Below are 44780 nucleotides of genomic sequence, written 5' to 3' on the forward strand. Positions count from 1 at the left end.
GGCCGCAAAGCCAGCTGCGAAGAAGGCCGCAGCAAAGCTGGCCGCAAAGCCAGCTGCGAAGAAGATCGCAGCAAAGGTGGCCGCCAAGCCAGCTGCAAAGAGGGCTGCGCCGAACTTTACGGCTTAAGAACTTGCGTTAACCGGCGATTCCGACTTCTTGCAAACTCTTATGCTTTGGTGCTGACATCTCCAATGACTTGATCACACATTTAGCGAAGTTAATACGTAGGTATGCCAGCTAAATCGACAGGCCACTGAATGCTGTCCCAGTCTAGTATTAGCGTTTGCCAGAACCCTGAAAATGACGCATGAGCTACTTGAAGTCGGGGGCCTCGCTGGGTTTGGTGGCACGGATCCGGTGTGCGTACGCATTTACTGAGAGGCATGTTTGTGGATGCCTCCCGGAGATGTGAGAGGCCTTCAGATACGACTAGGAGAACGATCCAGCGCTAAGTTTAGCCCAACACTGCGAACGAACCCTGTTCTGGCCAACGGATGTAGTTTTTCCATTTCCAAATGGGGATAGGCAGGAAAATCTGGTCTGGGATACCGATCTGACCTAAGCCAATAGACCAGGTAGATCCCATGCCGAGTTTCGAGTCTGTCCATGTACGCGGGAAGTTGGTGAATGAAGCCATGTTCCAGGTCTGCGCTGTGTGCTTTCTTTGCTTCAATAGCGATTTTCGCTTGGCCCACATTTTGTACGTGGCCATATACGCAGAAGTCCACACTTCCTCCGCCTGCTCTAGGTTCACAGGATACTTCGAAATTGTTCACACCGCCATACACCGCGAGGAAACTAGCGATAAGTCGGCTCATTTCCGGTTCACTCAGTGGTTCGATGTTGGGGTCATCGCCCGTCCACAAAAATTTCTCCGCACCATACCTTCGGATATCTTTTTCGCAGAAGGAGATGCAATCCAGGATGCGTGAGAAGAGTGCATCAACTGATGGGTAGGAATCACCTGCGCTTTGATCCCCGCATTTCAGGTCGCGGATCATACCTAGTGGCGGCGTTGTATAAGGTGTGTGTACCGAACGTAAGGCAGTTATACTTTCCCCCTTGGGCACAATCCCGCAGCCGATTGAGGTGGCCGACCACTGGATTGCGACGCGGCATGGATCGCTACCTTCATATTTTTCGCTGTGCTGATGCAGTTCGTTCCTTCGAACGAATACCTGTCCATCTGAGATAACTGATTCAATGCTGTAGCCTGGATACTCGAGCTTAAAAAGAGATTTTTTATCTCCTTGAAGGTAGCCTGTGGGGGCGATAAATTCAATGGTTGCAGCTTCCTCTGCAAAGTCAGAAATCGATATTGGCATCGGTCCGTCTTCTGAAATTGAGAGTGTTAGCCGGCCAGCTGAAATTGTGCGCATAGATACCTTTACATGTCTTGAGTTGATGAAGTTTAGCTTCGGCGAATCACGCGTTATCCCGGATTCTAGCGTGACCTAGCTTGCGAAGATATTGAGTTCCTATCGTTGCAGGCCAAACAAAGACACCGCGCACTTTGTTGGATGCTTGCTCGTCACCGTGGCGGAAGTCGCAAACGAATTTATGAATGGTGCATTTTCAATTCCGCCACCTTGAAAAGGTGAAAGAAGCGATGGGCATCAGTGCGCTACAAGAGACGGAAGGGGGAGCATAGCCTTCCATCAGGTGTTTGTCCCGCCATTTCCATAATATCTAGGCCAACGGCCCGTACTTGCGATTCGCAAATTCGCCCACCCACGTCGCGAACCTCTCAACGTCTTCTTTCAATTGATCGTAGTCCGGGGTTTCGGCCGGAAGTTCGTTCGATTGCGAATGCTCGAACACCGAATAGCGTGTCATCAGGTCCTCAATCAGGACGCAGTCGTCAGGGGTAATCTTCGCGAGCGCCCCGATTTTATTTTTTGTCTCGACGGATCGCCTGAAGCGAGCGATTACGCCGTTCATAAGAACCTTTTCGACAGAATTCTCGACCAGCGTTCGGAAAGTGCTGCAAATGTACTTTGCCTGCACCTCATAGCCTGAAACGTCTTTGGCTTCGAGTAATTTCCGAAGCTTTGCCATTTCTTGGTCGCGCAATGCGTTGGCAGACTTCTGGACGTTTGAATTCTTGACGATCGACTTTTCCACGATGCCCGAACTCGAACCTAATTTGTGAAGAGTGTGAACCATTAACTTGACAGGCGAAGTTTCCTTCGCCGCTTCGGCCTGTTTTTCGACTTTCCCTACGGCTTCCTCAAGCAATGCGATCATCGAAAGGCGATGCGTGAACACGATGACTTGGCGAGTTTTGGAAAGCTCGACTAGCCGATTGACGACCGCCTCTTCATAGGTTTGGTCAAGAGACGAAATAGGGTCGTCGAAAATGAACGGCGTTGGCTCGCCAGATCCCGCGATGTCTGCGAGAAACGCTGCAAGCGCGACCACCCGGCTTTCGCCTTCACTCAGGACGTGCTTTGCTTCGGTAGTCGCCTTGCTGCTCTTGATTGATAGGCCGATGCTTACCTTACCCTTCCCTTGCTTCTTGCTTGAGGTTGAGATCGGTATCTTCTTGCCGCCCAGGAGTGAAAGTTCGGACAGGAAACGCTCCTGGTAGTCCTTCGTCACTTCGTGCTCACTTAACTCGTTGGCCTTCGTAGTCAACGTGTTTGTTTTCGTAAGCGCCAGCGCAGAATCAATCTCCTTCAGCTTCTTGCGGCGCTGCACTTCGTCGACGACGGATTGTCGGTTCTCCGATAGCCATTTCATGCATTGAAGTTCGGCGAGCCTTGCTTCAAGCTCCTTGCGTTTATCGTCGTTCTTGAGCTCATTAAGGGTCTTTTGTTCGACCTCCAACGTGCCTTTAAGCGCGATGATTTTTTGCTCGAATGGTGTCCAGTCAAACGGCGGGATCGCTTCGAAGTCCGCTGATGTTTGAATCGCATCCCATCGAGACTTCAACAACGCGTGACTAGAAGCCGTGAAGGCAGCCTCCATCTGGAGCACCCCGCACTGGAGCTTCCAGGGACCTTCTTCCGGCATGGCCGGGCCCTTTGCAAGCAGATTCTTGAGGTCTTCTTCCGCCTTCGCCGCGGCAGATTCAAGGCCGCCTTTCACGAACTTCTCGAAGGAAATCAACCGCGCCCTGGCATCGCCATCGAGCTGTTGCTGACAAAGAACGCATTTGCTTCCTTCATCTGTGACGGGAAATGCTCTTCCGTGGTAGCCGGAATGTTCCGAGTACTTTCGTGCCTCCTCCCAAAGGGCTCGCCACGTTTCTTGTCCAATACCTTCGAGGGACGCCTTTGCAAATACTATGTCTGCTTCCTCACTTGCGGCCTTTCGTTTGGAGACGGCGTCCGAGCGAGCCTTCACGATAGCGCTTGCCGCGTTATCATGAAATGCCGTCTGTATGTTCGCGATGTATTGCTCCGCAGTGGCAATGGTGCCGAGGTTCGTGGCGATGGTCGCCAGCCTCTCAGGAACGTTCTTTTGGTGGATGGCCTGCTCTGCACTGAGCCTTTCGGATTCGAGCTCCTGGTTGAACTTGCAGCGTGCATCGATATCGGCGTCTTTCGTCGCAGCGGAGAGGGTCGTAATCCATTTGGCTCCGGCGGTTAGGAGCAGGCTTGCCGGAATTGCGGGTACCTTTGATGGCAGTGAGATCTTCCGGCGGTCCAGATTGGCAGCCACCTCCTCGCATATTTTGATAAGCGAGGTGATGAACCGAATCTTTCGCGGTTCGTACGATGCTTCATTTTTTGCACCGAAGTAGAGTGCAGCGGCGTGGGAGTCGAAAATATGCACTTTCTTCAGCGTCCCATTCGTCGCGCCAGTCAGCGTCCAGTCAATGCTCTTTTCTGCACCTCCGTAGGTGAGATTGATGGAAGCTGTGGGGGGCGCGGGCTTGTCCAAGAATACGTTGGGCAGGATGTCTTCTTTTGCGCGAGAGCCACATGCATGCTTCAGGAGTCTGGAATAGCCTGACTTGCCCGTTCCGTTGGGACCATAGATCGCAACCAGGGACGCGTCCCCGAATTCTAGCTCGGCATCGCTGGAAATCGCGTTGACTCCATTTACCTTGTTTAGACCGAGAAGATGCAGATGGGGCCCCTTTTGAGCCGCCCCCAGTGCTCCCGCGCCGAGTGCTTTGAACTTGCCGTTGCCAGCTCCAAGAGCCTCCTCCGCGCAAAGGCTGGATAGGACCTCAATTTCCCCCGCATCTGGAAGGGTTCGCTTTTCGAGCATGTCTGCAGCTGCAGTCTGCAACCACTTAGGCCGCGCGGCCAACCACGAATCGAAGGCATCGGCAACGGCCATCGCTGGAGTCGAATCAGGCATTCTCTATTCTCCATGAGCTAAATAAATAACTAGTTGCGAATCCCGTGTCGACGACGCGAACTAACGGCGCATATCGCCGCACTATCCGCTCCCTGAGACGTCGCAGTTCGTTTCAGACAGTTTGGAGAAGATGATGTCACTGGGCAAGTAATAGCGGCATTGTGACAATTGGTGGTATTATTTTAGCAACAAAAAGTGTGATTTCTAGTCAGTTAAGTAACTCCGGTGGGATACGGTGTTCCCAATCGAATCCGATTTGAGCAGCGCTGATCTTTTCGAGGAATGATCAATTGCCCACATCAAGTTGCTCGCCACGCGGGTTGCGCAAGTAGGGAAACGCTCCGCATCGCAATGCCGAATTGTCCAGTGCATTCCGGGGCTGGAAAAAGCCTCGAGTCTATTCGAAGGCTCTTTGGGGCGACCTCGGTTGATCAATCACTCGACACTATCGCGACATATCCAGTGCTGGCATGAATAGATTCTCACGGCGCCACTTCATAGAATAAGCGCCTGAATTTGAATAGATTCGTGAATAGATACTTTTTGCCGCACTGGCAAGTTCGGAGAGACGGTGGGTCAGCTAGCGCCCTTCAGCTCAGCTTCCACCAGGAGCAGCATCTCCGATGGACGGATTCCGAGCGCTTCAGCCAGCTTAAAAATCACTTTCAGCGCCGGCTGATTGATCCCCCTCTCGATGAGACTGACATAGTTCCGCTCAATCCCAGCCGCAAGAGCAAGTTGCTCCTGTGTCAACCCAGCTTTCTTGCGAAGCTGGCGAAGAACTCGTCCGAATGAGACTAATGGATCCAAATCTTCTCCCAATATATTGGGAGAAATGGTCGTCGCACAGTATCATTAAGTCTTCACAATATATTGTGAATTTTTAAGGAAAAGGCAATGTCGACTGGCGATTGGTTTGGAAATTTTGCGTTGTACGGCGTCGGAGGAGCGCTAGTTCTATGGATTCTGTGGGCCTGGCTGCAGCATGATCTGGCGCAACGACGCGCTCTTTCAGAGCTTATTGCAGGTGGCTTTAAGGTTGACCACCAGGTCAACAGTACGAAAACGGTGGTCTTCGATGACACCCTCCGTGAGATGGTAATCATCGCAGGACCCACGCTGTATCGCTACTCGTATTCCCAGGTCGACACCTGGTCCCATGAGTGCTTAGTGCGAAATGGTGCGCAGACCGGACACAAACTTGTATTTACCGTGCTCGACCCCAAGCATCCTCGGCATGAAATTCGAGTCTCAGGACGTGAGGCCAAATTGTGGATTGCTAAGATGCGCGCTATTCTGGCTCAGTAATCCACTGCTTGGGCGCGATGTCACATGCCTGTCGAATACAAACCAATTATCGATCGCTGCACCACCCTTGCGCTGACGCTTGCCAGGGCGCAGCAGTTGGCCAAAGAAGATGATTCGGGTGATCCTGGCTCACTGGCACGCGTGCTAGGGCTGGATGCCAAAACGCTTCAGCCAGTTGCGGGCCGTCGCTGGATTTGGATGGCGGCCCAGGGCGCAAGTGTCAGCTATCGAGAGATAATGGATGAACGGGGCCTGATTGAGGCCATTTCGTCGGGGCAGGTCTCCAGCAAGTTCTTCGCACACATTTGCACGTTCCTCGACGAGGTCCCGCTTCAAGTGGTGGTCATGGCATGCACTCAAGTCGCCCAACGAGGCCAAATTCCAATGGATGCGATCTGGAAAAATATCGCGACACTGGCGCGTCTAGTCGGGAGTCGCCGTGCGCTGTTCTGGAGCGTAGAGCATTAGTTGCGGAGGCATTTTGTGAGCAATCGCAGGAATAAGCGGCAACATAATCTTCGGCATCGGGCGCTACGAGTCATGCCGCTTGGTGCCTTTAGTTTCACTGCAGAGGATATGGCGTGGCTCGAAATGAAACCTGTCGGCCACGAGTTTGGCAGCTCCGCGAATCGAATGTAACACTCGATAAACCCGTATGGCCCTTATTTACGTATGCGGCGATCCGCACGGGAAGTTTGATCACATTATCGAGGCGATTGAAAGCGAGCGTCCACTTGCTACGATCCTGTTGGGTGACCTTGACTTAAAAGTGCCACTGCAAGACGCGCTTGGGAATTTGCCTAATCCGGGGGAGGTTTGGTGGGTTCCTGGAAATCATGATACTGAGACCGACTTGGGGTATGACTGTTTGTTCGGTTCCGCATATGGCGAAAACAATTTGCATGGCCGTGTAGTGAACATTGGCGGACTGGCTGTGGCTGGCCTTGGCGGCGTATTTCGTTCAAAGATCTGGTCCGGTGGTACGGCTAGGTTTCAGTCTCCAGCCGAATACACAGCGACATGCGGGAAGGGCAACCTATGGCGCGGCGGACTGCCATTGCGGCATCGATCTAGCATCTTTCCTAGCGACCTAGTGTCGTTCGCTGGCCTTTCTGCGGACCTGCTTATTACTCATGAAGCGCCAGGTGCACACCGATTTGGGAGCAGCGTACTTACCGAGCTGGCGGCGAACCTTAAGGTGAGTAGTGCTTTTCATGGACATCACCACGAATCCATCGACTATCCTGACGGAGTGTGGCACGGAGTGGGGCTTCGGGAAATCTTCAAGCTTCGAATTGACTGATCGATGATCGAATTAGATTCGGATGCGTGAAGGATCTTCTCACTGAACGCGCTCGCTGAAAGCGTAGCAGTTGGCCTTTGCATCATTCAGAGCGTGATGCTCAGGCAAGCCGGTCTTCGTGTGGAAGTCGTGACGCAAGAGCTCACTAATGGGATCGTCAACGAGGCGCGGTGAACACCAGGCTGGAAGCTGCCAGTTAAGTTCCTGGGCGGCTATCGCCGCTAATCGAAGCTTCATGATCCCAAAGCGCTCGTTCAATGCGGAAGTGACCGCTCCGCGCGATTTTTGCGTAGTACCGCTCGAGTTTAGAGTATGGCCTCATTGTTAGCTAGCTTTGCTATAGGTTATTACCAGTGCCTCATGCGGCGCTCCGCCATCTCCAAATGCTTTGAGGTAGTTTCCGTTTGGAAGTGGAGTACCCTTCTTGCAGATACAAATTGCCTCGATGACGTCCGCAATCGTCAGCGATTGCCCCTCCAGAAGGTTCTTGAGTTCTTGGTCAGACCACGGTGAGGTTTTGTCTGGGCGTCCTATCGTGGCGGCGTAAGCCGCATCGTGCCATGCACACGCAGAACCTTCAGGGGGGAAGTAAGCAGGCTGTTTGTGGAATGGGTACTCGCAGTAGAACATTTCCCATATTGCTGCATAGTGGTTTTGAGTAGCTTGGCGCGTAAGTTGCGAGTGGAAGTGAGAGTCTCCCGTTGACTTTTGCTTCGAGTCCCAAGTGTCTACATGAGTACTTAGCCGCGGCCATTTTGCTTCGAATACCGCTGCTTTAAACTCCATATCGTTCTGCAAAATGATACATGCGTCGGCTCCGATTTCTCGCTCAGCGCTCGGGTTTAATACTTGCACTTTCGCTCGGAGTCCCGCAATATTCCTTGCGTTAATCTCTCGCCGGAGCGCTCCCGTAAAATTTGATGTGTAATCGTTTTCACTGACGATAATACCTTCGATCAAATCGGCGCGAACTAGCCTGTCCGCCCAATGAGCGCAGCTCATCAACTCCCGGGTAATGTCCCATGGAAATAGCATGTAGAAACCTCATCAAGCCAAACGTTCAGCTTTAGCGCCGTTAGTCATGTCTAAAAACATGCATCAGGCACAGCTCCAGGCCCACACGAAGCTTTAATTCTTGAAATTTGATACCTAGTTCAACGCCTGTTGTGCCCAGCTCTCGCCAGGAGGAACTTTAACTCATCTGACAGTCCGTGTCAGGTCACATCTGAGCCAGTATAAATTATGACCGTAGCTGCGATATTCCGGATAGCCTGGGATCGTGTGCCATGCTGTCCTGAAAGCGGTGCATCCTGGCGCTAGCTCGCCTTGAATCTTCAAACTTTGTGGCGGCTAGCGCAGACTTTTACAGTAACTATACTTCAGCCATTATTTCGCTACGTGCGGCAGCAAAATCCGACGCAGTGCGACATAACCGCCGACGAGGTCACTTGATGGAACGAGACCAGGGTGCTGCACATACAGATCCCAGATAGTGTCCTCGGTACGATCATTAGGTTCGTACATGTTCAACAGGACGCGTGCTTTGTACTGCCACGGATCAATCAAAAACATAGTTTGTTCCTTTTCTATAAATGTCAGGTCAATGTATATCCCCAATTGGCCTTTGATAAAAGAGAAAAAGAACACTGCAAGCATGCCTTTGTTAATTCGCAATTTTCTGTGGTGCGCACGAGACGATTCATTGTGTGGAGTCCGGCGTAGTGCAGCAAGTGTGACGTCCATTCCCTGCCAGCCCTATGCGCCATGGTGCCGATGCCCTTTTGCGTTTGGCTAGATTTTCGACTGCTGCAAGCAGTATCCAGCTGGGGGCTAAATGAAGGGTGCTAGCAAAGCTTTTCAAATTCAAATTGCAGTCCATTGCCACCTGTATGAATCTGGTTGGCCATTCTTCGATGAGCCACTCTGCGGAATCAAGAAGCGATTCGCGATGCCCAATGGTCAAATGCTCGAATCTGCGGGTGTTGCTCGGAAGTGCATCGCATGGTTGCCCCCGCACCGCCTGAACTCGTCGGAGCATGTCGTGGGTGCTATTCCTCAGGAAGAGCTGCGAAACGTACCAGAGTGCTTGTCCATACTCATGGGGCAGGCCATCTTGAATTCGCTGAGCGCGAGATGACTGTTCTGTAAAAGGCATCACTTCCAGGTCGCCTAGGTCATATCCGCATGCCCTGCAATATCGATGCGAAATCCATCGCCTTGGCTCTGCGCAGTAATGTGTCGCCGGCCATGGGCGATGACCGCAATTGGGACATGAATCCCGAAGCAGGCAACCATGAACCGGGCATCGAGTGTTGAAAGCAATCCTCCAACTAACGCGAAAGAATGGGTAGGGATCACTGGCCAGGCAGGCTGGGCAATACATTGGGCTTCCGCCAACGTGCGAGCCGAACGCACTGAAGGAAAGTGTGCCGCGTAGCTGATTGAGAAATCGTTGTTTTGCCAAATGCCTGGCCACCTCGACGTCCAAAGTAAGTGGCTTCAGGACGCCTTGGTCGTACCTAAACTGGTCGACCAACCAATCTAGATCCCTACTGGTAAAGATCCGGTCGGGATCGATTTTTCGTGACCTGTAGTCGAGCAGTGGGTAACGCCAGTATCCGTTCAACTGCCCGGCTCGCTGGCGCCACGACGAGAGTGATTCGCCATCAAACGGTGGCGGTCGTATCAGGAACATACAGAATCCCCCTGCAGCGCTAGTCGCTGCCTATGGAAAAAGGCAATCTCGAATAATTGCGTTGGCCTTGGTGTCGGCCGCCGTCCAATCCCGAAGGTCCGGAACAAGCGGTGCGCGGCGCACCATGTAGTTCTTCACCATTGTGGGAAGAAGCTTCTTGTAATTGCGTGTGATTTCTTCAAGCTGAAGGAGGTGTCTCTTGCTGATCCTGGGATGTGGATCTATCCATTGCCTGTCACGTTCATAGTGCGAATAAAAGAGTCGAGCGAACGCGTAGTCGCTACGGCTTCTTGTCAGACAAAAATGATCCTCCTCCCAGGGGGCGAAGGTATCTCGAAACTTCTTCAGCCATGACGGTGCACGTTGATAAGCCAGGTACGTCAAGCTCTTGCGACAGAAGTCGCAGCGTTCCCGGTGTGGCCTTGTGTATCGAATATCGTTGCTGCAATGTGGACATTGATCGACTAAGAGCAATCCATGCGCACGACAAGTTAAGGTCAGGGCATAGTTGCAGTAATGTGTAACCGGGAGGCCCTCTTGAAGGCATGCAGGGCAGATTCTTGAGGGATTCCCTAGCCCATAAAGGCGTAGTTTAGACGAGGTCGAATTGCATCTCCTTAAGCCTTTGGAGGGCTGTCTTTCTCCAAGTGCAATTTCCTTAAGTTCTTCATCCGTTGCGATTGCCAGGGTCATGAAGCTGCCACGTAGCTTGCTGCTTAGTTCGCGTATGCCCGCCATTGTGTTCTTTTCGGCCAATTCCATTAGATGATCTTGTCTGCATTGGAAAGCTGCAGGCTCCGGGCGTACTAGTAGTGTCGGCATACCCATTTTCTGGATCGGTTGCGACGCGTACACCCTTCTTAGGTTTTCGAGGTAGATCATGATTTACGAGGTTTCAATGGCATGGTCCAGGAATCGACCCATTCTTCGTAGGGTTCGCCCTCTTGCGTCAAATTGCGCATAACGCCACCGGGAAGAAGGGGGTTCAATTCATCCTTTAGGGCTGCGCCAAAATGGACTTGCAGTGCATTTGCTAGATCAGATTGGGTGATGTATTCACGTCCATCATTGACGGCAATATCGACTGCCCAGCTAAAAACGCGGTAGACGTAATCCATGATTCCGTTGGTGGCGTAATAGAGTCGCTTTGCAAGGTCAACAGAGATGTCAGACGTTTCCGCGAGAGGCAACGCGTTAGCGTATCGCTGGAGGAACTCATGGAAGGTCTTGAATTGTCGCGGCGAATCAATCCGAAAGTAGTCAAGGTGAATTTGCTTCGCTGTCCGGCGCCGAAGTTGCGGACTAAGTCGTACAAGTGAAACCGCCGAAGGCGCGCCCAGTAGAACAACGAGTCTCTTGCAGTCGTCGATCAAATCGCGCAGCAAATCGCCAATTTCCTTGATGCCACCGTCTTTCCGACGTGCGGGGATATCATGGACGTTGTCAATTATGATCACTCGCGTCCTTAGCTGCGGAAGCAGAACCTTTATCCGTTTGTTGAGCTCCGATTCCGTATGACAGGTCGACAGCGATGGGCTGATCGTTTGAAGCAAGGTAGCAGCGATTGCCCATTTGCTGATGGTTGATGGAAGTCGGAATGCAACTACTGGAATTCTGGATTGCTCGCCGCTGTGGTCCGCAGGCCATAGTTTTTCAATGTAGTCCCTGATGTAAGTCTTGCCCGCGCCTGTTGGTACGAGTAGAAGCAGGCCGTCCCCGCGGTTCCGCTGTTCGCAGGCTATGGCATGCCGCCGAATCTCCTGGAGAGCATTGACGAACGATGGGTAGTTCACGTGCATCTCTTCCGACATGTAAAGTAAGCGGTCTGCAACAGAGGCTCCCCTCCATCGAAGCGCCTTTTCTTCTGTGGTGTTCATCAAAAGTCCTCCGGAAGGTCCCAGTGTTCATCGGTCGCATCGATTTCGACAGACTGGATGCGATCAATTTGATGTTCGATGTCCGTTATTGACTCTTCGACTGTTTTAGGCGTTTTTTTCATTGATGGGACGTCTCCGATGTTCTGAGCCCATTTCCGCTGGTGGCGCTTGTTCGATTTCATGGCCTGCTCTACGAGCTCTTGGAGCTTGATCTTCGCAGCCAGCATGTCGTCCATTGCAGGATTATTTTTCCTTTGTTCGCGAGCGATCTTTCGGATCAACTTGTGTTGATATAGCGTCAGTCCTTTCGTGAACTCGGGGTTCAAGCTCGGTACTGCAAAGTACTTCTTGCAATGTGGGTCGAGCACATAGATTCGATCTAGATCTGAAGGGTTGTAGCGAAAGATCACCCGTTCGTTGTGCCCGATTCGACGTCGTAGAAGGATGAGACGGTCGCACTGATAACGGAGGCCAAGGAACATGACGCCGTCAGGTCGAAACGCTACACTGTGGCTTAGTCCGAAGTACGCGTCTAACTGATCGAGATTGGTAGGAAGCCGAGGGCGTATGAGATCAGCGCGCTTCTGCCATTTTTGAAGAGGTGTCATGCCATCCTCTCTTGGCATATTAGGGTGCAAGCAGAAGGCCCATTGATAAGCACACTTCGCAAAGACGGAAATGTCCATCGCTGCCGTCGCCAGTCCAACGTCAAGCATTTTCCTATCTCGTTTCTCGCCACCGAAGCCAGGAAGATGCTGTAGAAGATGCTCCACAGTCTCGCCATTGAAATTTTCGACAACTGACTTTTCAGTGGGGCGATATGGCTTAGCCCATGCGCAGATGCTATTGGTTGAAAGTTGAATTGCGGATTCCAGATCAGAAGCATGGAAGTAGAGCGCATTGTCAAACAGCGCGATGCCCGGGATGCCAAATCTGGCGCTGGACGCCAAGAGGCCCATCGATTGCAAAAGCGGCCCCTTAGGTAGCAAGACAGATCTGTATGTATCGAGAGCCGAGACAGTGCTGCGATGTCTGTGGCCAATTGAGAGGCCGAGCGCCAGCGAGCTATGTTGGTCGACACCCGCGGTTAGGAAGGCGCGCCCGATGGGAAGGCCGGTTTTTTGATTGACCAGGAACGTGCGGGTGTCCTTGTCGTCAAATTCGACTACAGCTAAAGGATCAATTGCCCTATCACGCGGATAGTGCGCCCGGAAGACCTTATTGGCGAATGCCTTTCCCCTATTTCGAACGCAGATGTCATACGCGTCGAAATTCTGAGAGATCAAGCGATCGACGGTGGACCAGCTGGGGACGAGCGCGGAAGCTTCACTTGCGGGAATCTTCTTTCTGATTTTGGCTTCAATAGAATGCAAAACTTCGAAGGTGTATATTTTCCGATTCGCATTCAGTCGCAGCTCCTGAAATACTTCGGCTATTGCTTGGTTGACGACCGATGGGAGGCGGGTTCCGGCACCGCGCCCACCGCGACTTGCGAAGTCCGGGAGAAGTGCTCGCATGTCGCCACTTCGCTTGTCGAAGCGTCGCGACCATTCATAGACTGTACGTAGCGAGAAGTCTTCTAACTCGGGATTTTCTTGACGCAGTCGCTTCTTGAGTCTTTCGAAGTCCATCTGCAACAGTGGCGTTTTGCGAAGGCATATATAGCCAAGTTTCCGCAGCTCGGAGATGTAGGCATAGAGACTGCGTGCATGCTGACGTGCTGCGGGGCTAGCGTCTGAAAGCACTGTGAATTCGGACTGCTCGTATGGCAGAACGGTGACTGGTGATGTCGATTCTGTGAGCGGAGTAAGCCTGCGTTGCAGGTATTCCTCGTAGAGTATTTCGAGTTCGACAAATTTCTCTTCGTAGGTGTTTACATTGCGCAGGACGCACTGGGACTTAACGACCCGGACTATCTCCATCACTGTCAGGCCATGCTGCAAGCGTTGTCCAGGCTCGAACCCGAACGTCATATCTTCGAACGTAACGGGGCCTATTCGCCCGTGAACGCTGTTGTTACACAAGGTATGCATGTTATCGACTCCTTGCCAACTGATCCCACCAGGTGTGGCCGTTCGGCGAGGTGGATAAAGCGATGTTTGCCAAGTCGAGTAATGGCGTGGCAGACACCACCGTCGATGGCTCAAATGGATCACTGAAGTTGAAGAATGCTTTGCTTTTCCAGGCCGCGGCGAAGATTACCGCCTTGTCAAAGCCTGAATCTACCAAGGCTTCAAAGGTGTCCTGGCGTTGAGCTCGCAAATGGGCCAGGAGTGCATCGATCTCGTTCTGTGGGACGCAATTTGATGCGCGCCTCATCTCCATCAGTTGATGTCGCAAGTGGTAGGAAAGAGGATGTTTGTCGGTCCAACACAAGTACTTGATGCCAAATTTGGCGAATTTCTCTTGATTGCGGTCCAGTGTGGCTTGAACCAGGGCCGTGATGTAGCGGCTCGTTTTTACTTCGATGACGAGAATTTTGCCATTGGAGCAACTCGCTAGATAGTCAGGGACAATCTGGTATCCGAACGTTTTCGCGTCGGTTCTGAACGGTTGCTGCTTAAAGCGAGTGATGTAGCCGGCGTTGGCAAGATAATCTAGCAACAACACAGCGCAAGCCTCGGTTCGACCCTGACCGCCAACTGGCAGTCCGCGGAGCGACGTTGAGATGCTGTGATATTGGGATCGTTTCGAATGGCCCTTTAGAGAGCGGGCAGGGGGCTGCGCATAGACGTGTTCGAGCCACTCCAGTGACCCCATGATGGGGGGAGATTTCGTACTCATGATCATTCCCAGTCGCGTTCATGTGCGACAAAAGTAAATAGGGGATTGACCTTAAGGCTGGAGTCCGATATCTTGAGGGTTCTCAGGCGCCTTGAGATATCATTCTCCGGCCGAAAGGGCGGCGGATCTGCAAATTGTGGGTTCGTCGCTTTTTTACTTTCCGGGTTCCTCTTCTTCCAAAATATGTTCAATTCTCGCCAGCTTCTCAGGCGATACGTTAACAACTTGGCCGTTCCGCAAAATGAATGTTCCAGCCAACGGGCTGACGTTCAATTCAAATGCGGTGGTGCCATGCTGCGAGCGCTCAGCTTCGGCCCGACTACAAAGCAGCCTTAGCCCATGACCACCAATACCTAGTGAGTTTGCGATACGTAGAACCGTTCCGATCGGCGGCGGAGGCCGTCGGGAGTTCTCGAGCGAGGAGTAGTAGCCGGCGGTTACCCCAGCTTTCCCGGCTACCGTTGCTTGGCTTAACCCAAGGCTGACCCGAACTCGGAAAAGCTCAGCACCGAAGCTCGTTACTTCAACTAACTTTCTTGGCATGAATGGCCGCTGATGCACTATTGGGAAACGATAGCATGTGCGATCGTTGGTTGGCAAGCCTCGAATCTCAATAAGTCCTTTATAATCAGATGCTTACGTTCATATTATAGCCATAAAACGGAACAACTTAACTGATCGAAATTGGTTTTGAAAAAGCGATGCCTGTTGATGGTCGACTTGAAGTAGCTCAACAGCGCGTAGGGCTACTTCAATCATGTCACCATAATTACCGGGCAATTTCAGTGAGGATTCTGCATAAATTTGCGGTTGCGCATGTCCGATTGTCAGACCTGACCCCGAATTTCTTATTGACTCACTTGTCTATACAACTTAAGCTGTGAACATGTGCGGGCCTCGCGCAGGCCGGCTATCACCAACTTGAGGAGATGACATGAGCACCCAGCACCTGGAAAACGATCCGCGTTATGACGCTTCCCGCGATATCCGTGCCCCGCGTGGCCCGGAACTGACCTGCAAGACCTGGGGCGCGGAGGCGGCTTACCGCATGATCCAGAACAACCTGGACAAGGAAGTGGCGGAGAACCCGAAACACCTGGTGGTGTACGGCGGTATCGGCCGTGCGGCCCGCAACTGGGAGTGCTATGACCAGATCCTGGCTTCGCTGAAAAAGCTGGAGGCCAATGAAACCCTGCTGATCCAGTCCGGCAAGCCGGTTGGTGTGTTCCAGACCCATGAGGATGCGCCGCGCGTGCTGCTGGCGAATTCGAACCTGGTGCCGAAGTGGGGCAACTGGGAGCATTTCAATGAGCTGGACCGCAAGGGCCTGTTCATGTACGGCCAGATGACGGCCGGTTCCTGGATTTACATCGGCACCCAGGGCATCGTGCAGGGCACTTACGAGACCTTCGCGGAAGCGGGCCGCCAGCACTTCGGGGGCGACCTGAAAGGCCGCTTCGTGCTGACCGCCGGCCTGGGCGGCATGGGCGGCGCGCAGCCGCTGGCGGCGACTTTCGCCGGTGCGGTGTCGCTGAACATCGAGTGCCAGCAGTCGTCGATCGATTTCCGCCTGCGCACCAAGTACCTGGACAAGCAGGCGGCCAACATCGATGAGGCGCTGGAAATGGTCAAGCTGCACAAGGCCAACGGCGATGCAATCTCGATTGGCCTGCTGGGCAATGCGGCCGACATCTTGCCGGAGCTGGTGAAGCGTGCCAAGGCTGGCGGCATCATCCCTGACCTGGTGACCGACCAGACGTCGGCGCATGACCTGGTCAACGGCTACCTGCCGCAGGGCTGGACTGTGGAGCAGTGGAAGGCGGCGCAGGCCGATGCTTCCCAGCACGCCAAGCTGGTGGACGCTGCCGCTGCTTCGTGCGCGGTGCATGTGCAGGCCATGCTGGACTTCCAGGCGCTGGGTTCGAAAGTGGTCGACTACGGCAACAATATCCGCCAGGTGGCCTTCGACAAGGGCGTGAAGAATGCCTTCGATTTCCCGGGCTTCGTGCCGGCTTACATCCGTCCGCAATTCTGCGAGGGCCGCGGTCCGTTCCGCTGGGTGGCGCTGTCGGGCGATCCGGAGGATATCTACAAGACCGATGCCAAGATCAAGGAGCTGTTCCCGCACCATACCCGAGTGCACCGCTGGCTGGACATGGCGCGCGAGCGCATCGCCTTCCAGGGCCTGCCGGCGCGTATCTGCTGGCTGGGCCTGGGCGAGCGCCATATCGCTGGCCTGGCCTTCAATGAAATGGTGAAAAACGGTGAGCTGAAGGCGCCGATCGTGATCGGCCGCGACCACCTGGATACCGGTTCGGTGGCGTCGCCGAACCGTGAAACCGAGGGCATGCGCGACGGTACCGATGCGGTGTCGGATTGGCCGCTGCTGAATGCTATGCTGAATACTGCCGGCGGCGCGACCTGGGTTTCGCTGCACCATGGCGGTGGCGTGGGCATGGGCTATTCGCAGCACTCGGGCGTGGTGATTGTGGCCGACGGTACCGAGGCGGCTGCCAAGCGCCTGGCGCGCGTGCTGGTCAATGACTGCGGTTCGGGTGTGATGCGTCATGCGGATGCGGGCTATGAGTCTGCGATCGAGTGCGCGAAGCGTAACCATTTGAACCTGCCGATGATTAAGTGAACCCCGGTGAAGCTGGGTACGACCCAAGGGTCGGACCCAGTCAGCTCCGCAGTCCGCGGCTCCGGCATACCCGGGGTCTGACCCTCGGGACTAGGCGTCCCCGTCTGACCCAGCCCTGCCGGGTTGAATGCAAACGAATACGAGTAACGAAACCATGACCCAACTGACCCTGAACCCTGGCAAACTGACCCTGTCCGACCTGCGCGCCGTGTGGACCGCCCACACCCCGATCGCGCTGGCGAAAGAGGCTTACGCTGCCGTGGAAGCTTCCTGCAAAGCCGTGCAGGATATCGTCGCCAAGGGCGACGCCGCCTACGGCATCAACACCGGTTTCGGCCTGCTGGCCAAGACCCGCATCCCGGACGACAAGCTGGAACAGCTGCAGCGCAACCTGATCCTGTCGCACTCGGTGGGCACCGGCGAACTGATGTCCGACGAAGTCGTGCGCCTGCTGATGTTGACCAAACTGAGCTCGCTGGCGCGCGGTTTCTCCGGCATCCGCCCGATCGTGATCGACACCCTGATCGCGCTGTACAACGCCGGCATCATGCCGGCCATCCCGGCCAAAGGCTCGGTCGGCGCGTCCGGCGACCTGGCGCCGCTGTCGCACATGACCCTGGCCATCCTGGGCGTGGGCGACGTGCGCGTGAAGGGCGAGCTGGTACCAGCGGCCGATGCGCTGAAAGCCGCCGGCATCGCGCCTGTCGTGCTGGCCGCGAAAGAGGGCCTGGCCCTGATCAACGGCACCCAGGCCTCCACCGCGCTGGCGCTGCACGGCCTGTTCATGGCCGAGCGCCTGCTGGAAGCGGGCATGGTCACCGGCTCGCTGTCGCTGGACGCGGCCAAGGGTTCCGATTCGCCGTTCGATGCGCGCATTCACGAAGTGCGCGGCCAGCCGGGCCAGATCGCTGCCGCCGGCATCTACCGCGAACTGGTCTCCGGCAGCGCGATCCGCGCTTCGCACCTGGTGGGCGACGAGCGCGTGCAGGACCCGTACTGCCTGCGCTGCCAGCCGCAAGTGATGGGCGCCTGCTGGGACATCATCGCCAACGCCGGCCGCACCCTGCTGATCGAAGCCAATGCCGTGACCGACAACCCGCTGATCTTCCAGAACGACGACGGTCCTGTCGTGGTTTCGGGCGGTAACTTCCACGCCGAGCCGGTGGCCTTCGCGGCCGACACCCTGGCCCTGGCCATCGCCGAAATCGGCTCGATCTCGGAGCGCCGCATTTCGCTGCTGATCGACGCCACCCTGTCCGGCCTGCCGCCATTCCTGGTGCGCGACCCGGGCGTGAACTCGGGCTTCATGATCGCCCACGTGACCGCCGCCGCGCTGGCGTCGGAGAACAAGTCGATCGCCCACCCGGCATCGGTCGACACCATCCCGACCTCGGCCAACCAGGAAGACCACGTCTCGATGGCCACCTACGGCGCGCGCCGCCTGCACGATATGGCGCACAATACCGCGACCATCCTCGGCATCGAGCTGCTGGCGGCGGCGCAGGGCATCGACTTCCATCGCCCGCTGAAAACCTCGGCGCAACTGGAGCATGTACACGCCCAGCTGCGTTCCAAGGTACCATTCTTCGACGCCGACCGCTTCTTCGCGCCGGACATCGAGGCAGCCAAGCAGATGGTGGTGAATGGCGACCTGAGCGCAACTTGCAAGAGCCTGTTCAGCGCCCTGCATCCGTAAGGAGGGTTTCATGGATTACCGCTTCCACGCAGGCAGTATTCCCTTGCTGGTGTCGATGCCCCACGTGGGCACCGACATCCCGGACGATATCGCCGCCGGCATGGCGCCGGCGGCGACCGAGAAGGCCGACACCGATTGGCACCTGGTCAGGCTGTACGACTTCCTGGGCGCGCTCGGCGCGTCCACCCTGTCGGCGCGCTGGTCGCGCTATGTGATCGACCTGAATCGTCCGCCGGAAAACACCAACCTGTATCCGGGCCAGGACACCACGGGCCTGTGCCCGCTCGACACTTTCCACCGCGAGCCGCTCTACCTGGAAGGCCGCCAGCCGGACCATGCCGAGGTGCAGCGCCGCCTGGCGGCTTACTGGCAGCCTTACCACACGCAGCTGCGTGCCGAACTGGATCGCCTGCTGGCCATCCATGGCAAAGTGGTGTTGTGGGATGCCCACTCCATCGCCTCCATCGTGCCGCGTTTCTTCGAAGGCAAGCTGCCGGACCTGAATTTCGGCACCGCCGACGGCGCCAGCTGCGATGCCGCCATGACCGAGGCCATTGCCTCCGTGGCGCGCCGCGACGAGCGCTATACGGTGGCGGTCAACGGCCGCTTCAAGGGCGGCCACATCACGCGCTTCTACGGCAAGCCGGAGCAGGGCGTGCACGCGATCCAGCTGGAGATGTGCCAGTCCACCTATATGGACGAAACGGCGCCCTTCGGCTACCGCGAGGACCTGGCCGGAGACGTGCAGCCGCTGTTGCAAAAACTGGTGCAGGCCGCTGCGGATTGGGTGAAAAAATGAAGGCCCTGTACGCACACAACGCGCTGCTGCCGGAAGGCTGGCGCAAGAACGTCCTGCTGCAGTGGGACGAGCGCGGCAACTTCACCGCCGTGCAGGCCGATGCCGTGGCGGCGCCAGGGCTGCCGAGCGCGCGCCTGGTCATGCCGGGCATGGTCAACCTGCATTCGCACGCCTTCCAGCGCGCGCTGGGCGGGCTGACCGAGTTCGCGGGCGAGACCAAGGACAGCTTCTGGACCTGGCGCGACCTGATGTACCGCTTTGCGCGCAATATCACGCCGGAGCAGATGGAGGCGATCGCCGCCCAGCTGTATTCCGAGTGCCTGCGCCACGGCTACACCTCGATGTGCGAGTTCCATTACGTGCAGCGCGCGCCGGACGGCAGCATGTACCCGCAGGCGTCGGAAACGGCGCAGCGTGTGATTGCAGCCGCGCGCCAGACCGGCATCGGCATCACCATGCTGCCGGTGCTGTATTCCTGGGCCGGTTTCGGCGAGCAGCCGCTGAAGCCGGAGCAGGCGCGCTTCCGCACCGATGCGCGCGACGTGCTGAAGATCATCGGCGAGCTGGAACCGCTGCGCGACGCGCAGGTGGAAGTGGGCGTGGCGCCGCATTCGCTGCGCGCCGCTTCCGTGGCGCAGATCAGGGAAGTGTTGGAGCACCTGCCGAAAGCGCGCCCGGTGCACATCCACATCGCCGAGCAGCAGGGCGAGGTGCAGCAGTCGCTCGACTTCAGCGGCAAGCGCCCGGTGCAGTACCTTTACGAACAGCTGCCGGTCGATGCGCGCTGGTGCCTGGTGCACGCCACCCACCTGACGCCGGACGAAGTGACGGCCATCGCGCAAAGCGGCGCCGTGGCGGGGCTGTGCCCGACCACCGAAGCGAACCTGGGCGATGGCCTGTTCCCTCTTGAAAGTTTCCTGGAGCAGGGCGGGCGCATCGGCGTCGGCAGCGACAGCCATGTCTCGCAAAGCGCGGTGGAGGAGCTGCGCTGGCTGGAATATGGCCAGCGCCTGTTGCACCAGCGCCGCAACATCGCCGTCTCCGGCAAGGAACGCCGGGTCGGCGACTTCCTGTGGCAGGCTGCCTTGCAGGGCGGGGCGCAGGCTGCGGGCCGCCCGGTGGGCGCGCTAGCTGTCGGCAAGCGCGCCGATTTGATAGTGTTGGATGATGACCACCCGAATCTTGATGGAATCGACGCCGCCGACGTGTTGGGCTGCTTCGTTTTCAGCGGAAATGATAATCTTGTCAGGGATGTGATGGTCGGCGGCCACTGGGTGGTGCGCAACCGGGAGCATGCGGCGCAACAGGCCATCACCGCGCGCTTCAAAAAGACACTGGCCGAACTGCGCGAGCTACGAGCATGACCAAAATCATCCAGTATGCAAGCCTGCATGCCACGCCCTGGAAGAACGGCGGCGGCAGCACTACGGAATTGTGCGTGATGCCGCCCGGCGCCAGCTTCGACGAGTTCGAATGGCGCATTTCGCTGGCCACCATCGCGCACAGCGGGCCGTTCTCGGTGTTCCCCGGCATCGACCGCACCTTGACCCTGGTCGAGGGCGGCGGCGTGGTGCTGGACGTGGGCAACGAGCGGCGCGTGGCGCTGTCCGAGCGCGAGCCGGTGATCGCTTTCCCGGGCGAGATTGCGGTCAGCGCCACAGTGGAGGGGCCGCCCACCACCGACTTTAACGTGATGACGCGGCGTTCGGTCTGCAACCACCAGCTGGAGCGGCGCGTGGTGCGCGACTTCTCCACGCTGGAGCGGCGCAGTCCGACCACCGTGGTGTTCCTGGCCGAAGGCGAGAGCCTGAACCTGGCCAGCGCCAGTGAGCGCATTTCGCTGGTGCGCTATGATGCGGTGGTGCTGGACAAGGATGATGTGTGGACCCTGGAAGCGGGCCATGCCACCGTGTTCATTGTCGATATTTTCCCGAACGAAGAGTAAAACATGGCAGTAGAGTGGGACCTGTTGATCACCAACGTGCACCTGGCCACCATGGTGGGCGAGGGCTATGGCGAGATCCGCGATGCGGCGATCGCGGTCGATAACGGCCGAATCGCCTGGATCGGGCGGCGCGAGGATGCCGCCGCGGCGGGCAGCGCGGAGCTGGAGCACGATGCCGGCGGCTGCTGGCTGACGCCGGGCCTGATCGATTGCCACACCCATATCGTCCACGCCGGCAACCGCAGCGACGAGTTCGAGGCGCGCCTGAACGGCGCCACCTATGAGGACATTGCGCGCGCCGGCGGCGGCATCATGTCGACAGTGCGCGCGACCCGCGCCGCGACGGATGAGGAACTGCTGCGCCAGTCGCTGCCGCGCATTGCGGCGCTGCTGGCGGAAGGCGTGACTACGCTGGAAATCAAATCCGGCTACGGCCTGTCGCTGGAGTCCGAGGCCAAGATGCTGCGCGTGGCGCGCCGCGTGGGGGAGGTGATGCCGGTGTCGGTGGCCACCACCTTCCTCGGCGCGCACGCCCTGCCGCCCGAGTTCAAGGACCGCGCAGACGACTATGTGGATGCGGTGATCGCCATGATCCCCGCACTGGCGCGCGAGGGGCTGGCCGACGCGGTGGATGCCTTCTGCGAGCGGATCGGCTTTACCGCCGCGCAGACGGAGCGCATCTTCGCCGCTGCGCGCGAGCATGGCTTGCCGGTCAAGCTGCATGCCGAGCAGCTGTCCGACCAGGGCGGCGCGGCCCTGGTGGCGCGCTACCAGGGCCTGTCGGCCGACCACCTGGAGCATCTGACGGCCGAGGGCATTGCTGCCATGGCCGGCGCCGGCACCGTGGCTGTGCTGCTGCCGGGCGCCTATTACTTCCTGCGCGATACCACGCCGCCGCCGGTGGCCGCGTTGCGCGCGGCGGGTGTGCCGATGGCGGTTGCCACCGACAACAATCCCGGCACTTCGCCGATGACATCCCTGCTGCTGGCCATGAACATGGTGTGCACGCTGTGGCGCCTGACGCCGCTCGAAGCGCTGGCCGGCTGCACCGTGCATGCCGCGCGCGCGCTGGGGTTGCAGGGCGAAGTGGGGACCCTGGAAGTGGGCAAGCGCGCCGACTTCGCGCTGTGGCAGATTGCGCGGCCGGCGGACCTGTCGTATGCCTTCGGCTTCAACCCGTGCGTCGCCGTGGTGAATCGCGGCGTGTGGCGCGATCCGATCGTCGGCATCGCCGCGATCCCGGGCGCAGGCGCCTGATTTGCTGCGCCGCGCCGCCATCGCCGTCCTGGCCCTGGCGGCGGCAATGTTCCTTTTCGCCGCGCCTGCCGCGACTGCCGCGGACGACGTGCTGCGCGTCGGCTCCAAGCGCTTCACCGAATCCTACATCCTGGGCGAGCTGCTGGCGCAAAGCGCCGCGCCGCATGCCCGCGTCGAGCATAAGCAAGGCCTGGGCAACACCGCGATCGTGCTGGCCGCCCTGAAGTCCGGCAGCATCGACGTTTATCCCGAATACACCGGCACCATCAGCCTGGAAATCCTGAAGCACGCTGCGCCTGCAACGCTGGAGCAGATGCGGCGCGAGCTGGCGGCGCAGGGGCTGGGCATTGCCGTGCCGCTCGGCTTCAACAATACCTACGCCCTCGCCGTGCGCGGCGCGGCAGGCGGCCCGCAGCGCCTGGGGGAGCTGGCCGCCCAGCGCGGCCTGCGCTACGGCTTGTCGCATGAGTTCATCGGCCGCGCCGACGGCTGGCCGGGTTTGGCGCAGCGCTACGGCATCCGCAGCACACCGCACGGCCTCGATCACGGCATCGCCTACGAAGCCCTGGCGCAGAAGCAGGTGGACGTGATCGATATTTACTCCACCGACGCCAAGATCAGCCAATACGGCTTGCGCGTGCTGGAAGACGATCAAGGCTACTTCCCGCGCTATGACGCCGTGCTGCTCTATCGGCTGGACGTGGCGCAGCGCTTTCCCGCCGCCTGGCAAGCCATCCGCCTGCTGGAGGGGCGCATCGGCGCCGCCGACATGATCGCCATGAACGCCGCCGCCGAATTGCGCGGCCAATCGTTCACCGCCATCGCGCGCGACTGGCTCACGCGCCAGCGCGCCGCCACGGCCAGCGCCAGCGCGCCACTTGCCGTCGTGGCGCCATCCGCAATTGCCTCTGTGCCTCCCGCCATCGCTGCCGCACCCGGCGCGGCTGCGTCATCCGCTGCCACGACGGAGAGGCCCGGCCTGTTCCAACGCATTTTTGCCGACGATTTCTGGCCGCTGACCCGACAGCACATCCTCCTGGTTGTGATGTCGGTGGCGCTGGCCAGCCTGATCGCCATCCCGCTCGGCATCCTGGCCGCCCAGCGCCCGGCCTGGCGCGAACCGGTGATGGCCGCCGCCGGCCTCCTGCAAACCATCCCCTCGCTCGCCCTGCTGGCGATGATGATCCCCCTGCTGGGCAACATCGGCACTATCCCCGCCCTGTGCGCACTCTTCGTGTATGCCCTGCTGCCGATCGTACGCAACACCTGCACCGGGTTAAGCGGCATCCCGCCCGGCCAAAAGCAGGCTGCCCAAGCGCTCGGCCTGCGCCCTGCCCAAAGGCTGCGCTACATTGAACTGCCGCTGGCCGCCCCCGTCATCCTGGCCGGCATCAAGACCGCCGCCGTGATGAGCGTCGGCACCGCCACCATCGCCGCCTTCATCGGCGCTGGCGGCTACGGCGAACGCATCACCACCGGCCTGGCCCTGAACGACAACACCCTGATGCTGGCCGGCGCGCTGCCGGCAGCCGTCCTCGCCCTGCTCACGCAAGGGCTGTTCGAATGGATGGAAAGGGGATTCAAAGCATCTGTAGCCGCGCGCGCACCTGCTCGGCTTCGCGCGTAAGAAGCTGCTCCGCCAGCGCATCATTCGCCCGCTGCACCGCCAGCACGTGCAGCTCCCGCATGTAGCGGCCCAGCAGAAAATGCAGGTAAGCGCGATGGACGGCTTTCAACATGGTCAGTCTCCGGCGAAGTAGCGGGACCATCCATTCTGCTAATTTCCCAGCAGAACTTCTTGCGCTACATCAAATGTAAGCAGATATAGCCAGCCGGTAAAAATTTGTAAGTGACAAGGCAGGGCAGGGCAACGCGGACTATATTGAAACCGTCGATTCATCTCCCCTCCCCAACTGACACCTGGGTTTCTAGTCCCTCGCCCGACCACACACGAGCCGCGAGGGATTTTTTTTGCCCAAGCGGGAACCATTCCTCCACCACCCAGCAGGAAGCTATGGCAAAGAACCGGAAAACCTACGGGAGTTCCGTGCCAGGACTCATCGCCGTCGCAGTCAGGCTCTTTATGCTCTAAGCTGCCGCCAGCGCCTGCAGCGCCGGGCCGGTCACGCGGCACACGCGCCAATCCGGCAGCACGTCCGCCCCCATCTGCTCATAGAACTTGATGGCGTTCACATTCCAGTCCAGCACCGACCACTCAAAGCGCCCGCACTGGCGCTCCACAGCAATCTTCGCCAGCGCCGCCAGCATCTGCTTGCCGTAGCCAGCGCCACGACGATCCTGCTTCACATACAAGTCCTCCAGGTACAGGCCCTTCTTGCACAGGAAGGTGGAGAAGTTATGGAAGAACAGGGCATAGCTCACCACTTCGCCCGCGTCTTCGCCCACGATGCCTTCCACGCCCGGCTTGGCGCCGAACAGTTCCTCATGCAGCATGGCCTCATCAGCCACCACCAGGTGTTCCAGTTTCTCGAAAACAGCCAGCTCGCGGATCATGGCCATGATGGCCGCCACGTCACCAGGACGGGCAGGGCGGATAATCAAATTGCTCATACAGCTTTCTTCAAAAGTTCAGGTTCAATAACAGCCGGACGGGCCGGCGCGGACGGCGCCTTGAGCGCCCAGGCCACGCTGGCCAGACACATCACCATGCCCGCCACCTCCATCCAGCCCGGACGGAAGTTCTCCAGCTGGATGCTGATCAGTACCGACAGCACAGGCGTCACGACGCCGATATACACAGCCTTCTGCGTGCCAATGCGGTCAATCAGCGTGAAATAGCAGGCGAACGCGATCACCGAGCCAAACAGCGACAGGTAGATCAAGCCACCCCAATACGACAGCGTCGTCGGCACAGCAAAGGAATCGCCGCGCACCAGCGCAAACAGCGTCACCAGCACGGTTCCCCACAGCATGCCCCAGGCCATGCTGAGCAGCACATTCGATTCATGCTGGCGCACCTTGACCACCAGGGTATTCCCAACCGTGCTCGCGATGGTGGCGCCCAGGGCCAGGACGATGCCGAGGATGAAATGCCCCTGGCCGCCAGCCAGCACATCGCGCAGCGATTCGGCGATGGCGTGGTAGAACAGCAGTACCACGCCGCCCACGGCCACACTGCCAGCGGCCCAGGTGCGCCAGGTGAGCGGCGTGCCAAAGACGAAGCGGCTCAGGATCGGGTTCCAGAACACCATCAGTGCGAACAGCACCGCCACCAGGGCCGACACGACATATTGCTCAGCAAAATAGGTGCCGATATAGCTCAGCCCAAAGCTGCAGCAACCTTGCAGGATGGTCCAGCGCTGTGCCGCCCACGACAGGCGCAGCTTGTCGCCGCGCAGCAGGCACCAGGCAAACAGCACGCTGGACGCCATGGCAAAACGATAAACGATGGAGATGGTCGGGGCGACCTGGCCCAGCTGCAGGGTGATGGCCCAGAAAGTGGAGCCCCAGATCACGCAGGCGGCTACGAAGAGAATGGAGGAAGGCATCCCGCCAGTATAAGTGTTTCTTGCCTGCAGCGCAGGACGCCCCCAGGTCGCTCAGTAAGCCAGTTTCAGGCGCCGGTACAGCACGCCCAGCACGAATAATGGTCCGATCAGCAGGAAGCGCAAGTCATCGAAGAACGATGGCTTCTTGCCCTCGATTTTGTGGCCGATGAACTGGCCGATCCAGGCCAGCACAAAGATCACAATGCTCAGCGGCAGCACCGCGCCGGGCGGCAGGGCGCGCAGCACCAGCAGCATGAAGGTCGCCATCAGCAGCATGCCCAGCGCAAAATTGCGCGATAACTTAAAGTAGTACACCATGGATGCCGCGCTGCCGGCCACTGCCAGCAAGGGATGGATGGCCCAGATCAGGCCCAGCAGGCTGAATACGATCAGCGGTACGCAAACGCAATGGATTGCTTCGTTGGTGGGATCGAGATGGCTTTCGCTGTACTTGGCCAGCAAGGTATCGATGGCACGTGCCTCAGGCATGGTATTGGTCTCCGGTGTGTGATTATTTGTATAGCACTACCGTTCGATTCTACACGCGAAGCGGCTGGACGCACATTTGCATAAATGCTAATCTTGCCGGGCGCTTTGCACCCCGTTCCGGCCGGTAGCCGAAGGAGATAAGACATGTTCAAGAAGCTGGCCGCAGAGGCCCTGGGTATCAGCGATATCGGCGTTATCGTGTCGCCTAACGACTACGACAAGGTCGATGCCGACGATTACCTGTTCTCGGAAGACGGCGAGCAGATCTTCTTCCTGATCAAGAGCAAGAAGGACGAGTACTGCTTTACCAACCTGGCCATCGTGCACGTGGATGGCGACTCGGCCGTCTCGTCCAAGCGCTCCATCAAGCGCTACGACTACAGCTCGACCGAGATCTCGCACGTCAGCATCGAAACCGCCGGCACCCTCGACATGGACGTTGAGCTCAAGTTCAGCGCGGGCGACACCGTCTTCAGCATCGACGTCAAGAAGTCCCACATCGAACAACTGAAAGACATCTACAAGGCCCTGATCTCGATCGGCAAGCAGCAGCATAAAGACGCCGTCGGCCGCGAGAACGCCCTGCGTGCACTGGACGCCACCGCCTCCATGTATAAGCTGAACGGCGTGCAGCCAGGCAGCAGCGTTGCCGGCCAGTTCAGCGAGTTGCTGGCTGCGGTGAATACCGCCATCCTGGATACGCACACCAAGCGCGATTTCAGCGATGTCTTCACCAAGTACATCCACAACTGAGAACACCATGCAAGAGTATGTGCGCGTCAAGACAGTGCAGCTGCTGTCGGACGATTGGTATGTCCTGAAAAAGACGACCTTCGACCTGCGCCGGCGCGACGGCCGCTGGCAAACCATGACGCGCGAAACGTACGACCGTGGCAACGGCGCGGTTGCTTTGCTGTACAACCGCGCCCGCCGCACGGTGCTGCTGACGCGCCAGTTCCGCTTTCCGGCCTATGTCAACCAGCACGACGGCTACCTGATCGAGGCGCCAGCCGGCATGCTGGATGATGCGCATCCCGAGGAGCGCATGCACGCCGAGCTGGAAGAGGAAACCGGCCACAAGGTCGCCAGGCTGCACCAGGTGTTCGACGTCTTCATGAGCCCCGGTTCCGTCACCGAGCGGCTGCATTTCTTCGTCGGCGAGTACGATGCCGATTCGCAGGTCGGCAGCGGCGGTGGGCTGGAGCATGAGGGTGAAGATATCGAAGTGATCGAACTCGATGCCGACCAGGCCCTGGCCATGACCGCCAGCGGCGAGATCATGGACGGCAAGACCATCATGCTGCTGCAGTACCTGCACCTGCACTTGCTGCCGCCGCGCAGCATGATGATCCTGATCGCCGGCCCGTACCGTTCCGGCAGCGGCGACGACCCGGCCCGCATGGCGGCCAACGTGGCTGCGATGGAGGCGTATGTGCTGCCCTTGTATGAGCGCGGCCACACGCCGGTGCTGGGCGAGTGGCTGGCGCTGCCTGTGCTGCGCGCCGCCGGGTCGCAAACAGTGGGCGATGCCGTGTACGAGAAAATCTTCCATCCGCATTGCGAGCGCCTGCTGGCGCATTGCCACGCTGTGCTGCGTGTGGGCGGCGCCTCGGCCGGCGCCGATGCCATGGTGGCGCTGGCGCAGCAGCGCGGCCTGCTGGTCTACCGCAGCCTGGATGAAATCCCCGTCGTAACACCATGACCTTGAAGCGCTGTTTCGATCCGGTGGTCGATGACCGTACCCGTCTGCTGGTGCTGGGCAGCCTGCCGGGCGATAAGTCGCTGGCGGTTCAGGAGTATTACGGCAACCGCCAGAACAAATTCTGGGAGCTGGTGGGGGAGGTGATCGGTGCCGACTTGCGCGCCATGTCTTACTCCGCGCGCCTGGCAACCTTGCGCGCGCACGGCATCGGCTTGTGGGATGTGGTGGCGGAGGCGCACCGCAAGGGCAGCCTGGATAGCCAGATCAGGGAGCGTAACGACAATGATCTGCTCGGCCTGCTGGCGCGCCATCCCGGTATCACGGCGATTGCGTTCAATGGCGGGACGGCGGGCCGCCTCGGGCTTAAAGTGCTGGGGGATGCGGCGCTTAACTATCGGATCGTGGCGCTGCCATCGAGTAGCCCGGCACATACGATGCGCTATGCGGACAAAGCCGCGCAGTGGCAGGCGTTGCGCCTGATGTTGGCCGGGGCGGGCGGTGGAATTTCCAATGAGGGGCTTGATGCAGATGAGTGATGGGGGCAATGCGGGTATGGCTGCGCCGGAAAACATGGCTGCGGTGTTGGCTGCGTATGAATGGCGCCGTAACACGGTCGGCCAATCGGGCGGGGCGGTTTATCGTCTTCACGGCAAGGCCGGTGCGCCAGACTTGTTTTTGAAGTCTGGCAAAGGTTTAGTTGCGGATGACATCACTGATGAAATGGCCCGGCTATGCTGGCTAAGCGCTTACCTGCCGGTGCCGGCGCTCGTGCAGTTCACGCGCACCGCAGACGAGGCATGGTTGCTGATGACAGCAATGCCGGGAGAAACTGCTTACCAGATCCTGGCGCATTCGCCCGAACAGCGCAGCGCTGTAGTGGCCGCGATTGCACGGTTCCTGCGCCGGATTCACGCAATCCCAACCAGTGCATGTCCATTTACCAGCAATCATGAGTATCGCCTGGCGCGTGCGCAGGAGCGCCTCAATGCAGGGCTGGTCGATGAAGAGGATTTTGATGACGAGCGGCAGGGTTGGTCGGCAGTGCAGGTATGGGATGCTTTGCAGGCCTTGCTGCCATTAGCGTCCGATCCAGTCGTGACGCACGGCGACTATTCCCTCGATAATATCCTGATCAAAGATGGCGAGGTGGTCGCTTGTATTGATGTGGGAAGGGTTGGCATCGCAGACCGCTACCAGGATATCGCCATTGCCTGGAATTCGCTGGGAGAGTTTGGCGCCTCATTGCAGGAAGAGTTCTTGCAGCAGTATGACGTTCCCAGTTTCGACCGGGAAAAGCTGGACTTCCATTTGATGCTGGACGAATTTTTCTGAGATGGCGTTATGCTGAAATACGTATTCTGTGCGCTTCCGCTTCTATTGTGCGGCACCGCAACGGCACAGATGCCGGTAGATGTCCCGATTGAAACAGCGGGACCGATGGGGCCATTGAAGGGCATGCTGCTGGAGCCAGCGTCTGGCTCCAGGCAAGTTGCCCTCATCATTCCCGGTTCCGGGCCGACTGATCGCGACGGTAACAGTCGGCTCGGGGTCCAGGCATCAACCTATAAACTGCTTGCTCGTGATCTGGCGGCGCAGGGCGTCGCGACCGTGCGGATCGACAAGCGCGGAATGTTCTCCAGTGCGGCCGCCGTGCCGGATGCCAATGCCGTCACCATTGCGGATTATGTCGCTGACGTGCACTCTTGGGTCGGAACGGTCCGTCAACGGACCGGCGCGGCCTGCGTTTGGCTTATCGGTCATAGTGAAGGCGGCTTGGTGGCGATGGCTGCTGCGGAGGCCGGGCCAGGGGTTTGCGGTCTGGTCCTGGTCTCGGCCGCTGGCCGGCCGATGGGAGCGGTGCTTCGCGACCAGATCAAAGCCAATCCTGCCAATGCGCCACTGATGGAGCAAGCCATGTCGGCCATATCATCGCTGGAACAGGGCCGCCGGGTTGATGCGGCCAGCTTGCATCCGGCCTTGCAAGGCTTGTTCGCGCCCCCGGTGCAAGGATTCCTGATCAGCGCCTTCTCTTATGACCCGGCGCGCTTGCTGGCGCGATATCCGAAGCCGGTGATGATTCTCCACGGACAGCGCGATATCCAGGTTGGCGAGCGTGATGCGTATGCGCTCAAGCAAGCCGCTCCCAAAGCGAAGCTTGTGTTGTTGAGCAATGTGAACCACGTACTGAAAGTGGTGGCATCCGACGATGTGCGTGCGAATCTGGCTGCCTATTCCGACCCGGCCCTGCCCCTCGCGCCGGGCGTCGGCAGCGCGATCGCGGAGTTCCTGATGAATGAGGAATAGGGTACGTTCCTATTTCATTAGGACAAATGTTTCCAGAAAAATGGGGTACGTCCCCATTTTTTTTTGATTGCTCACTTTCAAAAATTCCGCTATATTGAACGCAAGTTCTGTATAACGAAATTCGTACAACGAGTTTTGCTTAGCAGTTTAGCATCAAGAGTCGGGTAATCCGACGCCAACCTGCCTACCCGGGCAAGGTGGAAGCCTTTACGGCGATGCGGCCTATTAACGGCAACGAAGCGGGCGCGACATGGTTTGCTCCGAATCGGGCCAAGCTCTCAGGAGAGACCATGACAATCCAAGCGTCCCACATCCCTTCCCAAGACCTTAGCGCCTGGCGCGACCAGTTCCGCCTTACGCATACTTTCCATATCGTGCTCGGTTCGAATGAGCTGACTACGGGTCACCTGGAATCGACCCTGAAAAGCGCCAATGCACATGTCGACAAGTGGGTCATCTCGCGTCGCGGCGGTTGCTACGAGCACTGTATTACCGTCGACGGTATCGGCGACGACTCGGCGCGCGAACTGCGCAAGGAGTTTGCCAGCCTGGATGGCAAGATCAAGGTGCACGTCGAGCATATGGTGCATTTCGGCGCTGAGGCGGCGCACCGCTAAGCTGTCCGCTAAAGGGCTTCGGTGGATGGGCAGGATCAAGTTGGGTTCAGATCGGCGTCGGGGCGGAAGCGGGGAGCTGGGGGCGCGCATCCTGAAGGTTAACCATGCTGGAGAAAACGGGGCAGTCAATATCTATGCTGGACAGATCCTCCTGGCTCGGTTGACGGCGCCGTCGCTGGTGGCTGAACTGTGCGAGTTCAAAGCGCATGAGGAGCGGCATCGGGCGGTGTTCTGGGCCGAGCTGCGACGGCGGCAGCGGCCTCGCTGCCGGAGCTATTGGCTTTGCGGCTTGGGCGGTTTTGTACTGGGTGTGGCGACTGGCGCGCTTGGGCGACAGGCCATCGCGGCGACGACTGTGGCGGTGGAGCGCGTTGTGCTGCGCCATCTGGAGCATCAGCTTATGATGTTGGGTGGGCGGGATAAGGAAGCCTGCGAGGCTATCGCGTCGATCGTGACGGAGGAGCGGCAGCACCATGACCGTTCTGCGTGCCACATTGCGGGGCATGGGCTTTGGTCGAAGGTGCTCTCGCCGCTCGTCGCCGCATCGACGGAGGCGGTGATCTGGGTTGGAATGCGGGTATAGGAGACATAAGAATGCCAGTTGTTCGCGCTTCGCAAAGATATGTTGAAACAACAAAGACGTCGCAGCCTTCTGTTCTGAACCGGGAGGAGTGGATCAGCGAGCCGGGTGGACTGACGCAGTTCGGAGCTTTCATCCATGTCCTGGCGCCCGGCACGCGTTCAAGCATCAAGCATTGGCATGGTTCGGAGGATGAACTGGCTTATGTGCTGGAAGGGGAGCTGACCGTTATCGAGGGCGAGGAGGAGTACCTGCTCGGTCCTGGCGATGCGGCGGCGTTTCCGAAGGGGAGTCCGCTTGGGCACTATCTGTGGAATAAGGGCGCCTTGCCGGTGAAGTGCATGATCGTCGGCACGCGCGCGGAAAAGGACCTGATCACCTATCCTGACCACGACCGGCTTCTGCATCGCGATCGTTCGCAGCCGGATGATGTCTGGACCGATGCCGCCGGCAATCCGGCGGGGAGTCCTTATAAGGAATGGTGGCCTTGAGTGGCTATGCGTGCGCCCGGCCGGAGTGCTTCCAGCTGGTGTAGAGCGTGCGCAGGCAGTTGAGCCATATCACGTTGCAGATGAAGACCGCCAGTACCACGTAGCTGACGCGCTCGACTGACCACCCGTGCAGCGCGGCTGCCATGAGCAGGGCGGGCTGGCCGATGATATTGGCGAAAGCGAGTACGGACAGTGAAAACAGCCAGGCGTCTTTGCGCAACGCCGCCCCACGCTCGTCATCTTCGATGGAGGGTTTGCCCAGGGGCCCATGGGTGTACACCGCCGCAGCTGCCGCACTAAAGGCGCCAACAGTGCCGAACAGCCAGTAGGAAACGGGCAGCATCAGCGTCGCAGCGACCACGCCGGCGGCGGCTGCCATCAACAGCAGCGGCAACCAGCGCATGGGCAGGTGCTGGCGTTGGCCGTCGTCGCCGTGATTCATGTCGTGCTTCACGCGGGCTGGCATGTTGGTCCAGGCAACCAGGACATCCAATCTTTCCAGCATCGATTTGCGCGTGGCGCTCACTCTTCCTCCGTCGCTTGTGGGCAATTTTGCAATTTTATTTTAATTGCACGATAATCGTCATAAAAATATCAACTCGCGAATCCTTTTGGTGTTTTGCCACCTCTTAGGAGGTGCAATCAACCTACTTAGGAGACGTGATGGACGATATGAAATATGCGAAGGACCTGATCGAACTGGCGCCGCTGGAGGCGAAGGCCTTCCTCAACCTGAAAGCGACGGCGGAGCGGGAGGATGGGGCGATTCCGGCCAAGTACCGCGAGCTGGTATCGATCGGGGTGGCGCTGACAACGCAGTGCGGCTATTGCATTGATGTGCATACCAAGAACGCGCTGGAGGCGGGCGCTTCGCGGCAGGAGATTGCGGAGGTGGTGTTTATTGCGGCGGCCCTGCGGGCCGGGGCTGCGGTGGGGCATGGCCTGCAGGCCATGAAAAAGGCCAGCGAAAGCTGGCCTGGGAGCGCTTAACGGTAGAAGGCTTCTACCTTGCCTTTCAGCTTGATCAGCATCGGCTGGCCGCGGCGGTCTTTGGCCGTCGCGTGCTGGACTTTGATCCAGCCTTCGCTGATGCAGTATTCCTCAACGTCAAAGCGCTCTTTGTCGTTGAATTTAATGCCAATGTCGTGCTCGAACACGGCGGCCACGTGGTGCGGGCTGCGTGGGTCGATCGACAGATGGTCCGGGAGGTCAGGGCGGGTAGTATCGTTCATGGGGCAGGATTATACCGGAAGCCGGCTTGCCTTTGATGCCGAATGGCCAGTACGAGTATCGTATCCTGGAGCGAATCATATGCATAAAGAGCAATATAGCCGGTGCGCCCTTGAGAGATAACCAGTTCACGCAAATGGTGTTCCACCGGGCGTCCGACCAGAGGGTGCCGAGCCAGCATGGTAATTGCATCTTCGATCAAGTCCAGTGCCTGCAGTGCCGCTTGCTCAGATTCCAGCATCAGGAAATTGGCAATGCGTTCCAGGTTCGAAAGTGCAGCTGCCGAGTATTTTATTTGCGCCATGGCTTAGCGGGCGGACGCTGGGTATCTTTTTCCTGGAGGCGCTTGCGCAGGTATGCGTGAACATCACCGGCATCGTAGCCGGTGCCCGTTTCGAGCATTTCGGCGCGCGCAGCCAACGCTTCTGCAACAAACTGAGCGCGAATTTCCGTTTGCTCAGTCGCTTGCCTGATCGCTTCAACCATGAAGGCGTGAGTACTCAGGCCAAGTTCTTGTGCGGCAGAGGCGGCCCGCTCCTTCAGCTCTTCCGATAGTTTGATCGATGTAGTGGACATGGTGACTCCTGAATACCTGGTAGCACCATGGTAACACCAACTTACACCGGCCAGGCGCGGTCGATGATGGCGGGGAGGGCGGCGCCGCTGGGCAGGGTGCCGTAGATGCGGCCGTGGGCGTGGTCGAAGCGGCTGCTGATGAAGGCGTCGGCCACGGCCGCCGGGGCGCGCTCGCGCAGCAGGCGGGCCTGGATCAGGGTGGCCAGCAGCTGGGCGTGGCGGCGCGCCTGGGTTTCCTGCAGCACGGGATCGGCGCCGGGCGCCAGCAGGGCGTCGAGGGCGTCCACATGCGGGCGCAGCACGGCGTCGCCGGCGCAGCCTTGGCGCAGGTCGTCGCGCAGGGCCAGCATGGCTTCCGGTTCGCGCGCGATGGCGCGCAGCAGGTCGAGCGCCATGACGTTGCCGGAGCCTTCCCAGATCGAGAGCACCGGCGTTTCGCGGTACAGGCGGCCCATCGGGCCTTCGTCCATGTAGCCGTTGCCGCCGAAGACTTCCATCGCTTCGGCCGACAGTTCGATCGAGCGTTTGGTGGTCCACAGCTTGCCGGCCGGGGTGACGATGCGCTGGTAGGCGCGTTCCAGCGGGCTGTCGTCGCGCTCGAAGGCTGCGGCCATGCGCAGCATGAGCTGGGTGGCGGCTTCGCTTTCGAGCGCCATGTCGGCCAGTACGTTCTGCATCAGGGGCTGCTCGACCAGGCGTTTGCCGAAGGCGTGGCGCTGGCGCGCGTGGTGGATGGCTTGCGTCACGCATTGGCGCATCAGGCTGGCCGCGCCCATCACGCAGTTCAGGCGCGTGATATTGGCCATTTCGATGATGGTGGGGATGCCGCGTCCTTCCTTGCCGATCATGCGGCCCCAGGCGCCGTGGAATTCCACTTCGCTGCTGGCGTTGGAGCGGTTGCCGATCTTCTCTTTCAGGCGCTGGATCTGCACGGCGTTCTTGCTGCCGTCGGGCCGGTAGCGCGGCACGAAGAAGCAGGACAGGCCGCCTGCGGTGCGCGCCAGCACCAGGTGGGCGTCGCACATGGGGGCGGAGAAGAACCATTTGTGGCCGGTCAGCTGGTAGCCGCCTGCCACTGGTTCGGCGCGCGTGGTGTTGGTGCGCAGGTCGGAGCCGCCCTGCTTTTCGGTCATGCCCATGCCGACCAGGATCGAGTCTTTTTGCTCGAGCGGGATGTCGCGCGGATCGTAGCGGCGCGAGAACAGCTTGGGCGCGAGGGCGTCGAACAGTTCGGGTTCCTGGCGCAGCACGGGAACGCAGGCCAGCGTCATCGAGTGCGGGCACTGGCTGCCGGATTCGACCTGGTGGTGCATGGAGAAGGCGGCGGCGTAGGCGGTCCAGGCGCAGGGACGGTGGTCGGAGTAGGGCTGGGTGATCATGCCGTGCTCGCGCGCCATGCGCATCATGCCGTGCCAGGATGGGTGGAATTCGACGCGGTCGATGCGGCGGCCCTGGCGGTCGAAGGTGTGCAGTTCGGGTTTGTGATGGTTGGCTTCTTCGGCCATGCGGATGGTGGCTTCGCTGCCCAGCAGGGCGCCGTAGGCTTGCAGCTCTGCTTCGTGCATGCCGGCGCCGGCGCGGCGCACGCCTTCCTGCAGGGCGAGGTCGGTGGTGTAGAGGTTGTAGCCGGTCAGTTCGCGGGTCAGGTTGTCCATCTTGCCTCCTTGATTATTGTGCAAGAAAGTGTAATGCTCGGCGCTTTCCCTGGTGTTCGGATTTTGACCATGCAGGCATCACTTCCCGCCGCGCCGAAGCGGCGAAAACCGACGCAGTCGCGCGCGCGTGCCACAGCGCGGGCTATTGAGCAGGCTTTTGTGCAGCTGCTGGTGGAGAAGGGCTATGCGCAGGTGACGATCCGCCAGGTGCTGGCGCTGGCCGGCGTGGGCACGGGCAGCTTTTATGAATACTTCGCCAGCAAGGAGGCGCTGGCGGCGCTTTGCATCCGCCAGCGGGTGCGGGCGATTGCGGATGCGCTGCAGGCGGCCGTGCAGGCCTGCGCCGGGCTGCCATTGCCGGAGCGGGTGGATGCGTTGCTGGCGGCGCAGTTGCAGGCGCCGCTGGCGGAACCCGAACAGTGGGCGGCGCTGTTCCACCTGGAGCGGCAGGTTTCGCAGCCGAAGGCGTTCCGCGAGCTGTACCGGGAATTCGTGGCGTTGTGGGAGCGCGGGCTGGATGGCGCGGACTGGCCTTCCGGCGTGGCGCTGGGGGATGCGGCGTTCGCGGCGCATTCGATTGCGTACAGCCTGGTCTCGCAGACTTTGATGGCGCGCTGCGAGCGGCCGGAGGCGGCGGCCTTGCGGGCGCTGGTGCGGCAGGCTGTGCATGGGTATTTGTCGGTGGTGGCGCCGCGCGCTTATCGCGGGTGCCTGAGCTTTTAAGGAGTCGGGGATGGCGAGCAGGAGGCAGGTGTTGGCATGGTCGGCGGGCGCGTTCGCGGCTGGCGTGGCGGGTGTCGCCGGTGTCGCGCAGGCGGCGGGCAAGGCGCAGGTCGAGGCGCAGGTCGCGGCAACGGCGGCTGCGCCGCTGGTGATCGGCGAGACGTTCACGATGGCGTCGAAGGTGCTGGGCGAGACGCGCCGCATCAATGTGTATGCGGCGCGCGCCTGGGACGTGAAGCCGGATGCGCCGCTGCCGGTGCTGTTCATGCTTGACGGCGGCGTGGCGGAGGACTTCGTGCACACGGCAGGCTTGCTGCAGGTGTCGGTGGCCAACCTGACCATGCGTTCGTTCATGCTGGTGGGGATCGAGAACACGGTGCGCCGGCGCGACATGACGGCGCCGACCGAGAATGCGGAGGACAAGAAGATTGCCCCGGTGGTGGGCGGTTCTGCGGCCTTCCGCCAGTTCATCCGCGAGGAGCTGATGCCGCTGGTGAAAGCGCGCTACAACACCACCGGCGAAACGGCGCTGATCGGCGAATCGCTGGCCGGCATGTTCGTGCTGGAGACCTTCCTGCACGCGCCGGAGATGTTCGATACCTTCATCGCCATCGATCCCACGCTGTGGTGGAACAACCGCCACCTGCTGAAAACGGCGGGCGGCCTGCTGGGCGCGCGCAAGCGGCTGGACAAGACGCTGTTCGTGGCCACCAGCGGCGAGAAGGGCCAGCCGGAGCTGGCGCGACAGCTGGAAGGCGCGTTGTCGGGCGTGAAGGTGGAGGGCTTGCGCTGGCACTTGGCGCCGATGCTGGACGAGAGCCATATGACCATCGGCCACCCGGGCGCCATGCGCGCTTTCCGCACGGTGTTCAAGCCGTCCGCATGAACTGCGCTTGCAGGAAGCTGGCGATCTTCTGCTGCGTGGTGGGCAGGTAGGGAATGTTCAGGTGGTCGGAGTCGGGGATGATCTCGTCGTGGTGCAGGCAGGCCAGCTTGCTCACCAGCGCATTGGTGTGCGAATGCGGCACGATATCGTCGCTGGCGGCGCGCAGCACGTAGGTGGGGGCGGCCAGCTGGGTGGCGTGCTTGACCGATTCGAAGCGGTGCTGCAGCAGCATGGAGACCGGCAGCCCAGGGAAGCGGCGCTGCGCCAGCGCCAGGATCGAGTCGTAGGGCGTGATCAGCACCGTCGCCTGCACCCGGCGCTGCATGGCCACCTGCACCGCCACGCCGGAGCCCAGGCTGCGGCCGACCACGGCCACGCGGGTCGGGTCGACCTTGTGGTGCTTGCACATCCAGTCCACCTGCATGCAGGCGTCGGCCACCAGCAGGTTCTCGCCCGGTTCGCCGTGCGATTCGCCATAGCCGCGGTAGTTCAGGGCCAGCACCGCCATGCCGGGGAACAGGTTGCCGGCGTCGCGCACCAGCCAGGACACTTCTTCCGAGCGGCCGCCGAAGTACACCACGGCGGGACGCACGCCCGGCTCGCGCGGCGTCATCAGCCAGCCCGCCAGGCGCGTGCCGTCGCCGCCGCGCAGCACGATGGCGCGCGTGCGGTGGCCGCTGCTGCGCGGTTTTTCAACCTCGCGCTTGATGGTGGGATTGAACAGCAACTTGCGTTGGCCGGCCATCAGCAGGGCCGTCAGTCCGGCCCATGCGAAGCCAATAGCACCCGCAGCGGCTGCCATTTTGCGTGAATTGCTCATGTGTTCTAGTATGCTCCCAATGCTGAGCAAACTGCGTTAAGCAACGCACCAATGTCCGATTGCGGCAACACACTTATAAGGATAACCATGCCCACCATTGATCCGCGTGTCGATGCATACATCGCCAACTCCGCCGAGTTCGCGCAGCCAGTGCTGGCGTACTTGCGCGCGGTGATCCACGCCGCTTGCCCGGAGGTGAAGGAAACCATCAAGTGGAGCATGCCGAACTTCGAATACCATGGCTTGCTATGCAACTTTGCCAGCTTCAAGCAGCATTGCGCGTTCGGCTTCTGGAAGGGCGAACTGCTGCTGGCGGCGCAGGATGACAAGGGCAAGGAGGCGATGGGCCAGTTCGGCCGCATTACATCGGTGAAGGACTTGCCATCGAAGAAAGTGCTGACGGCCTATATCAGGAAGGCCATGCAGCTGAATGAGGAAGGCGTGAAGGTCGCGCGGCCCAAGGCGGCGCCGCGCGAGCTGCTGGTGCCGGACTATTTCATCGCGGCGCTGGAAGGCAACCCGGCCGCGTATGAGGTCTTCTACGGCTTTTCAACCAGCGCCAAGCGCGATTACTGCGACTGGCTGACCGAGGCCAAGACCGAGGCCACGCGCAACAAGCGCATGGCCCAGGCGCTGGAGTGGATCGCCGAGGGCAAGAAGCGGCACTGGAAGTACGAGAGCTGCTAAGCGCCCGCGGCGGACTCCTTACGGCATCACCATCAGCTGCAGGCCGGAGGCGCTGCCCGGCGCGCGGTAGACGCGCTGGGTGGCTTTGACGAAATCTTCCGGCTTGGCCTTGGGGATGCTGGTGAAGGTCTGCGGGTTCAGGTCCACCAGCGGGAACCAGCTGCTCTGCACATGCACCATGATGCGGTGGCCGCGGCGGAAGGTGTGCTGCACATCGCCCAGCTGGTAGCTGATCGGCTCCACTTTGCCGGGCACGAAGGGCTCGGGCTTTTCAAAGCTGTTGCGGAACTTGCCGCGCAGCGGGTTGCCGCGCACCAGCTGCTGGTAGCCGCCCATCTGCACCGCAGGCGGCGCCACGTCGCGCGACGGGGCTTCCTCCTTGTCCTGCGGGTAGTCGGCCGGGTAGACGTCGATCAGCTTGACCACGAAGTCGCTGTCGGTGCCGGTGGTGGAGACGAACAGTTTCGGCGTCACCGGGCCGGCGATGGTCACGTCTTCTTCCAGCACCTCGCTCTGGTACACCAGCACATCCGGGCGGCTGGAGGCGAAGCGCTGGTCCGACACCATGTATTCGCGCGGCACGCCGGTGGCCGGGTAGCCGATGAAGGGCACCGGCTTGCGCGGGTCGCTCACGTATTCATCGAAGGCGTTGGCTTGCGCCGGCTGCTGCCAGGTCAGGGTGCCGTTCGGGCCCAGGTACAGCATTTTCGCCTTGGCTGGCGCTGGCGGCCAGGCGCTGTACTGGCGCCACACATTGGTGCCGGTCTCGAAGGTGTTGACGGCGGCAATCGGCTGCGCCGGTTTCACGCCTTTCAGCTGCTCTTCGAAGAAGGGGAACAGCAGCTTCTTGTTGAAATGCTCGCTGGTCTTGCTGTCGAACTTCACGTGGCCCAGGCGCTTGCCGTCGCCGCCGGCCCAGCCGCCATGCACCCATGGCCCGACCACCAGGCCATTGAAGATGCCGGGATTGTGCTTGCCGATGGCGCGGTAGGTGGCGAAGGGGCCGGCCGGGTCTTCCGCGTCGAACCAGCCGCCCACCGTCAGCACGGCGGGTTTCACGTTCTTCAGGTGCGGCGCCAGGTTGCGCGACTTCCAGAATTCGTCGTAGGTGTCGTGCTCGATGGTCGGCTTGAGGTAGGCCTGCTGCTTCGGTTCCAGGCCGCCCAGGATGTTCGACAGCGTCAGGCGCTGCAGGAAGTAGTCGTAGCCGCTGGTGGTGCCGTAGTCGAAATCGCTCCAGGTCTTGGGCAGCGGGGTCGGGTTCTTTTCTTCGGTGAAGGCGGCGTAGAAGTCGAAGTTGGCCGCCAGCATGAAGGCGCCGCCGTGGTAGGAGTCGTCGCCCATGTACAGGTCGGTGATCGGCGCCTGCGGCGAGGCGGCCTTGATCGCCGGGTGCGAATCGATGATGCTGGCCGAGGTGTAGAAGCCGGGGTAGCTGATGCCGTAGATGCCGACCTTGCCGTTATGGTTGGCCACGTGCTTGAGCAGCCATTCGACGGTGTCGTGCATGTCGCGGCTCTCGTTGCCTTCGCCCGCTGCCAGGTCCTTCCGGGCGTGCGGCGTCATCTCCTGCCATTTGCCTTCCGACATATAGCGGCCGCGCACGTCCTGCCGCACGAAGATGTAGCCGGCCTCGCTGAAGTCGGCCGAGGGGCCGAGGCGGCGCGGGTAGAAGTCCACCCCGTAGCGCAGCTGGCCGTCGACGTTGACGCCGGCGCTGTAGGGCGTGCGTTCGACCAGGAAGGGGTAGGTCTTGCTGCTGTCCTTCGGCACGTAGACCGAGGTGAACAGGCGCACGCCGTCGCGCATCGGGATGCGGAATTCGTACTTGGTGTAGGCGGAGCGCAGGTCCTGCTTGTCGTCAGGCGCCGCGTGGGCGGCGCCTGCAAAGGCCAGTGCGAGGGAAAGGGTGAGGGGAGCGAGTTTAGCCAGCATGGTCCTTGGTCTGGTTATTTAGAAGCCTTGTCGAAGACGGGCCCGCGATTCGTACAGGCGCAGGTTGGCCAGCTTGCCGGCGTAGATCGCGGTTTCACTGCGCGTGGTGCTGTTGTTCAGGGCCAGCGACATATGCTTGTCGGCCTCCTTCAGGTTGCCCAGGGCGAAAGCGGCCTTGGCCAGCCAGAAGTGGAACTCGTGGTAGTAGGGCGCGCGCTGCACTTCGCGCACGAACATGGCGCGCGCCTTCTTGTAGTCGCCGTCGTTCATGGCCTGCTGGCCCAGGTTGAAGAAGTAGAACGGCGGGTACGGTTCCAGGCGCGCCAGTTCGGCCTTGAGCTGGGCCGACTCGTCGTTCTTGCCCTGGGCGGCCGTCACTTCCGACAGGTTGAACAGGACCACGGTATTGCGCGCGTCGTGGCTGCGCGCAAAGCGCAGTGCCTTCTCGGCGCGCTCCAGGTCGCCGCGCCGCTGGTAGACGGTGGCCAGCGTGTTGTAGCCCATCAGGAAGGTGTTGTCATGCTCGATGGCGGCGCGCGCCCACCAGTAGGCTTCGTCCAGCTTGCCCTGCACCATGGATTCCGCGGCGCGGTTGTTCATGAACAGGGCGACGATGGTCTGTTCGGGAATGACTTCGGTCGGCATCTTCTCGGCGTCCGGCGGCGGCAGGAAGTCGATGGTGATGAACTGGTTCATGTCGAAGGCGTTCTGCGCCTGGGTGGTGGTGCGGCCCAGCACCAGGTTGACGTGGCCGCTGCTGAAATAGAGCGAGCCGGCGCGGCTCCAGGTGTCTTCGCTGGTGATGCGCTGGAACTGCACGTCCAGCCCCAGCTCGCGCGCGAAGGCGGCGGTCATGATGACCAGCGACAGGCAGTTGCCGGAGCGCGCTTCGAAGGCCTGGGCGGCGGTGCGCGTCATCTCCGAGTCGTATTCCAGGCGCAGCTGGTCGCGCTGGTAGAGGGCGTCGAACAGCGCTTCATGCAGCTTGGCCGAGGGGCGGCGGGTGCGCCGGATCTTGTCGGCGTAGCTTTTCATCTCCGGCGTGAGCGCTATGATCTGCTCCGCCGTGGCGATGGTGTCCGGCTTGTGGAATGCGCTGTCGTTGAACAGCGTGCGGTCGGCTGCAATGACCGGCGCCTTGGGCGCGCTCGCGCAGCCGGCCAGCAATGCAGCAAAAATCAACGTTGACAGTAGTTTCATGGCGGCGTCTCCTCCCCCTATATGAAACTAGTATGTGCGCGTCTCAGGGGGCTGTCAATTCAACCGTAATGTCCTCGATGCCGAGGGTGGCGAGGGCATCGCGCAGGTCTTCGATCTGCGCTTCCACGTCGTCGCCGACGTCGAGGCGGCGGTCAGCGTGCGCCAGTTCGCCGGCGCTGCCGAGCAGCTGCACGCCAAGCGCGGCGTCATCCTCGGCCTCCACCAGCGTGATGACGGCGCGGCCGCCGCCATGGCTGTCCAGCGCGGCGCCGAAATCGGCCATCATGGCCAGCAGCCAGTGCTCCGCGCGGCCCTGCTGCAGGGCTCCGTAGAACAGGTCCTGGTAGAGGAAGTTCAGGCGCAGGGCCGGTGCCTGGGCGGCGCCAGCCAGGCAGCGCTGCACCAGCGGTGCGGCCGACACGGTCCAGTCCTGGTAGCGCTGCATGCGCGCCTCGAACCAGGCGTCCTGCTTCTTGCCGGGCGGCGGCACGGCGTAGAACGGGTCGTCGGCGCGCTTCAGGGCAAAGCCGAGCAGGAAGCGCAGTTCGACCGCTTCATCGTCGGCGCCGAAGTGGGACGGCTGCCAGCCGCCGATACTGCGCAAGAGGGCGGGCGCGTCGGCCACCTTCTTGTCCATCAGAGCCGCTGCCGCTTCATGCACCATGGCGTTCAGCTGGCTGGGGCGGATGGCGTCCATCTCGGCCAGGTCGTAGGCGTGCTGCACCAGCACCACCTTGGCGTGCGGGCCTTCCAGGCCGGCGCTGGTGAAGCTGGCCAGCAGGGCGGCGTAGGCTTCCTCGTCCTGGAAGCCGTCCGCTTCGCGCAGGCCGCCCTGGCTGTGCACGAAGACGGGGATGGCGAAGGCATTGATTTCCAGTTCCGGGCCGTCGCCCTTGCGCAGCAGGACGGTGCCGGCGTCCTCCTCCACCGCCTCCTTCAGCAGGCGGTAGGCGTCCACATCCTCGCCGCGCGCCAGTTCCAGCGCGCCCAGCAGCACGGCATCCTTGCCGTGGCGCAGGTGGCGCCGCACGGCATGGCGCAGGTCGGGCTCCTGCGCCAGCGCGAGGCTGCACAGTTCCTGGCTCAGGGTCTCGTCTTTGTCGGCGGTGGGAGTGGGGCGGGGGGCTGGGCGCTTGTTCTTTTGCATTCGGCTCAGGGGAAATCAGGGTTCAGTGTTCAATGTGGAAGGTTTCGTGCAGCTCGTCCAGCAGGTCGGCGGTTTCATCCTCGTTCATGCCGAGGTGGCGGCAGGCCGCGGCGCCGCCTTTTTCCCACTCGAGCGAGGCGCTGTTGCCGTGGTAGCGCTGGATCGCGCGCTCGGCCAGCACGGCGGCCGAGACCAGCGAACGGATCGCGTCGTCGGTGGCGTCGTCGCTCAGCACTTCATAGTCGTGGTGGTGCAGGATGGCCCACGACACGTCGGGCGACAGGCCCCAGTTGCGCGCCAGCAGGCAGCCGATCGCGGCATGGTTGGTGGTGTGGCGCGCGTCTTCGATTTCCGTGAATTTGCGGCTGGCGTCCGCATTGCACAGGGCCAGGGTCTGGTCGTAGTCGGCAAAGCGCTCCATCAGGATCGGCAGGCCGATGTCGCAGAACAGGCCGAAGGTGTGGGCGATGTCGGGCGGCGCCAGGCGCAGCTTGCGCGAAATGAAGACCAGGGCCTGGGCGCGGCAGGACGACACTTCCCAGAACTGGTTGAGGGCAGCGTTGCCGCCGCCCACCGCTTCGCGCACCAGGATGCCGGTCAGCATGGCGGCGCACTGGTTGATGCCGAGGAAGTTGATGGCCTGCTCGACCGACTTGGCCTTGCGCGCGGCGCCGTAGAACGGCGAGTTGGCCAGCTTGAGCAGGGCGCCCGACATGCCGACGTCGTTGCCGATAATGCGCGCGATGGCGCGCGGCGACGGGTCTTCCTGCGCCAGTTCGCGCTGCAGGTCGACCAGCAGGCTGGGACGCGGGGGGATGCGGATGGAGCGCAACAGCGCGTCTTCTGCGGTCGTATTGTCTGCCGGGAGCCGGGCTGCTGCTGTTGTCATTTTGCTTCGTGGGTTGATCTGCTGAGGCGGGCTCCGCCATTATCGCCTGTTTTTCGGGGCTTTGCCCGGGGCACGGGTGAGTTTTTTTTCATGCCGAAATGGCAGCATTGCTACAATCGGTAGCATGTCTTCCCACATCCTGGCCGGAATCGATTTCAGCGCCCCCTCGCCGCAGGTGGCGCGGCGCCTGATCGGCGTGACCTTGCTCGTCAATGGCGTGGGCGGCCGCATTGTCGAGGTGGAGGCGTACGACCGCGAAGACCCGGCCTCGCATAGCTTTTCCGGCAAGACGGCGCGCAACTTTGCCATGTTTGGCGCGCCGGCCCACGCCTATGTCTACCTGTCGCACGGCATCCACTGGTGCCTGAACTTCGTCTGCCGCGAGGAGGGGCACGGGGCCGGGGTGCTGATCCGCGCGCTGGAGCCGCTGGTGGGCCTGGAGCAGATGGCGGCGCGGCGCGGGCTGGCCGAGCCGCGCCTGCTGTGTTCCGGGCCGGGCCGGCTGGCGCAGGCGCTCGGCGTGACGCGCGAGTACAACGCCCTGGCGCTGGGCGCGGCGCCGTTTGAACTGCTGCCGCGCAAGGGGCGGGTGGCGCTGGCGGTCGGGCCGCGCATCGGCATTTCCAAGGCGGTCGAGGTGCCGTGGCGCTTTGGCCTGGCCGGTTCGCCTTACCTCAGCCGTCCGTTCCGCTAGCGCCGCCGCGCGCCGCGCCGCGCCCG

Annotated in this window: 46 protein-coding genes, 1 pseudogene and 1 riboswitch; of the genes and pseudogenes, 23 read left to right on the forward strand and 24 right to left on the reverse strand. The window is 60.3% G+C overall.

The genetic code is table 11. From position 1 onward, the window contains the following. Positions 1-420: 420 nt before the first annotated feature. From ACE3TQ_RS02550 to ACE3TQ_RS02560, 3 genes are all read right to left on the reverse strand, one after another. Positions 421-1326: a hypothetical protein gene (locus tag ACE3TQ_RS02550; protein WP_374580354.1), complete on the reverse strand. Its 906-nt coding sequence runs from the start codon at positions 1324-1326 to the stop codon at positions 421-423. Positions 1327-1690: 364 nt separating this feature from the next. Next, positions 1691-4315 carry an AAA family ATPase gene (locus tag ACE3TQ_RS02555; RefSeq protein ID WP_374580355.1) on the reverse strand — a complete coding sequence of 875 codons (2625 nt, stop codon included), beginning with the start codon at positions 4313-4315 and terminating at the stop codon, positions 1691-1693. Positions 4316-4891: 576 nt separating this feature from the next. Further along, entirely contained in the window at positions 4892-5125 is a 234-nt protein-coding gene (locus tag ACE3TQ_RS02560) for a helix-turn-helix domain-containing protein (protein ID WP_374580356.1), read from the reverse strand. A gap of 87 nt (positions 5126-5212) precedes the next feature. On the opposite strand from ACE3TQ_RS02560, the gene ACE3TQ_RS02565 reads away from it, so the two are divergent. The 3 genes from ACE3TQ_RS02565 to ACE3TQ_RS02575 all read left to right on the forward strand — a co-directional run bounded on the left by ACE3TQ_RS02565 (position 5213) and on the right by ACE3TQ_RS02575 (position 6926). Next, positions 5213-5623, forward strand: a complete 411-nt coding sequence (locus ACE3TQ_RS02565) for a hypothetical protein (protein ID WP_374580357.1) — start codon at positions 5213-5215, stop codon at positions 5621-5623. A gap of 24 nt (positions 5624-5647) precedes the next feature. After that, on the forward strand, positions 5648-6091 hold the full coding sequence (locus ACE3TQ_RS02570; protein ID WP_374580358.1) for a hypothetical protein: 444 nt from the start codon (positions 5648-5650) through the stop codon (positions 6089-6091). A 187-nt stretch (positions 6092-6278) separates the two neighbouring features. Then, on the forward strand, positions 6279-6926 hold the full coding sequence (locus tag ACE3TQ_RS02575) for a metallophosphoesterase (protein ID WP_374580359.1): 648 nt from the start codon (positions 6279-6281) through the stop codon (positions 6924-6926). Between the two features lie 324 nt (positions 6927-7250). Here ACE3TQ_RS02575 and ACE3TQ_RS02580 read toward each other — a convergent pair whose 3' ends face one another. The 7 genes from ACE3TQ_RS02580 to ACE3TQ_RS02610 all read right to left on the reverse strand — a co-directional run bounded on the left by ACE3TQ_RS02580 (position 7251) and on the right by ACE3TQ_RS02610 (position 14825). Beyond that, positions 7251-7961, reverse strand: a complete 711-nt coding sequence (locus ACE3TQ_RS02580) for a hypothetical protein (RefSeq protein ID WP_374580360.1) — start codon at positions 7959-7961, stop codon at positions 7251-7253. Between the two features lie 351 nt (positions 7962-8312). Continuing rightward, positions 8313-8669: a hypothetical protein gene (locus ACE3TQ_RS02585; RefSeq protein WP_374580401.1), complete on the reverse strand. Its 357-nt coding sequence runs from the start codon at positions 8667-8669 to the stop codon at positions 8313-8315. Further along, a complete protein-coding gene (locus ACE3TQ_RS02590) occupies positions 8626-9621 on the reverse strand; it encodes a TniQ family protein (RefSeq protein ID WP_374580361.1) in 996 nt (331 codons plus the stop codon). Before ACE3TQ_RS02590 ends, ACE3TQ_RS02585 begins: the two co-directional genes overlap by 44 nt. Positions 9622-10499: 878 nt before the next feature. Then, positions 10500-11498, reverse strand: coding sequence for a TniB family NTP-binding protein (locus ACE3TQ_RS02595; protein ID WP_374580362.1), 999 nt, complete (start codon positions 11496-11498; stop codon positions 10500-10502). Then, positions 11498-13531 carry a Mu transposase C-terminal domain-containing protein gene (locus ACE3TQ_RS02600; RefSeq protein WP_374580363.1) on the reverse strand — a complete coding sequence of 678 codons (2034 nt, stop codon included), beginning with the start codon at positions 13529-13531 and terminating at the stop codon, positions 11498-11500. Before ACE3TQ_RS02600 ends, ACE3TQ_RS02595 begins: the two co-directional genes overlap by 1 nt. Before the next feature lies 1 nt (position 13532). Then, positions 13533-14282 (reverse strand): hypothetical protein, encoded by a 750-nt coding sequence (locus ACE3TQ_RS02605; protein WP_374580364.1) that lies wholly within the window; start codon positions 14280-14282, stop codon positions 13533-13535. A 153-nt stretch (positions 14283-14435) separates the two neighbouring features. After that, on the reverse strand, positions 14436-14825 hold the full coding sequence (locus tag ACE3TQ_RS02610; protein ID WP_374580365.1) for a helix-turn-helix domain-containing protein: 390 nt from the start codon (positions 14823-14825) through the stop codon (positions 14436-14438). Between the two features lie 391 nt (positions 14826-15216). Between ACE3TQ_RS02610 and hutU the strand changes: the two genes are divergently transcribed. The 7 genes from hutU to ACE3TQ_RS02645 all read left to right on the forward strand — a co-directional run bounded on the left by hutU (position 15217) and on the right by ACE3TQ_RS02645 (position 24247). After that, positions 15217-16923 carry a urocanate hydratase gene (gene hutU / locus ACE3TQ_RS02615; RefSeq protein WP_374580366.1) on the forward strand — a complete coding sequence of 569 codons (1707 nt, stop codon included), beginning with the start codon at positions 15217-15219 and terminating at the stop codon, positions 16921-16923. 154 nt (positions 16924-17077) lie between these two features. After that, entirely contained in the window at positions 17078-18619 is a 1542-nt protein-coding gene (gene hutH, locus ACE3TQ_RS02620; RefSeq protein WP_374580367.1) for a histidine ammonia-lyase, read from the forward strand. Positions 18620-18629: 10 nt separating this feature from the next. Then, the gene (gene hutG, locus ACE3TQ_RS02625) at positions 18630-19418 is read left to right on the forward strand and encodes an N-formylglutamate deformylase (RefSeq protein WP_374580368.1); all 789 of its coding nucleotides are present in this window, start codon (positions 18630-18632) and stop codon (positions 19416-19418) included. Then, positions 19415-20782, forward strand: coding sequence for a formimidoylglutamate deiminase (locus ACE3TQ_RS02630; protein WP_374580369.1), 1368 nt, complete (start codon positions 19415-19417; stop codon positions 20780-20782). Before hutG ends, ACE3TQ_RS02630 begins: the two co-directional genes overlap by 4 nt. Next, on the forward strand, positions 20779-21363 hold the full coding sequence (locus tag ACE3TQ_RS02635; RefSeq protein WP_374580370.1) for a HutD family protein: 585 nt from the start codon (positions 20779-20781) through the stop codon (positions 21361-21363). Before ACE3TQ_RS02630 ends, ACE3TQ_RS02635 begins: the two co-directional genes overlap by 4 nt. A gap of 3 nt (positions 21364-21366) precedes the next feature. After that, positions 21367-22620 (forward strand): imidazolonepropionase, encoded by a 1254-nt coding sequence (gene hutI, locus ACE3TQ_RS02640; RefSeq protein WP_374580371.1) that lies wholly within the window; start codon positions 21367-21369, stop codon positions 22618-22620. Between the two features lie 46 nt (positions 22621-22666). Beyond that, the gene (locus tag ACE3TQ_RS02645) at positions 22667-24247 is read left to right on the forward strand and encodes a glycine betaine ABC transporter substrate-binding protein (protein ID WP_374580400.1); all 1581 of its coding nucleotides are present in this window, start codon (positions 22667-22669) and stop codon (positions 24245-24247) included. Here ACE3TQ_RS02645 and ACE3TQ_RS02650 read toward each other — a convergent pair. The 4 genes from ACE3TQ_RS02650 to ACE3TQ_RS02665 all read right to left on the reverse strand — a co-directional run bounded on the left by ACE3TQ_RS02650 (position 24201) and on the right by ACE3TQ_RS02665 (position 26618). Next, positions 24201-24359, reverse strand: a complete 159-nt coding sequence (locus tag ACE3TQ_RS02650) for a hypothetical protein (RefSeq protein ID WP_374580372.1) — start codon at positions 24357-24359, stop codon at positions 24201-24203. The genes ACE3TQ_RS02645 and ACE3TQ_RS02650 overlap by 47 nt on opposite strands. Before the next feature lie 349 nt (positions 24360-24708). Next, on the reverse strand, positions 24709-25191 hold the full coding sequence (locus ACE3TQ_RS02655; RefSeq protein WP_374580373.1) for an N-acetyltransferase family protein: 483 nt from the start codon (positions 25189-25191) through the stop codon (positions 24709-24711). Next, positions 25188-26129 carry a DMT family transporter gene (locus tag ACE3TQ_RS02660; protein ID WP_374580374.1) on the reverse strand — a complete coding sequence of 314 codons (942 nt, stop codon included), beginning with the start codon at positions 26127-26129 and terminating at the stop codon, positions 25188-25190. The genes ACE3TQ_RS02655 and ACE3TQ_RS02660 overlap by 4 nt, the downstream gene beginning before the upstream one ends. Positions 26130-26180: 51 nt before the next feature. After that, a complete protein-coding gene (locus ACE3TQ_RS02665) occupies positions 26181-26618 on the reverse strand; it encodes a DUF962 domain-containing protein (RefSeq protein WP_374580375.1) in 438 nt (145 codons plus the stop codon). A gap of 144 nt (positions 26619-26762) precedes the next feature. On the opposite strand from ACE3TQ_RS02665, the gene ACE3TQ_RS02670 reads away from it, so the two are divergent. The 8 genes and pseudogenes from ACE3TQ_RS02670 (at position 26763) to ACE3TQ_RS02705 (ending at position 32312) form a co-directional block, all read left to right on the forward strand. Beyond that, positions 26763-27371 (forward strand): PH domain-containing protein, encoded by a 609-nt coding sequence (locus ACE3TQ_RS02670; protein ID WP_374580376.1) that lies wholly within the window; start codon positions 26763-26765, stop codon positions 27369-27371. Between the two features lie 7 nt (positions 27372-27378). Then, positions 27379-27945 (forward strand): annotated as a pseudogene (locus ACE3TQ_RS02675) (NUDIX domain-containing protein); the annotation flags it as partial. A gap of 371 nt (positions 27946-28316) precedes the next feature. Further along, on the forward strand, positions 28317-28856 hold the full coding sequence (locus ACE3TQ_RS02680; RefSeq protein ID WP_374580377.1) for a DNA-deoxyinosine glycosylase: 540 nt from the start codon (positions 28317-28319) through the stop codon (positions 28854-28856). Beyond that, the gene (locus ACE3TQ_RS02685) at positions 28843-29652 is read left to right on the forward strand and encodes an APH(3')-I family aminoglycoside O-phosphotransferase (protein WP_374580378.1); all 810 of its coding nucleotides are present in this window, start codon (positions 28843-28845) and stop codon (positions 29650-29652) included. The genes ACE3TQ_RS02680 and ACE3TQ_RS02685 overlap by 14 nt, the downstream gene beginning before the upstream one ends. A gap of 9 nt (positions 29653-29661) precedes the next feature. After that, complete coding sequence (locus ACE3TQ_RS02690) at positions 29662-30624, forward strand: alpha/beta hydrolase (protein WP_374580379.1); 963 nt, start codon at positions 29662-29664, stop codon at positions 30622-30624. 145 nt (positions 30625-30769) lie between these two features. Then, positions 30770-30873: riboswitch (SAM-I-IV-variant riboswitch) on the forward strand. A 41-nt stretch (positions 30874-30914) separates the two neighbouring features. Next, a complete protein-coding gene (locus ACE3TQ_RS02695; RefSeq protein ID WP_374580381.1) occupies positions 30915-31241 on the forward strand; it encodes a hypothetical protein in 327 nt (108 codons plus the stop codon). 25 nt (positions 31242-31266) lie between these two features. Beyond that, the gene (locus ACE3TQ_RS02700; protein WP_374580382.1) at positions 31267-31824 is read left to right on the forward strand and encodes a demethoxyubiquinone hydroxylase family protein; all 558 of its coding nucleotides are present in this window, start codon (positions 31267-31269) and stop codon (positions 31822-31824) included. An 11-nt stretch (positions 31825-31835) separates the two neighbouring features. Further along, positions 31836-32312, forward strand: coding sequence for a cupin domain-containing protein (locus ACE3TQ_RS02705; protein WP_374580383.1), 477 nt, complete (start codon positions 31836-31838; stop codon positions 32310-32312). 4 nt (positions 32313-32316) lie between these two features. On the opposite strand, the gene ACE3TQ_RS02710 is transcribed toward ACE3TQ_RS02705, so the two are convergent. After that, the gene (locus ACE3TQ_RS02710; RefSeq protein WP_374580384.1) at positions 32317-32817 is read right to left on the reverse strand and encodes a hypothetical protein; all 501 of its coding nucleotides are present in this window, start codon (positions 32815-32817) and stop codon (positions 32317-32319) included. 158 nt (positions 32818-32975) lie between these two features. Here ACE3TQ_RS02710 and ACE3TQ_RS02715 point away from each other — a divergent pair, with 158 nt between their 5' ends. Further along, positions 32976-33302, forward strand: a complete 327-nt coding sequence (locus ACE3TQ_RS02715; protein ID WP_374580385.1) for a carboxymuconolactone decarboxylase family protein — start codon at positions 32976-32978, stop codon at positions 33300-33302. Here ACE3TQ_RS02715 and ACE3TQ_RS02720 read toward each other — a convergent pair. Genes ACE3TQ_RS02720 through ACE3TQ_RS02735 form a run of 4 tightly spaced genes read right to left on the reverse strand, consistent with a single transcriptional unit; the run spans position 33299 to position 35773 of the window. Next, the gene (locus ACE3TQ_RS02720) at positions 33299-33544 is read right to left on the reverse strand and encodes a DUF3297 family protein (protein WP_374580386.1); all 246 of its coding nucleotides are present in this window, start codon (positions 33542-33544) and stop codon (positions 33299-33301) included. The genes ACE3TQ_RS02715 and ACE3TQ_RS02720 overlap by 4 nt on opposite strands. After that, entirely contained in the window at positions 33541-33846 is a 306-nt protein-coding gene (locus ACE3TQ_RS02725; protein ID WP_374580387.1) for a type II toxin-antitoxin system RelE/ParE family toxin, read from the reverse strand. The genes ACE3TQ_RS02720 and ACE3TQ_RS02725 overlap by 4 nt, the downstream gene beginning before the upstream one ends. Then, positions 33834-34118 (reverse strand): CopG family ribbon-helix-helix protein, encoded by a 285-nt coding sequence (locus ACE3TQ_RS02730; RefSeq protein ID WP_374580389.1) that lies wholly within the window; start codon positions 34116-34118, stop codon positions 33834-33836. Before ACE3TQ_RS02730 ends, ACE3TQ_RS02725 begins: the two co-directional genes overlap by 13 nt. A gap of 41 nt (positions 34119-34159) precedes the next feature. Beyond that, complete coding sequence (locus ACE3TQ_RS02735) at positions 34160-35773, reverse strand: acyl-CoA dehydrogenase family protein (RefSeq protein ID WP_374580390.1); 1614 nt, start codon at positions 35771-35773, stop codon at positions 34160-34162. Between the two features lie 69 nt (positions 35774-35842). On the opposite strand from ACE3TQ_RS02735, the gene ACE3TQ_RS02740 reads away from it, so the two are divergent. Both ACE3TQ_RS02740 and ACE3TQ_RS02745 read left to right on the forward strand, forming a co-directional pair. Then, positions 35843-36496, forward strand: coding sequence for a TetR/AcrR family transcriptional regulator (locus ACE3TQ_RS02740; protein WP_374580391.1), 654 nt, complete (start codon positions 35843-35845; stop codon positions 36494-36496). A gap of 10 nt (positions 36497-36506) precedes the next feature. Next, positions 36507-37382 carry an alpha/beta hydrolase gene (locus ACE3TQ_RS02745; protein ID WP_374580392.1) on the forward strand — a complete coding sequence of 292 codons (876 nt, stop codon included), beginning with the start codon at positions 36507-36509 and terminating at the stop codon, positions 37380-37382. Here ACE3TQ_RS02745 and ACE3TQ_RS02750 read toward each other — a convergent pair. Continuing rightward, the gene (locus tag ACE3TQ_RS02750) at positions 37366-38202 is read right to left on the reverse strand and encodes an alpha/beta hydrolase (protein WP_374580393.1); all 837 of its coding nucleotides are present in this window, start codon (positions 38200-38202) and stop codon (positions 37366-37368) included. The genes ACE3TQ_RS02745 and ACE3TQ_RS02750 overlap by 17 nt on opposite strands. 87 nt (positions 38203-38289) lie before the next feature. Here ACE3TQ_RS02750 and ACE3TQ_RS02755 point away from each other — a divergent pair, with 87 nt between their 5' ends. Beyond that, positions 38290-38889: a YdeI family protein gene (locus tag ACE3TQ_RS02755; protein WP_374580394.1), complete on the forward strand. Its 600-nt coding sequence runs from the start codon at positions 38290-38292 to the stop codon at positions 38887-38889. Positions 38890-38907: 18 nt separating this feature from the next. Here the strand turns inward: ACE3TQ_RS02755 and ACE3TQ_RS02760 are convergent, their stop codons facing one another. From ACE3TQ_RS02760 to ACE3TQ_RS02775, 4 genes are read right to left on the reverse strand one after another with little or no spacing between them, the layout of a single operon-like run. After that, on the reverse strand, positions 38908-40824 hold the full coding sequence (locus tag ACE3TQ_RS02760) for a CocE/NonD family hydrolase (protein ID WP_374580395.1): 1917 nt from the start codon (positions 40822-40824) through the stop codon (positions 38908-38910). Positions 40825-40842: 18 nt separating this feature from the next. Then, positions 40843-42024, reverse strand: a complete 1182-nt coding sequence (locus ACE3TQ_RS02765; RefSeq protein ID WP_374580396.1) for a tetratricopeptide repeat protein — start codon at positions 42022-42024, stop codon at positions 40843-40845. 43 nt (positions 42025-42067) lie between these two features. After that, positions 42068-43171: a hypothetical protein gene (locus tag ACE3TQ_RS02770; protein WP_374580397.1), complete on the reverse strand. Its 1104-nt coding sequence runs from the start codon at positions 43169-43171 to the stop codon at positions 42068-42070. 22 nt (positions 43172-43193) lie between these two features. After that, positions 43194-44060 (reverse strand): HDOD domain-containing protein, encoded by an 867-nt coding sequence (locus tag ACE3TQ_RS02775; RefSeq protein ID WP_374580398.1) that lies wholly within the window; start codon positions 44058-44060, stop codon positions 43194-43196. Positions 44061-44184: 124 nt separating this feature from the next. Between ACE3TQ_RS02775 and ACE3TQ_RS02780 the strand changes: the two genes are divergently transcribed. Further along, positions 44185-44754, forward strand: coding sequence for a DNA-3-methyladenine glycosylase (locus tag ACE3TQ_RS02780; protein WP_374580399.1), 570 nt, complete (start codon positions 44185-44187; stop codon positions 44752-44754). Positions 44755-44780 lie beyond the last annotated feature (26 nt).

Origin of the sequence: Pseudoduganella sp. (genome assembly GCF_041914865.1) — a bacterium.
Taxonomy (GTDB): domain Bacteria; phylum Pseudomonadota; class Gammaproteobacteria; order Burkholderiales; family Burkholderiaceae_D; genus Rugamonas.

What these genes read in the sequence shown, in the direction of transcription:
- ACE3TQ_RS02550 (WP_374580354.1), bottom strand. Translation starts at nt 1,326, where the DNA reads ATGCCAATATCGATTTCTGACTTTGCAGAGGAAGCTGCAACCATTGAA.
- ACE3TQ_RS02555 (WP_374580355.1), bottom strand. Translation starts at nt 4,315, where the DNA reads ATGCCTGATTCGACTCCAGCGATGGCCGTTGCCGATGCCTTCGATTCG.
- ACE3TQ_RS02565 (WP_374580357.1), top strand. Translation starts at nt 5,213, where the DNA reads ATGTCGACTGGCGATTGGTTTGGAAATTTTGCGTTGTACGGCGTCGGA.
- ACE3TQ_RS02570 (WP_374580358.1), top strand. Translation starts at nt 5,648, where the DNA reads ATGCCTGTCGAATACAAACCAATTATCGATCGCTGCACCACCCTTGCG.
- ACE3TQ_RS02575 (WP_374580359.1), top strand. Translation starts at nt 6,279, where the DNA reads ATGGCCCTTATTTACGTATGCGGCGATCCGCACGGGAAGTTTGATCAC.
- ACE3TQ_RS02580 (WP_374580360.1), bottom strand. Translation starts at nt 7,961, where the DNA reads ATGCTATTTCCATGGGACATTACCCGGGAGTTGATGAGCTGCGCTCAT.
- ACE3TQ_RS02585 (WP_374580401.1), bottom strand. Translation starts at nt 8,669, where the DNA reads ATGGACGTCACACTTGCTGCACTACGCCGGACTCCACACAATGAATCG.
- ACE3TQ_RS02590 (WP_374580361.1), bottom strand. Translation starts at nt 9,621, where the DNA reads ATGTTCCTGATACGACCGCCACCGTTTGATGGCGAATCACTCTCGTCG.
- ACE3TQ_RS02595 (WP_374580362.1), bottom strand. Translation starts at nt 11,498, where the DNA reads ATGAACACCACAGAAGAAAAGGCGCTTCGATGGAGGGGAGCCTCTGTT.
- ACE3TQ_RS02600 (WP_374580363.1), bottom strand. Translation starts at nt 13,531, where the DNA reads ATGCATACCTTGTGTAACAACAGCGTTCACGGGCGAATAGGCCCCGTT.
- ACE3TQ_RS02605 (WP_374580364.1), bottom strand. Translation starts at nt 14,282, where the DNA reads ATGAGTACGAAATCTCCCCCCATCATGGGGTCACTGGAGTGGCTCGAA.
- ACE3TQ_RS02610 (WP_374580365.1), bottom strand. Translation starts at nt 14,825, where the DNA reads ATGCCAAGAAAGTTAGTTGAAGTAACGAGCTTCGGTGCTGAGCTTTTC.
- hutU (WP_374580366.1), top strand. Translation starts at nt 15,217, where the DNA reads ATGAGCACCCAGCACCTGGAAAACGATCCGCGTTATGACGCTTCCCGC.
- hutH (WP_374580367.1), top strand. Translation starts at nt 17,078, where the DNA reads ATGACCCAACTGACCCTGAACCCTGGCAAACTGACCCTGTCCGACCTG.
- hutG (WP_374580368.1), top strand. Translation starts at nt 18,630, where the DNA reads ATGGATTACCGCTTCCACGCAGGCAGTATTCCCTTGCTGGTGTCGATG.
- ACE3TQ_RS02630 (WP_374580369.1), top strand. Translation starts at nt 19,415, where the DNA reads ATGAAGGCCCTGTACGCACACAACGCGCTGCTGCCGGAAGGCTGGCGC.
- ACE3TQ_RS02635 (WP_374580370.1), top strand. Translation starts at nt 20,779, where the DNA reads ATGACCAAAATCATCCAGTATGCAAGCCTGCATGCCACGCCCTGGAAG.
- hutI (WP_374580371.1), top strand. Translation starts at nt 21,367, where the DNA reads ATGGCAGTAGAGTGGGACCTGTTGATCACCAACGTGCACCTGGCCACC.
- ACE3TQ_RS02645 (WP_374580400.1), top strand. Translation starts at nt 22,667, where the DNA reads ATGTTCCTTTTCGCCGCGCCTGCCGCGACTGCCGCGGACGACGTGCTG.
- ACE3TQ_RS02650 (WP_374580372.1), bottom strand. Translation starts at nt 24,359, where the DNA reads ATGTTGAAAGCCGTCCATCGCGCTTACCTGCATTTTCTGCTGGGCCGC.
- ACE3TQ_RS02655 (WP_374580373.1), bottom strand. Translation starts at nt 25,191, where the DNA reads ATGAGCAATTTGATTATCCGCCCTGCCCGTCCTGGTGACGTGGCGGCC.
- ACE3TQ_RS02660 (WP_374580374.1), bottom strand. Translation starts at nt 26,129, where the DNA reads ATGCCTTCCTCCATTCTCTTCGTAGCCGCCTGCGTGATCTGGGGCTCC.
- ACE3TQ_RS02665 (WP_374580375.1), bottom strand. Translation starts at nt 26,618, where the DNA reads ATGCCTGAGGCACGTGCCATCGATACCTTGCTGGCCAAGTACAGCGAA.
- ACE3TQ_RS02670 (WP_374580376.1), top strand. Translation starts at nt 26,763, where the DNA reads ATGTTCAAGAAGCTGGCCGCAGAGGCCCTGGGTATCAGCGATATCGGC.
- ACE3TQ_RS02680 (WP_374580377.1), top strand. Translation starts at nt 28,317, where the DNA reads ATGACCTTGAAGCGCTGTTTCGATCCGGTGGTCGATGACCGTACCCGT.
- ACE3TQ_RS02685 (WP_374580378.1), top strand. Translation starts at nt 28,843, where the DNA reads ATGCAGATGAGTGATGGGGGCAATGCGGGTATGGCTGCGCCGGAAAAC.
- ACE3TQ_RS02690 (WP_374580379.1), top strand. Translation starts at nt 29,662, where the DNA reads ATGCTGAAATACGTATTCTGTGCGCTTCCGCTTCTATTGTGCGGCACC.
- ACE3TQ_RS02695 (WP_374580381.1), top strand. Translation starts at nt 30,915, where the DNA reads ATGACAATCCAAGCGTCCCACATCCCTTCCCAAGACCTTAGCGCCTGG.
- ACE3TQ_RS02700 (WP_374580382.1), top strand. Translation starts at nt 31,267, where the DNA reads ATGGGCAGGATCAAGTTGGGTTCAGATCGGCGTCGGGGCGGAAGCGGG.
- ACE3TQ_RS02705 (WP_374580383.1), top strand. Translation starts at nt 31,836, where the DNA reads ATGCCAGTTGTTCGCGCTTCGCAAAGATATGTTGAAACAACAAAGACG.
- ACE3TQ_RS02710 (WP_374580384.1), bottom strand. Translation starts at nt 32,817, where the DNA reads ATGCTGGAAAGATTGGATGTCCTGGTTGCCTGGACCAACATGCCAGCC.
- ACE3TQ_RS02715 (WP_374580385.1), top strand. Translation starts at nt 32,976, where the DNA reads ATGGACGATATGAAATATGCGAAGGACCTGATCGAACTGGCGCCGCTG.
- ACE3TQ_RS02720 (WP_374580386.1), bottom strand. Translation starts at nt 33,544, where the DNA reads ATGAACGATACTACCCGCCCTGACCTCCCGGACCATCTGTCGATCGAC.
- ACE3TQ_RS02725 (WP_374580387.1), bottom strand. Translation starts at nt 33,846, where the DNA reads ATGGCGCAAATAAAATACTCGGCAGCTGCACTTTCGAACCTGGAACGC.
- ACE3TQ_RS02730 (WP_374580389.1), bottom strand. Translation starts at nt 34,118, where the DNA reads ATGTCCACTACATCGATCAAACTATCGGAAGAGCTGAAGGAGCGGGCC.
- ACE3TQ_RS02735 (WP_374580390.1), bottom strand. Translation starts at nt 35,773, where the DNA reads ATGGACAACCTGACCCGCGAACTGACCGGCTACAACCTCTACACCACC.
- ACE3TQ_RS02740 (WP_374580391.1), top strand. Translation starts at nt 35,843, where the DNA reads ATGCAGGCATCACTTCCCGCCGCGCCGAAGCGGCGAAAACCGACGCAG.
- ACE3TQ_RS02745 (WP_374580392.1), top strand. Translation starts at nt 36,507, where the DNA reads ATGGCGAGCAGGAGGCAGGTGTTGGCATGGTCGGCGGGCGCGTTCGCG.
- ACE3TQ_RS02750 (WP_374580393.1), bottom strand. Translation starts at nt 38,202, where the DNA reads ATGAGCAATTCACGCAAAATGGCAGCCGCTGCGGGTGCTATTGGCTTC.
- ACE3TQ_RS02755 (WP_374580394.1), top strand. Translation starts at nt 38,290, where the DNA reads ATGCCCACCATTGATCCGCGTGTCGATGCATACATCGCCAACTCCGCC.
- ACE3TQ_RS02760 (WP_374580395.1), bottom strand. Translation starts at nt 40,824, where the DNA reads ATGCTGGCTAAACTCGCTCCCCTCACCCTTTCCCTCGCACTGGCCTTT.
- ACE3TQ_RS02765 (WP_374580396.1), bottom strand. Translation starts at nt 42,024, where the DNA reads ATGAAACTACTGTCAACGTTGATTTTTGCTGCATTGCTGGCCGGCTGC.
- ACE3TQ_RS02770 (WP_374580397.1), bottom strand. Translation starts at nt 43,171, where the DNA reads ATGCAAAAGAACAAGCGCCCAGCCCCCCGCCCCACTCCCACCGCCGAC.
- ACE3TQ_RS02775 (WP_374580398.1), bottom strand. Translation starts at nt 44,060, where the DNA reads ATGACAACAGCAGCAGCCCGGCTCCCGGCAGACAATACGACCGCAGAA.
- ACE3TQ_RS02780 (WP_374580399.1), top strand. Translation starts at nt 44,185, where the DNA reads ATGTCTTCCCACATCCTGGCCGGAATCGATTTCAGCGCCCCCTCGCCG.